Origin of the sequence: Sphingobacterium faecale (assembly GCF_016746095.1) — a bacterium.
GTDB classification, from domain to species: domain Bacteria; phylum Bacteroidota; class Bacteroidia; order Sphingobacteriales; family Sphingobacteriaceae; genus Sphingobacterium; species Sphingobacterium faecale.
In genome coordinates, this window is sequence record NZ_JAERTY010000011.1 from 115344 (window position 1) to 173014 (window position 57671).

Sequence of the window (57671 nt, forward strand, 5' to 3'; positions counted from 1 at the left end):
AATGGCTGATATCAATCATTTATTTGGTTCATTTTTGGACAAATCTTGTTTATTTAATGATGAATAAACCTAACTTTTGAAATTTTGTAAATCCTGTTTACTATAATGTGTTATGTATGATGCGTGATTTGGATAAAATATGTTAAGTTGTTTATCTTTTATCCACACTATATTTTCCCGGTCCCATCAGTGCTAGTGCAATAAATACAGCCATCAATTCTATAGCATGTGAAGCTGTGTTAAAGCCATCTCCCTGAGATAGATGAGTGATTGTAGCTGTTAGCATGGTGAAAGCTAATAGAACGCTGTTTGGTCTTGTCCATAGTCCAAGGACTATGAATAGCGCACATAGGCTCTCTACTATTGCGGCAGAGAATCCCCATCCTAAGGGAAAGAAGTTTATACCTAAATTGCCCATGGCTGTGCCTACTTTTTTCCATGTTTCCGGACCCCCCATTAATTTGGGAAGACCATGAAGGGCTAACATACAGATACCTATGACGGTACGTAATACGAATAAACCTATATCTTTCTTGGTGCTTGTATTGCTCATTTTCTATTTAATGTAAGTTATGAAAACATTTTCTGCTGTAACGTGGAGTTCTATTTCTTCACCAAAGACTAATGCTCTATTGTCTTCTATATGTCCTGCTGGACAGCCAAAAGCTATCGGATAGTCATATTCTTGAACCTTATCCATTATTATTTCTTCTACCGTCTGTCCAAAGGAGGGGTCTGAGTCTTTCATCCCTGTGAATCCGCCGACGATAAGACCTTTCAGTTTACTTAGTTTTTTCGCGCGTTTGAGTGCCCATAACATACGATCGACATTGTAGTAGGACTCACCAACATCTTCGATAAAGAGTATCTTTCCATCGTAGTCGACATCAGAATCAGAAGATAATATACTATGTAAAATAGCTAAATTACCTCCTGTAAGTATTCCTCGGGCTTGACCCTCACGGTGAGCGAATGAAGAGAATGTATATTGCAGGTCTTTGTTCTCTCCGAAGAGTGCTGCCTTTAGTGTCGCTAAAGATTTGGGACTGGCATCCAGGAATGATTTTACCATCTGTCCGTGAATACTTGCAGTTTTCAGTTGCTTTTGAATATGGCTGTGTATTACGGTGATATCACTGAATCCAACGAACCATTTAGGCTTTTTTTTGAAGGTAGAAAAGTCCAATCGATCTATCAGACGTACTGAACCGTAACCGCCACGGCCGGCGATGATGGCTTTAATATCTGTTGCATCTAATGCGTGTTGTAGATCCTTCGTACGGAGTTCATCATCTCCTGCAAATTGATTCCATTGGGAATAGGTCGAAGGGTAGATTTCCAGTTCAAGCCCCCAACTCCTTAGTATGTCAAATGCAGGGGTAAGATCTTCTTTTATATAGCCTGCAGGGCATAGTATAGCGATTTTGTCGCCTTTTTTAAGATGTGTAGGTGTGTTCATGATCGCGTTCTTCGGTATCATTGTCATACAAAAAAAGAAGATATATAATTTTCTGCTAGAAATCTAAACAGGCTTTTATTTATTCAGCACAAATTGAGTTATCTTTGCAAACAATGTTACTATTTAATTTTTAGTATTACCATTAAAAATACAATATCTTGAGCAATTTATCTAAAAAACGTTATACCATTACTTCCGCACTTCCTTATGCAAATGGTCCTTTGCATATAGGTCACTTGGCTGGAGCCTATATTCCTGGTGATATTTTTGTACGCTTTCTACGTCTGAATAATAAGGATGTGGTGTATGTCTGTGGCTCGGATGAGCATGGGGCTGCCATTACCATCAAAGCAAAAAAAGAGGGAGTCACACCTCGCGAAATTATCGATAAGTATAATAAGCAGATTAAAGAATCCTTCGAAGATTTTGGGATCTCTTTTGATATCTATCACCGTACATCAGAGCCGATCCATCACGAATTATCGCAGGAGTTTTTCCTTAATCTTTACGAAAAAGGAGAATTTATAGAGAAGTTTTCAGAACAATATTACGATGAGGAGTTCCAGCAGTTTCTGGCGGACCGTTATATCACGGGTACTTGTCCGCACTGTCAGAGTGAGGGCGCTTATGGTGACCAATGCGAGAAATGTGGCACCTCGTTGAGCCCAACAGACCTGATCAATCCAAAATCTACATTGAGTGGTAAAACTCCAATTCTGAAGGAGACCAAGCATTGGTATCTTCCATTGGACAAATACCAACCTTGGTTGGAAGAGTGGTTGATCGAAGGAAAGAAGGCGGAGCTGAAATCGAATGTATTCGGGCAGTGCCAATCTTGGTTAAAGTCGGGCTTGCAGCCACGGTCGATGACGCGCGATCTAGACTGGGGGGTTGATGTCCCCCTTAAAGAAGCTGAAGGAAAAAAACTGTATGTATGGTTGGATGCCCCTATTGGGTACATATCAGCTACAAAGCAATGGGCTTTGGATCAGGGCAAGAATTGGGAAGATTATTGGAAAAAGCAACATAATCCAGAGGATGACGCGTCGTTGATACATTTTATCGGTAAAGATAATATTGTGTTTCACTGTATTATCTTTCCTGCTATTCTACATGCGCATGGAGATTACATCCTGCCAGATAATGTACCGGCAAACGAATTTTTGAACCTGGAGGGCGATAAGCTGTCGACCTCGCGTAATCATGCGGTTTGGCTACACGAATACTTGGAGGAATTTCCAGGTAAGCAAGATGAGCTACGTTATGTGTTGACGTCTATTCTTCCGGAAACATCGGATAGCGAGTTTACATGGAGAGATTTTCAGGCAAGGGTAAATAATGAGCTAGTTGCTATATTAGGTAACTTTGTGAATCGGGTGATGGTATTGTCTCACAAATATTTTGAGGGCAAAGTACTGAAAGGCTCAGATTATAATACTATCGATACTACAGTATTTGATGAATTGGCGAAATACCCAGCTTTGATTGAGCAGTCTATATCGAATTATAGATTTAGAGAGGCATTAAGTCACTTTATGAATGCCGCCCGTTTGGGTAATAAATACTTGGCTGACGAAGAGCCTTGGAAGGTTATTAAAACCGATGAAGAGCGTGTCAAGACAGTTCTTAATGTGGCTACTCAGATCGTTGCTAACTTAGCTATTTTAGCACAACCATTCTTACCTAAAACAGCAGGTAGGTTGTTTGAAATGTTGCAGGTTCCTGTACAGGGATGGGAAAAAGCTGGAACAGCTAACCTGATCGCTGAGGGGCATGTATTGGGCGAAGCACAGCTTTTGTTTGATAAAATAACAGACGAACAAGTGGAGTTTCAATTGGAAAAACTGGCTGCGGCTAAAGCGAACAATGTGAAAGCAGCAATTCAGGTGGCTCCCGCAAAAGCGAATATCAGCTTTGACGATTTTATGAAATTAGATATCCGTGTTGGAACTATTTTAGAAGCGGAGAAGGTTGCTAAGACAAAGAAATTGTTGAAACTTAAGATAGATACAGGTATCGATCAGCGTACCGTCGTTTCCGGGATTGCAGAGTTTTTCTCTCCAGAGGATATTATCGGTAGACAGGTTTCTATTTTGGTGAATTTAGAGCCTCGTGAAATCAAAGGTATTCAATCGCAAGGTATGATATTGATGGCTGAAGATGCGGATGGAAGATTAGATTTTGTAAATCCACAGACTACGATCACAAATGGAAGCGTAGTTCGCTAAGAAGTAGAATTTACAATGCTATTAAAAACACCCCTAGCTTTTGCTAGGGGTGTTTTGCTTTGATGTTGTTAAACTTATAATATATCCAACTAAAAAACCAATGATCGAAGGTATGACCCAACCAAGGTCGATGTCGAAAAGAGGAATTTTATTCCATATATCCAAAAATTCAGTAGACCAGAGACCGAGAACCTTGCCGAGACTCAACGTTGCTATCGCAGTTGATGCTAATAACGCTCCAATATAAGGGGCTTTGACTTTGATAAAACGACCGAATAGTACGATATATAGCACAAGAGTAATAACAATGGGATAGGCAAAAGCTAAAGGAGGATAGGCAAATTGAATAATACTGTCGACTCCTTTAACCGCAAATGCCGCGGAGAGTATACAGCATACAGTGACAATAAGTTTGTAACTCAGCCGATCGCCGCTTAGTTCAGAGAAAAAAGTTCCTACAGCTGAGGTTACCGCTATAGCTGTGGTTAGACAGGCTAGGCCAATGCTTAAGGCGATTCCCAACATTCCATATTTACCTAGAATTTGCTGTGCTATTTGTATAAGCAGCGAAGAGCGTGGAATTTCCATATTGGTGACGCCTGATGTAGCTCCTAAATAGACTAGTCCGCCATAAATAAGGAACAGGCAGGAAGCAGATACAATTCCTGAGGTGATTACTACTTTGTTTTTTTCTTTGATGGTCGTATAGCCCTTCGATTTTGCAGCGTTGATGATAATCCCTGCGAAGATGACTGAGGCAAATACGTCAAGTGTTTGATAGCCTTCAGTAAATCCTAAAGAAAAAGATTCTAAAGAATTGAGGGAGGATATGGAGTAATCTGCCTGAGGGTGTACTATACCTAGTATGATGAGCGCTAAGAGAAGTAATAGCAATAAGGGCGTGAAAAAGTTACCAATGATGTCGACAACTTTTGAGGGTACAATAGTGAGTGCCCAAGTCGCCACAAAAAATAAGATGGATGACCATGCTGGGTTGAAATCGGGAAAGGAGGGGAGAATAGCTATTTCATGTGTAGTAGCAGCAGTCCGTGGTATAGCAATCAAGGGACCGATGCATAGCATGATTATGGATCCTAATATTGGTGCAAGTTTGGGATGAATCCGGTTTCCCAAATCATGAAATGAATTGCCGGATTGTACAATAGAAAGAATACCAAAAAACGGTAGTATGATACCTGTGAGTCCAAATGCCAGAATAGTTATTGCAATGTGCGATCCTATCTGTAGGCCGATAAAGGGTGGAAGTAGCAAATTGCCTGCCCCAAAGAACATCGCAAATAGGGCGAAGCCAATGGTTAGTATATCTTTATATTTCTTCACATCTAGGGGGTATAAAATAATTGGATCAGTTGTTTTGCCTCAAGGACGTCATGCACGCGTAATAGTTGTACTCCATGCTGTAGTAAAATAGTATTTAGTGCGGTTGTCGCTGAGAGAGATTCTTGAGGAGTAATTTCTAGTTTCTTATAGATCATTGATTTTCTAGAAATTCCGCCGAGTAGCGGTAGGCCCATATAATGCAATTCACCGATACGATGCAATAGTTCATAATTTTGAGCGATCGTTTTTGAAAAGCCAAAACCTGGGTCTAGGATAATATCCTTCACACCGAGTGATCTTAATTGGGCGATACGTTCGCCAAAATAGACGGCAATGTCTTCAACAATGTCATCATAGTCTGTAAGTTGTTGCATCGTCTCGGGAGTGCCACGCATGTGCATCAGGATATAAGGAGCCTGTAGTTTTGCGACCGTACCAAACATGTTCTCATCCAGGTTTCCACCCGATATATCATTGATAATATGTGCACCTGCCTGGATCGCAGCATGCGCTACATCCGCGCGAAACGTGTCTATAGATAGCATCGTATCTGGAGCGTTGGCTGCGAGGTATTCGATGATTGGCAATGCGCGATCTATCTCTTCTTGAATAGAGATCAGTGGGGCGCCAGGTCTAGATGAATAAGCTCCTATATCGATTATGTCTGCTCCTTGCGCTATGAGTTGGGTTGCTTTTACCGATGCCGCGTTTAGTGTATTATGTTGACCACCGTCAAAAAATGAATCGGGGGTCACATTGAGAATACCCATGACCAAAGGGTGCTCAAAGTTAACTAATGAGCCGTTTGCGTTAATGGATTGACAAGATGTGGTCTGAAATGTATACATGGGAAGGGACTGTCGCTAAAATAAAGAAGGTGTTCTTTCATAAACACCCTCTAAAAATATTGTTCGGGGGTCGTGCTATTTCACAACCAGCACACCGTCCGCTATAAAAGTGATGTCGCCTTTTGGTTCTTTTGTTTTAGCTTTTCCTTCGATAACAACAGTCTTTCCGACTAAATCCTGGGGAACAAAATACCCGTAGTCTTTGAATCTAACCATGATAGGTTCTGCACCATCTCTTTTTATAGCCATATAACATCCTTTTGATTTGCAGACTTCGACGACCTGGCCTTCGATCTGTCCAGTATAATCACTTTTGCCTTGTAAAGCGCTTTCTAACTTTTGTATGGAGATTGCGTTTTTCTTTTCAACGGATTTTCCGTAGTTCACGCCAGCTTTTGCGGGTTGGATAGTTTGTTGTGCAAACGCTACAGTAGATAGGGTGAATAAACAAATACAAACTGCTATTAATTTTTTCATGTTCATTTTATTTACGTAAGAATTCAAATTTGCCACTAGGATCCAACTTCATAATAATAGAAGGTGTACCTAGACTGTCTTCATCTTGTCCAAATTTAACGATATAATCTACCTTTTCCTTGATTAATTCATCGATTTGGTCAAATGTCTGTGCTGAGGGCTGTCCGCTTAGATTTGCGGATGTAGAGATAATTGGTTTTTTGAAACGTTGAAGGAGTTGCTGGCAGAAGGGATGGGATACGATTCGTATGCCGATACTGCCATCTTCTGCGATTGCATTTTCTGCTAGATTTTTGGCTCCCGAATAAACAATTGTAAGGGGTCTATCGTAGGATTCAATCAATTGATAGGCTACTTCTGGGATTTCGCGGACATAGCTCGCTAACTGATTGTCGCTATGCAAGAGAATCAGCATGCTTTTACTTTTATCTCTTCCTTTTAGGGCGAATACCTTTTCTATAGCTTCGGAATTGGTGGCATCACAACCAATTCCCCAGATGGTATCTGTGGGGTATAAAATCAAGCCTCCATTTTTTAATGTCTCAAGTGCTTGATTTAAATCTTCTCTATCCACGAATGGTCTATGCATTTGTATGGTCTATCGAATGTTAAACGGCTACGTTATGATCACGAAGCGCATCATTTAAGGAAGTTTTCTTATCGGTTGAATCTTTACGTTTGCCAATAATTAGTGCGCAAGGTACCTGATATTCTCCTGCGGGGAATTTTTTGGTGTAGGTGCCCGGAATTACAACCGATCGAGCAGGTACACGACCTTTGTATTCAATGGGCTCTGCTCCAGATACGTCGATAATCTTTGTCGAAGCGGTCAATACCACATTGGCACCTAAGACGGCCTCAGACTCGACATGTACGCCTTCTACCACAATAACGCGTGACCCTACGAATACGTTGTCCTCAATGATTACTGGAGCGGCTTGTACGGGTTCTAATACCCCTCCTATACCTACCCCTCCGGAAAGATGGACATGTTTCCCGATCTGTGCACAGGAGCCTACTGTAGCCCAAGTGTCTACCATCGTGCCTTCACCAACGTAAGCTCCTATATTGACGTAAGAAGGCATCATGATCACACCTTTGGCGAGATAGGCCCCATACCGTGCCGAAGCACCTGGAACTACACGGACACCAAGCTCTTTGTAGTTGGTTTTCAATTTCATTTTATCGTGGTAGACGAAAGGCTTATTATCAATCTCTTGCATCTCACGTATTGGGAAATATAAAATAACTGCTTTTTTTATCCAATCATTTACATGCCAACGATCTCCTATAGGTTCTGCTACGCGTAGCTCTCCATTATCTAATTTCATGATAACGGTTTGTATGGCCTCAAAATATTCTTTGAATTCTAAAAGATGTCTTTCTTCCCAAGCTTCTTCGACTAGTTTTTGCAGATTTTGCATTTTTATATCGCGTTAGTAATGATTAAATTTCAACTACAAACTTAGAAAAATGCTTTGTATTCACCAATATGTAGCCTAAATATTAGGATGTAATAAGTGGGGCATCTGAGGGATACGTTTTTTGGATTTCTTTTTTGTTATGCAAAGCGGTATTTTTGTTCTATGGCGAGTGAAAATGAAAAACTACGGATTGATAAGTATTTGTGGGCGATCCGGATATTTAAGACGCGTAGTCTAGCAACAGAAGCATGTAAGGCGGGACGTGTTAAGCTGAATGGTACCAATGTCAAACCTTCCTATGTGGTGAAATTAGGCGAGACCTATTCGATTCAGAAAGGAATTGAAAAAAAGGTGATATTGGTGACAGGTCTATTGGAAAGGAGAGGTGATGCAAAGATTGCTGCAGAAAATTATGAGGATAAGACACCGCTTGAAGAAACGTATGGTTTTAAATCGACATTTCATGCTCCTATTTTGAAAAGAGATAGAGGAACTGGAAGACCTACTAAAAAAGATAGACGTGAAATCGATGATTTGAAAGGTAGCGAATGGTGGAAAGAATCAGAATAAAAAAGGCAGAAATTAACTTTCTGCCTTTTTTATTATCTATGGTCTGTATCTGGATACTTACGGTCTGTTTCACCTGTATATACTTGTCTCGGACGTCCAATAGGTTCTTTGTTGTCACGCATTTCTTTCCATTGCGCGATCCATCCCGGAAGACGGCCTAAAGCAAACAATACCGTAAACATGTCTGATTTGAATCCTAGCGCACGGTAGATAATACCTGAATAGAAATCCACATTTGGGTATAATTTTCTGTCAATGAAATATTGATCGCTAAGCGCTGCTTTTTCTAATCCTTTTGCAATGTCTAAAACAGGATCTTCAACCCCTAGTTTTTCCAACACATCGTCACATGCTTTTTTGATGATTTTTGCACGAGGATCAAAGTTTTTATAAACACGGTGACCAAAACCCATTAGTCGGAACGGATCATTTTTATCTTTCGCTTTTGCTAAGTATTTTTCTACATCTCCACCGTCATTTTTGATATCTTCCAACATCTCGATTACGGCTTGGTTAGCACCGCCATGAAGAGGTCCCCAAAGAGCGTTAATACCTGCTGATACCGATGCGTATAGATTGGCATTTGAAGAGCCTACGATACGTACTGTCGATGTTGAACAGTTCTGCTCGTGGTCAGCATGGAGGATCAATAAGATACGCATGGCATCTAATACGGCTTCGTCGAATATTTTATCACAGTTGACTTCCCCAAAAATCATATTCATGAAGTTGTCGATATAGCCTAGATCTTTTTTCGGATATACAACCGGATGACCTAATGATTTCTTTTGAATCCATGATACGATAGTCGGCATTTTGCCAAGAAGATTGATTATCGTTTTGTATTCTTCTTCTTCAGATTGGTTCGGATTCAGCGATTCTGGATAGAATGCTGATAACGCGCCAACGAGACAAGACAGTTGTCCCATAGGATGGGATTTAGAAGGAAATCCAGAGAAAAACATTTTCATATCTTCATGGACCATCATCTGCTTCTTAATATCGGTCCTGAATTGCTCTAAAACTTCTTTAGAAGGTAGGTTCCCAAATATTAATAGATAGGCTACTTCTAAAAATGTTGATTTCTCTGCTAAGTCTTCAATTTTGTAACCGCGATATTTTAGTACTCCTTTTTCACCATCTAAAAAGGTTATTGCACTTTTGGTTGCACCTGTATTTTTAAAACCAGGATCTAGTGTAATGTATCCTGATTGATCTCTTAATTTTGAAATATCAATGGCTTTTTCATTTTCTGTTCCTGTTATAACTGGAAATTCAAACTTGTTGCCATCTAAGGTAAAGGATGCTGTTTCAGACATAATCAAATTTCTATGTGTATTCACAAAAATATAAAAATCAATGACAAAACACCCCATGCTTTAAATTTTAAATGACATTTGTTGGTCAAAATTATCAAGTTGTCAGTTTTAAAAGGTTGATAATATCGGTTTCAGCCAATAATTTATCGTAATTGTCGTTAGTTGTGCTGTGCTTCATGCAAACAATTGGGAAATAAATAATGTTAAAATGTTTTTTGTTGTTACGATTTTTTCGTAGACTTGCGATATGTTAGTAGTTTGATAATATGAAACTTGAAAAATTAACAATACAGGAAGAAGAAGCAATGTTGTCCATATGGCAGCTTAATGGTGGTTTTATAAAAGAAATATTAGAAAACTTGAAAGGAGAATCGGTTCCGTATACAACCTTGGCTTCGACTATTAAGAACCTCTTGAAGAAAGGGTATGTTAAGCCTGTGCCTTATGCAAATGCTAAGCGATATGAGCCTGTAATCTCTGAAGAAGAATATAAAACGGGATATATGAATTCTTTTGTAGGTGATTATTTCCGTAGTTCTTATAAAGAAATGGTGTCTTTTTTTGTGAAGGAGGAGAAGCTTTCGGAAAATGAATTGAAGGAGATAATGGAGATGATTAAAAACGGTAAATCCTAAGTGATAGCATAAATTGAGTAAAAAATCGTGTAAAATACAATTATGGAAAGTGTATTGACATATGTGCTGCAGGTCAACCTTTTGTTGGCTATTGTCTTTTTTGGCTATGTATTGTTGTTGAGGAAATTGACATTTTATAAGCTGAATAGGGTTTATCTTTTGATAGGCGGTGTGTATGCACTTGTCTATCCTTTTTTGGATATTACCAATTGGTTTCGGAGCAATGAGGTTTTGTCTATAGATGCGGTGTTGGAGTATGTTGAATACTATCTTCCGGAGCAGGGCGCAGCGGTGTTTTCTGTAGGGCACCTTCTGTTGATTGTTCTGGGAATTGGAACAATCGTGCTGTTACTCAAATTGAGTATACAGTTGTTGAGTCTTATGCGGATACATCGGCATTCAAAGCCATCACGGTGGAAGGATTACTTTTTTAGAAATGTGATGTTTCCTATAGTTCCATTTTCGTTTTTCAATAAGATATATGTGCATCAGGAACAGCATGACAGTCCGGAGTTACAGGATATTTTCAAACACGAGGATATTCATGTAAAAGGCCTTCACACGGTTGATATTCTATTGTTTGAAATGCTTTTGATCGGATGTTGGTATAATCCCTTTGTATGGCTCATGCGCAGAGCGGTACGACAAAATCTGGAATTTTTGACTGATCAACAGGTTCTGGATAAGGGGGTGGATCGACAGACTTATCAATATTCATTGTTAACGGTGACCAAACAGGGGACTGCTGTGGGAATCGGTAATCAGTTTAATTTTAAAACCTTAAAAAGGCGCATTATGATGATGAACAAAAGACGCTCTTCCAAAATGGAGTTGAGCAAGTATGCCTTTCTGCTACCGATCGTGATTTTTGCGGGAGCAACTTTTACGGTCAGTAAAGCAGAAGGAAAAATAGAGGAATTGGTCGAGCACATCAAAGATATTCCGGTTGATGTGGTACTGCCAATTGTAAATAAGGATACTATAATAGCTCAGGCTGGAGGTTTGGAGCTGAACGCGGATGCTGTACCTTTTCTTGTAGGAACAGAGGATACAACAAAGAGGACCGCTAATATTTTGCTTCATAATGGGAGTTCAGCTAAGCCTTTGTATATTTTGGATGGAAACATATTGCCAGGTAGTTTCGACTTGAATACTGTTGATCCCAATACTATAGAAAGCATTTCGGTGTTTAAGGGTAAAGATGCGATTTCAAGGTATGGAGATTGGGCAAAGGACGGTGTAATTGAATTAAAGAGTAAGGCTGATAAGGAGGCTGTGGGGGGGGAAAGGGCAGGTGTTGGGGTTAAGATTAGGAACTGCTGATGCATCTGCATCGGTAAGTGAGAAGACTTTGTTTCATAATGCTACTGGAAATAGTGGTGTCAGCCCGTTAATTTTAGTGGATGGAGAAGTGATGAGAGATGGTTTTGATGTAAATAGATTGGACGCTGGTGATATTGAAAGTGTGTCTGTACTTAAAGATAGGACAGCGACAGCTTTGTATGGTGATAGAGGAAAAAATGGAGTTATTTTGATTACAGCAAAAAAAGGCTCGGTCACGCAGCGTTTATATGGTAAAGTGCTCTCGACTAATCTCGCCGACTCTATCAGAGGGGGATTTGGAAATATTGTTATTCGTGGTGTCAATCCGCGTGATGGCAGTAAAGCCAAGCCTGTATTCGTTGTAGATGGTGAGTATATGGGTGATTACTACGATGCTAGTTCTTTAAAACCCGAAAATATTCACAGCATCAGTGTACTAAAGGAGGCGTCCGCTGAGGCGATTTATGGAGCAAGGGGGCGAAATGGGGTGATTGTTGTAACGACTAAGCCTGCTGTTTATAGCGTTAGCCCTGCAAAGGGGGATACTACTTTGTTTGTAGGAGGGGCTAAAGGTAATTCTGGTAATATAATTGTGGGCAAAAGAGTCGCGACGGACGGAGCTGCAGTAACTTTGAATAAAGCGAGAACATTTAATCTTCCTGCTGTTGGACTATTTGTGGTAGATGGAGAGGTTCAGAAATCTAGTTTTGATATCAATACTATTCCTGTGGAGAATGTTGAATCGTTTACACTTCTGAAGGGTAGTGAGGCAAGGGCCGTTTATGGAGAATTAGGGAAGGATGGTGTAGTGATAGTAGTGACCAAGAAAAGTAAAAATTAACACAAAATAACTCACAAAAGCTTTTGTGAGTTATTTTGTGTTCAAATTGGTCATAGTCAACTCAATCCCGATATTGACAAAACTGTGTATCATCTTGACCGAGTGTTCTATTAAAGCCGGTAGCTCTTTTTGTTCGTCTTTGTCAAATGGCCCTAAGACATAATCCACCTGTCGCCCTTTGGGGTAGTTGTCCCCGATCCCGAAACGTAACCTGGGGTAGGCTTGTCCACCACATAAGGCTTCTATGGATTTAAGCCCATTATGTCCTGCTGCAGAACCTTTCGGTTTGATCCGTAGCGAGCCAAAAGGGATAGCGAGGTCATCTACAATAACTATTACATTTTGGATTGGAACCTTGAGCTGTTGCATCCAATAGTTAACTGCTTTGCCGCTTAAGTTCATATAGGTAGTAGGTTTTATCACATAGACGTTGTGCCCCCTTTGTTTAAACTCCGTATAGTATGCATGTTTTAGGGTAGACCAAGTGGATCCCGCTTGGTTTGCTAATTCATCTGCTACCATAAAACCAATATTGTGTCGGGTGTCTGCGTACTCTCTCCCGATGTTTCCTAGACCAACTATTAAAAAGTTCATGTCGCAAATTAAAAAGTAAAAATTAAATAGCCAAAATAAGATCAAAGTAAAGAAGCTGAGCTAAGGAAGTCTATAGGTGGTGGTATAAAGTCATTTTACTCTGTATAACAAAAGAGCACCGGGACTTCCGATGCTCTTTGTTAAAATATTTAGTACTAAATTACTAGATACTGAAATTATTTTTTCTTACCGCCTTGAGCCGCTTTAGCTGCTTCTTGCTCTGCTTGACGTAAAGCACGAGACATGATTACTGAAACAATGGTATCGTCAGAGTTATTCAATACTTTAGCGTTTGCTAACTCTACCTGGCGTACACGGAAAGATTTACCTACTTCTAAAGATTCCATAGGTACGATGATTTCCTGAGGAAGGTTATTCGGTAGAGCCTTGATCCGTAAGCTACGTAGCTTTTGAACTAATTTACCCCCCATTTTAACACCTGGAGAAGTTCCTGTTAATTTGATTGGGATGTTTACAGATACTTCTTTATCATCGAATAACTCTAAAAAGTCAACGTGAGTGACTAAGTCTGTTAATGGGTGGAATTGTGCTTCTTGAACGATAGCTCTTACTTTTTTACCATCGATGTTTAATTCTACAAAGATCACATCTGCAGTATAAAGAACTGGTTTCAAATCAGCTGCGGATACAGAAAGGTGGGTTTGTTCTTGACCACCGTAAAGAACTGCAGGAATCTGTCCTTCGTAACGCAATCCTTTTGCATCTCTTTTCCCTACGTTCTGTCTAAGAGAACCGCTAATAGCAATTGATTTCATGTTTTAAAAAAATTAAATTTTGAGGTGCAAAGATAACTAAAAAACGTGAATTGTCAATGGTTGTGTTGTTTTTGTAAAACATGCAATACAAACTCATTTTTTTCTTTATTAAAAATTTTATGTATATATATTTGAGTTGTTTAAAAAAAACAATTAACTTTAAAACTTGGGAACCTAAAATAATCATAATAAACATGGAAAAACAACATACTTCAAGACGTGATTTTATCAAAAAGTCATTGATTGGAGCTGCGGCATTTACTATTGTGCCACGGTTTGTATTGGGTAAGGGCTACCTTGCCCCAAGTGATCATTTGACCAAAGGCGTGATTGGTGTCGGATCAATGGGACGTGGACATTTTAAATATGCAGGGACAAAGACGGTCGCTATTTGTGACGTTGATACAAGACATTTGGCTTTGGCACAAAAAGCGTTAGGTGGAGGGATTAAAGAGCATCATGATTTCAGAGATCTGATTTCTAACCCTGAAGTGGATATTGTACATATTGCTACACCACCGCACTGGCATGGATTAATGGCACTGGAAGCTGCGCGCTCAGGTAAAGATATCTGGTGTGAAAAGCCAATGACAAGAACAATCGGTGAGGGAAAGAAAGTCAAAGAAGCTGTTGCGCAACATGGTAATGTTTTTAGATTAAATACTTGGTTCCGTTTTGATGCCAATTTTTACGGTATGAATGTGCCTGTTAAAAAGATTAAAAAGGTTGTAGATACGGGAATGTTGGGTTGGCCATTAAAGGTTACTATCAGTAAACACACAGGGTTTGATTGGAAGTTTTATTGGGTAGGGAAAGAGAACTTGCCCGTGGAACAAGCTCCGAAAGAATTGGATTATGATATGTGGTTAGGTCCAGCACCTTATAAACCGTATAGCACACATCGTGTTCATACCACCTTCCGCGGCTATTGGGATTATGATGGTGGAGGATTAGGCGATATGGGGCAACACTATTTAGACCCTGTACAATATTTTCTGGGAAAAGATGGCGAAAGTCCCGTGAAAATTGAAGTCGATGCACCACAGCAGCATTCGGACGCTGTAGGAATATGGCGTAAGATTACTTATACTTATGCTGATGGTTGTCAGATTGTACTGGATGGAGAAGGAACGGAAGTCGGAAAAGCTTATATTGAAGGGCCAAAAGGTAAGCTTTATAGAGGTTTTGTGTCTGATATCCCAGATTTAGAGCGTAAACTGGCACAGTATCCTGATCCAGCTCCACAGATGACAGATTTTGTAGAGGCGGTACGTACAAGAGAGAAGTTTGCGCTAAACGAGGAAAATGGATATTACTCGTGTACATTAGTTAACCTCGGCTTGGCAGCATTACGTCTCAATAGGACATTGCATTTTGATTCTGCTAAACAAGAATTCGTAAACGACGAGGCCGCAAACCGTTTGATCAATCAACCTATGAGAGGCCCTTGGACTTTCTAACCTGAAATAAACACATGAAGAAGATTTTTAATACTATATCTATATTGTTGTTGTTGCAGACAGCATCCTATGCGCAACAGCCTGCCAATCGGACATCTGCTACAAAGATTGCAGATGTATTGGCTCAACAACCTGCTGTCGAACAGTCGAAGTTTTTGGCTGCCATGAAAGAATTGGAAGGATTTACTGCTGAGGATGTTATGGCTTTTCTGAAGGGGTTGAAACCACAAGGCGGTAACAATGCGCCTATAGAGTATGCTACCAATTCCTATGCTTTTTATGTGATGCAACCTGGCAAGGAAGCGCTGCGTGAAAAGTATGCCAAGGGACTTTTGAATGCGCTGGGGGATTTAAAGGACCAAAATAATAAAGCTTTTGTTTTTGAGTTGCTAAAGTTCTGCGCCAAAAACGAATCTGTCGATCAGGTCGCAACCTATCTAAATGACGGTTATTTTGCAGAGAAAGCAGCCCGTGTTTTGAGTGCTATACATACCGCTGAGGCAGCTGCTGCGTTAAATAAGGCATTGGCTGGAAATGTGACGGAGCAAACTGCTACAGCGATAATAGGTGCACTTGGTGAGTTACAGTCCAAAGATGCAGAAGAGCGTGTGATTGCTTTGATCGGACAGTATCAGTCTGAGAATTTTCAACGCAACGCGTTAACGACTTTAAGTAAGATGGGTGGTGAAAAATCGTATGAAACATTCTACGGAAAAGCGAAGTCTGCAAATTATGCATTTGATAAGTCAAATGTCGCTGCGTTGACGTTGGAGTATGCGAATGTTTTGGCCAAGAATGGCAAGAAAGACCTTGCTTACAAATTGTCGTCTACCATTTTTACAGAGGCATCTGACCCCAAAGCGATAGGGGCACGTGTTGCCGCGTTGGAATTAATGAATCGCATTGATCCAGCTAAGCAGAAAAAGAATCTCTTAAAGCTATCTACGGATAATAATGCCGTGCTGCGTAATGTGGCGTTAGGATTGTTGGGTAGTGAGGCTACGGCTTCGGATATTAAGAAAATTGCATCCTCCCTGACCAAGCTCTCTCCAGAGGTGCAGGAAAGTGTATTGAACTTTTTGGCCAAGAAAGATGCGACTGCTACGGTTCCCGTAATCGAAAAGAGTTTGAAAGGGGTGAAAGATCCAGAAGCACGTATTGCTGCTTATAATACGTTGTCTGCATTAACTAAAGGAACGAATACCACTTTTGTTATCAAGCAATTGGCTACAGGTAGTGATGCAGAGGTCGAAACGCTGAAAACACTTCTATTGACCGCTAGGGGTACGCAGACGGTCGCTGAAATAAATAAGGCACTTCCTAATGTAGATGATAAAGCCAAAGTTGCGCTATTGGATGTGTTGTCGAAACGTTCAGATCAAAATTCGGCAAAGGAAGTTTTTGCACTGATAGAGAAGGGAAGTCCTGCCGTGCGCGCTGCGGCTTATAAAGCTTTGCCAAATGTGGTCAACGATGCGGATTTTGAGTCTATTATCAAAGTGCTTGGGTCTGCTCAAGGAGCTGAAACCGCGTCTACACAGCAAGCTGCTATTGTAGCCCTGCGCAACAACAAGGATAAAGCGGCTATAATCCAGCGTCTGTCGGCAAATATTTCGAGGTCACAAGCGCCTTCTGCCGCGCGACTTTTTCCTGTATTTGCAGGAGAGGGAGGTGTAGAGTCCTTGAAAACAGTCAGCGGTTATTTAGGTGCTGATAATCCATTGAAAGCTGATGCGGTACAGGCATTAGCAGCTTGGTCTAATACCTCTTCTCTAGATGGGCTTACGGCGTTGCTCCGTACGGAGAAGGATCCCGCCTTGTTCAAGACGGTCTTTGCAGGATTTATCAAACAGTTGAATGCTAGTCAAGTTAAGAATGAACAAAAGACACTTTTATTAAGAGATGCTTTTGATTACGCGCAGACGAAAGAGCAAAAAAGTGCCGCGCTTTCTGGTCTGAAGTCTACCGGTACCTATTTAGCTTTGGTTTTTGCTAGTAAATACCTTAATGATGCGGATCTAAAGAGTGTTGCAACCGATGTGGTGATGAATATCATCATGGATAATAAAGAATTTGTGGGCACAGATGTCCGTAATTGGTTAGAGACTGCCAAAAATAACCTTTCCGGAAGTGAGAGCTCTTACTTAAAAGAAGCTATCGTACGTCATCTGACAGAAATGCCTGCCAAAGAAGGGTATGTAGCCCTCTTTAACGGTAAGGATCTGACTGGGTGGAAGGGATTGGTGGAGAATCCGATCAAGCGTGCTAAGATGACTCCTAAAGAATTAGAGCAAAAGCAATTGGAGGCTGATAAGAAAATGCGTGAGAGCTGGTCTGCCATCGATGGCGATCTTGTCTTTTCTGGGCATGGCGATAATATTGCGACCATAAAGCAATATGGTGATTTCGAGATGCTGCTCGACTGGAAGTTGGATAAAAATGGTAAGGAACCTGATGCTGGTGTTTATTTGAGAGGTACACCTCAGGTACAAATCTGGGATATTTCTAGAACGAATGTGGGTGCAGAAGTGGGATCGGGTGGTCTCTACAATAATAAATCGAACTCAAAACCATTGAAGGTAGCGGATAATCCACTTGGGGAGTGGAATAACTTTAAAATCCGTATGATAGGCGAAAATGTCTGGGTATGGCTTAATGGCGAGTTGGTGGTGGATAATGTTCCTCTGGAAAATTACTGGGACAGAAACCAGTCTATATTCCCAACAGAGCAGATTGAGTTGCAGGCGCATGGTTCCAGAGTATGGTATAGAGATGTGTATTTGAAAGAATTGCCGCGTAAGATTGTATATTCTTTAAGTGATAAAGAAAAGGCAGAAGGTTTTGAAATGCTTTTTGATGGTACGAATTTGGATAAATGGACTTCTTCCCCTGCTTATGAAATAAATGAAGAAGGTGTAATTCGTTCTAACCCTACTGCTAAATTTGGTAAAAACATCTATACTAAAGAACAATATAGTGATTTTGTGTATAGGTTTGAGTTTAAGCTGACTGCAGGAGCAAACAACGGTGTAGGAATCAGGACTCCTTTGGATGGAGATGCGGCTTACTTAGGGTACGAGATCCAAATTTTGGATGATGACGCTGAAGTGTACAGTAAGCTTAAGCCTTATCAGTACCATGGCTCTGTGTATGGGATTATTCCTGCGAAAAGGGGCTCTCTAAAACCTTTAGGTGAATGGAATGAAGAGGAGATACGTATTCAGGGGAGTAAGATCAAAGTAACTGTAAACGGACAGGTGATTGTGGATGGTGATATTAAAGATGCTACGAAGAATGGTCCTGCTGATGGGAAGAATCATCCTGGGCTGGATGCTGCAACAGGGCATATAGGCTTTCTCGGGCATGGTACGGAAGTGTTTTTAAGGAATATAAGAGTCAAGCGACTTTAGCCGACATTATTAATAGTGGCCTAGGAGCCGTTCTTTACTTAAGAACGGCTCTTTGTTTTGGAGATAGTCTTTTTACGTGTTTAGCCATGTATTTTAAATAGAGTGGTATTGTGGTATGTTTTTTGTGAAATATTTTGAAAAGTCTATTAACACACTAACTATAAATAAAAAGAGTCGCTCTGTAGTGGAGCGACTCTTTTGTTTGACAATTTTTTATATTTACTCTACCGTAAATAGTTCCGCAATAGAAGAATGCTCATTTACACTTTTAATTGCTTTAGCAAATAGATCTGCGGTAGATAATACTTTTATTTTAGAACAAGCTTTTGATCTTTCTGGGTCTAACTGGATCGTATCGGTGACGATCATCTCTGTTAATACTGAGTTTTCAATAGTCTCGTAAGCCTTGCCTGATAATACGGCGTGTGTACATACGGCTCTCACGGAATTTGCTCCGTTTTCCATAATTAATGCCGCAGCCTTAGATAAGGTGCCGGCGGTATCACATATATCATCCATCAATACGACGTCCTGTCCTGTTACGTCACCTATAATGGACATGGATTCAATTTCATTAGCACGTTTACGGCGTTTATCACAGATGATAACTTCTGCATTGAAGAATTTAGCAAAGGTGCGTGCGCGATAAGAACCACCCATATCAGGTGATGCGATGGTAAGGTTCGGAAGGTTTAGTGATTTGATGTAAGGGACAAAGATCACCGAACCATCAAGGTGGTCTACTGGTATATCAAAGAAGCCTTGAATCTGTGCAGCATGAAGGTCCATGGTCATGATACGGTGTGCCCCAGCTGCTGTAATGAGGTTTGCGATCATTTTAGCGCCGATGGCTACACGAGGTTTGTCTTTGCGGTCTTGCCGCGCAAAACCAAAATAGGGGACTACGGCTGTGATGTAGTGAGCTGATGCTCTTTTTGCGGCATCAATCATCAAAAGCAACTCGAAGAGATTGTCTGTTGGCTGATTGGTGGATTGGATAAGGAACAAATCGCTTCCGCGTACAGACTCGTTGTAGAATGGCTGAATCTCTCCATCACTGAATCTGGCGAGCGTTTTGTCTCCTAGTGGTTTTCCGAAGGACGTTGAGATTTTTTCTGCAAGTTCTTGTGTGCCAGAACCTGCAAATAATTTAACCGTGTTAAATTGCAAAGGCATGGTTTAAATATATTTGTATCTAAAATGTTTTGGCAAAGGTATAGAAATGATCTTGAAATAAAAAGGTAAACCTGTATGCTATATCCCGCTTTGGAAAGAAGACGATAAAAGTTTTATTGGAGTTGATGGGTAAAATGACAACAAAAAAGGAGTTACAATTGTAACTCCTTTTTTGTTGTCCCACCTGGATTCGAACCAAGACTAAATGAACCAAAATCACTTGTACTACCCTTATACTATGGGACATTCTTTGTCAAACCGCATTTCCTTGTTTTGACGATGCAAATATACGTGTGTTTCTTTATTATGCAAAACTTTTTTGCTTTATTTTTGATTTAGGCTGATTCTCAGCTGACTATTTTTTATGGATAGATGCGGCTATTTCGGAATATAGCTGTTTGAAGGCTTAAAGTCTGTTAAAATATTAATTTGTTGTTCTTTTGTAAGGATGTATTCCTTATTTTCGAAGCGAAGTTTGGACGGTGGCCTGAAATAGCTGTCTTGTATCGATAGCTGTTTTAGTAACCATGTCTGTGTTTCTTTGATAGGGCAGATGTAGCCATGGTATGATGTCTCTTTGCTATTTTGAACGCAATTAAAGTATGATGAATTATAATAAGATTAATAACCTATTAGGATGGGCTTGTGCTATTATAGCCACTTTAGCTTATGTCCTGACCGCTGAACGTACAGCAAGTTGGTGGGACTGTGGTGAGTTTATTGCTTCTGCCTATAAGATGCAGATTGTTCACCAACCAGGAGCCCCTCTGTTTTTAATGGTGCAAAATTTGTTTTCGAATTTAGCTTTAGGAGATAAGACCCAGATTGCATTTTGGATGAATATAGGCTCTGCAGTTTGTTCTGGTTTGACGATTTTGTTTTTATTCTGGTCTATTACAGCATTAGGGCGTAAGGTCTTCTTGGGTAAGGCTGATATCAATTCACCTCTTGCTGAAAGCGATCTGATACGAGTTATGGGAGCTGGTTTAGTGGGGGCCTTAGCGTATGCGTTTACAGATACATTTTGGTTTTCTGCTGTCGAATCAGAGGTGTACGCCATGTCTTCACTATGTACGGCGATTGTTTTTTGGGCCATACTGAAATGGGAGGTAAGGGCTGATGAGCAAGGTGCTGACCGATGGTTGATACTTATTGCTTATGTGATGGGTCTGTCTATTGGTGTCCACTTGTTAAATTTATTGGTCATTCCGGCTATTGCTTTGGTTATTTATTTCAGACGTGCTAAAGAGGTTACAACAAAAGGTATTTTAAAATCTTTAGCCATCGGTGTGGTTGTTCTTGCATTTGTGCTATGGGGCGTGATTCAATATCTGATCAAGTTTGCGGCATTTAGTGATTTGTTTTTTGTCAACACTTTAGGGATGGGATTCGGTACCGGCGTGACATTCTTCGCCCTGCTGGTCGTAGGAGGTTTAGTGTATGGTATCTGGTATTCTATTAAAAAAGTAAAGCCGCTTCTTAATATTGTTTTGATTTCTGTGGGGTTTGTTATCTTCGGATATAGTTCTTTTGCTATGATTCTGATTCGTGCAAAAGCTAATCCTTCCTTAAACAACTCTGACCCAGACAATGCATTTAGTTTTTTGAGTTATCTGAACCGCGAGCAATATGGCGATGAACCATTATTTAAGGGGCGTTTTTTTGATGCGAAACTGACCGATGTTGAAGAGACTGGAAAGGTGTACCGAAAAGATAAGGACAAGTATGCAATCGCTAAGACAAAGACAAATTACAAATATGATAGAGAAACTCTTTTCCCGAGGATATATAGTGAGAAGGGGGATCATCCGACTTTCTATAGACAATACTTAGGATTGGGGCCAAACGAGCAACCAACGTTCGCAGATAACCTTAAGTTCTTTTTTGGGTATCAGATTGGACATATGTACGGACGATACTTTATGTGGAACTTTGTGGGCAGGCAGAACGATGTTCAAGGCTATGGTTCTGTTCTAGATGGTAATTGGATCTCGGGGATTAAGCCTATTGATAATGCACTACTAGGTGGGCAGTATGATTTGCCGACTTCAGAGAAACAGAATGCAGCACGTAACACGTATTTCTTTTTGCCTTTAATACTAGGATTAATCGGTGCATATTGGCATTTTGGAAAAAATCAGCGTGATGCAGGTGTTGTTTTCTTGCTATTCTTTTTTACAGGATTAGCTATTGTATTGTATCTGAACCAGACACCATCTCAGCCAAGAGAGCGTGACTATGCGTATGCGGGGTCATTCTACGCGTTTTCTATATGGGTGGGACTTGGAGTATTGGCGTTGGCGGAGTTTCTGACTAAGAAAGTTCCTGCAAAAACTGCTGGTTTCGTAGCTGCGGTGATAGGTTTGTTCGCTGGACCTGTACTGTTGGCTTCACAAAACTGGAATGACCACGACCGTTCTGAAAAGTTCTTGGCCCGTGATATGGCTAAAAATTATTTAGAGTCCTGTGCGCCGAATGCTATTTTGTTTACTTATGGCGATAATGATACTTATCCGTTATGGTATGTACAGGAAGTGGAAGGTTTTCGTACTGATGTACGTGTTGTCAACCTGAGTTTGTTGTCGTCGGATTGGTATATGCGTCAGATGTTAGAGAAGGTAAATGATGCTGATGCGCTCCCTATCAATATCGATCCGGAGAAGTTTAAAGATGGGGTTCGTGACGTTATCTATTATCAGGATTTTCAAGTTCCGGGGCATATTGAGGTCCGTGATTTATTGGATGTTATGTTGTCCGATAATCCGCAGAATAAAGTTCAACTACAAGGTGGGGACTGGGTGAATCTTTTGCCAACCAAAAATATGAAACTCACTGTTGATAAAAATGCGGTGCTGGCTAATAACGTGGTTCCTAAGGGGTGGGAAAATTCTATTGTAGATACGATGGAGTGGACCTATTCTATGAATTATGTAAGTCGTGCCGAATTGTCTATTATGGCGATGTTGGCAAATAATAACTGGAAGCGTCCTATCTATTTTACGACGACTACACCTGAAGTTAATTATATTGGTTTGGACAAGTATTTGGTGTCGGAAGGTTTTGCGATGCGATTAATGCCGATTGATACGGGAAACAGCGATTCGGAGGAAGGCTTTGCTCCTGTTGCAGATGTCGATGGTATATATAATAATATCATCAATAAGTACCAATGGGGAAATATGTCTAAATCTTCTTATTTGGACCCTGATTCGTACCGGTATATCAGTCTTTATGTAAGTTCTATTTTTGGAGAGACTGCCCAGAACTTAATACATGAAGGAAAGAAAGAAGAGGCTCGTAAAGTCGTTGTGAATGCTTATGAAAATATGCCTAAAAAGACATATCAGATGAGTGAACCTATGAGCTATGTGCTGTTGATCGATGCTATGTATAAAACGGGAGAGTCTGCTAAAGCGAAAGAGATTGCATTGAGAAATCTAACTTTTATAGGTGAAAATATGCGTTACTATACGTCGAATAAGCTGTTGAGCAATCTAGGGTCGGAGCGTAATGTGCGATTGGGTTTGATGGGATTACAGCGTTATAAAATGGTTGCTGACGAAAATAAAGATGTCGATGTTCAAAAGTCTGTAGATGGACTGTTGAAAGAGTTCGGTTACTTTTTTGGAGGTCAATAAAAAGTGCAGATTGAAAAGAGAAGAAAGCCATCTAATTTAGATGGCTTTCTTTGTTTTATTCTATTGATAAAATATAGGCACTTTAAGAAAAAAAGCCTATTTTTGCCTAAATAATCCCATGATAGAATGGTCATGAGCTTTATTTGTAAATGGGTAAAGGCCTTGAGAAATAGAGAACTAAATGAACAAACAAACACGATGGGCAAGCTCACTTATAGTATTTCGTACCTGCGTTAATAAATAACTTATTCTGATGAAACAATCTATTTTATTAGACGGTCCCAAGTTCCAGATTACAATTAAACGGTTGTGTCAGCAATTAATTGAAAATCATGGTGATTTCAGTAATACGGCGTTAATCGGTATCCAGCCTCGCGGTACCTATTTAGCTAATAGAATTGCTAAAGAGTTGAAAGAAATGCTAGGAAGAGATATCGATATGGGTATTTTGGATATTACTTTCTTTAGGGATGATTTTCGTATGAAAGGAGGAACACCCCTTTTAGCTAATAGTACACATATTGATTTTATTGTCGAAGGGAAGAATGTCATTTTTGTGGATGATGTCTTGTGGACGGGACGTACTATACGATCAGCTATGGATGCCATCCAGGCTTTTGGGCGTTCTGAGACTATTGAGTTGTTGGTGTTGGTAGATCGTCGTTTTTCGAGGCAGATTCCCATACAGCCTGACTATATTGGTATACAGGTCGATTCTATCGATTCGCAAAAGGTAATCGTTAGTTGGGAGGAAGTCGATAATGAAGATAGCATTGTGCTAATTACCGAAAAAAAATAAGAGTTCAGTATATATATGCAGACTATGTCAACAACAACAGAGCAGTTAAGTACGCGACATCTACTAGGTATTAAGGACCTAACTGAAAATGATATTCAACTTATCCTCGATACAGCGGCAAATTTTAAGGATGTCCTGAATAGACCAATTAAAAAAGTTCCTTCATTGCGCGATATTACTATTGCTAATGTGTTTTTTGAAAATTCTACGCGTACACGTTTGTCTTTTGAGCTTGCGGAAAAGCGATTGTCTGCAGATACTATTAACTTTGCGGCTTCCTCTTCATCTGTAAGTAAAGGTGAAACTTTGATCGATACTGTCAATAATATATTGGCGATGAAGGTGGATATGATCGTGATGCGGCATCCTTATGCGGGAGCAGGCGTTTTTTTGAGCCGCCATGTCGATGCGCAGATTGTCAATGCGGGGGACGGAGCACATGAGCATCCTACACAGGCTTTGTTAGATTCCTTTTCTATAAGAGAACGTTATGGGGACGTATCCGGACGTAAGGTGGCTATCATAGGTGATATCCTTCACTCCAGAGTAGCGCTATCGAATATTTTATGTCTGCAGAAGCAAGGAGCTGAAGTGATGGTCTGCGGACCAACGACGTTGATCCCAAAATATATTACTTCACTAGGGGTGCGAGTAGAACACGATTTAATAAAAGCATTGAACTGGTGTGATGTTGCCAATATGTTGCGGATTCAACTCGAAAGACAAGATATTGCTTATTTTCCTTCCTTGCGTGAGTATTCGATGCTATACGGATTGAATAAAGAGATTTTGGATTCGTTGGATAAAGAGATTACTATAATGCACCCAGGGCCAATCAATAGAGGAGTAGAGATTACATCCGATGTAGCGGACAGTAAGCATTCTATTATACTAGATCAGGTAGAGAACGGGGTAGCGGTCCGGATGGCGGTTCTTTATCTTCTAGCCGGAAAGAGAGGTTAGGGGTTGTTAAACCTTGTTAAATATAAAGAAGCCATCAAGATTTTGATGGCTTTATTTTTATCTTTCTGGAAATAATTTTTGAAATTTTAACATGGGATGGACTCAATTAAAAGGGGGTTACTAACAGATGTTAAGAACTTTTGGGTAAAACTTGCGGTTGATGATTTAATTTAGTATACTGAATAAAAGCATCACGACGGAAATAGAATTCTGGCATCATAAATGGTAGAATCAAACTATTTTTTATTGTATAATACACACATATAAAGATTAAGCACCGATATGTACAAAAAGATTTACGGATTAGGGGTCGCGTTGAGCTTGATGACCTTGCCAACATTTGGTCAGCAGACTGCTTGGCAAGACATCAATAGAGCTTATAAGACGGGATTAGAGTTGTTTGAAAGAGGAAAGTATAGTTCTGCAGCAAAGCAATTTGATAAGGTAGAAGAGTTACGGACAAAATCTACGCTTCAATTGGATGAGACCGAAGAGTTGACTATGTTGAAAGAAGGTGTCCGCTTTTATCAAGCCGTGTGTGCATTGGAACTTGGTGATTCTGATGCTGAAGCTCACTTCCTAAAGTATATCAAGGACTATCCGGCAAGCGCAAACTCTAAGGCTGCATTTTTTCAAATAGGCCGGTCTTATTATGCAAAGAAAGATTATGCAAAGGCTATCGAATGGTTCACAAAAATCGATTCTAAAAATCTAGCCGGAGCGGAGAATACTGAATATAGGTTTAAATTGGGATATGCACGCTTTATGACCAATGACTATAAAGGTGCGAAGCCATTGTTTGAAAAACTTAAAGATGACCGAAGTCAGTTCCAAGAAGCATCGATTTACTATTATGCCTATTTATGTTATTTGGATGCTGAATATAAAACCGCATTGAATGAATTTGAACGGTTGAATGGTTCGAAGACATTTGAGAATAGCTACCCCTATTATATTACGGCTTTGTACTTTCTGGATAAGCGCTATGATGATGTTCTAAGTTATGCATTGCCTATTCTACAGACCACCAAACAAGAACACGAGACGGAGATGTTTCGAATTATAGGTGCTACTTATTTTATAAAGGGTGATCTTGCAAAATCTAAAGATTATTACGATAAGTTCCAAACACAAGATCAGGGTAAAACCCAGAATAATCAAGATAGTTACCAGATCGGATATATTGCTTATAAATTGGAGGATTATACCAAGGCGATATCCGAATTAGAGAAGTTATCCGAACCCGATGCTTATTATCAAAGTGCGATGATCACATTGGGAGATGCTTTCTTAAAGACTGATAACAAGCAAAGTGCCCGTAATGCTTTTTTTAAAGCTTCTAAGCTGGATTTTGATCCACAATTGAAAGAGGAAGGTTTATTCAATTATGCAAAGCTTTCGTACGAATTGGATTTTCACCAGGTTGCACTTGATGCTATTCAGGAATATCTGGGTACGTATAAACAAACCAAACGCAAAGAGGAAGCTAATACATTATTGGCTGAGATTCTTCTCAGTACAAAGAGTTATCGTGCTGCTGTAGATGTGTTAGAGTCTATAGACCGCACTTCTAGGGAGACTAAATCAGCTTATCAAAAAGTAACTTATTACCGTGGGTTAGAGTTCTACAATGAGCGGGCATTTGAAAATGCGATCTCCATGTTTATGCGTTCAGAATCAAACCGGTTTGATGAGGAAATATATGCCCTTTCCACCTATTGGAAATCGGAAGCCATGTACGAAGTACGTAAGTATAAAGAGGCAGTCGCTAATTTCAACAAATTCTTGCAGCTTCCTGCAGCCCGGAATACCGATGTATATCACTATGCTAACTATGCTTTGGCATATGCAGCATTCCGTAATGATAACTATAATACTTCAGCAAATTATTTTGAGCGTTTTCTTGCTGGAGGAGGTAAAGATGGTATCGAGCTTAATACCCGTAATGATGCTATCGCTCGCTTGGCGGATTCCTATTTTGCAATAAAAAATTACGGCAAGGCAATGTCATACTATGACCGTTTGATCAGTTCTAATGCGCAAAGTCAGGATTATGCATTGTTCCAACGGGGTATCATCCAAGGGTTACAGGGAAATAACGATGCTAAATTGGCAACGCTGAACTCGGTTATCACGAAATATCCAAAATCGAATTATGCTGATGACGTAGCCTTCGAGATCCCTTATACTTATTTCCTTATGGGACAATATGACAAGGCGATATTAGGGTTACAGTCTATGGTGGAGAAGTATCCTCGCAGCTCTTACGTCCCTCGTGCACTACTGACCATTGGATTAGTACAGTATAACCAAGATCATAATGACGCAGCTTTAGCAACATTTCAACGGGTTGTGAATCAATATGCAACGACAGATGAAGCTAAACAGGCCATACGCTCGATCGAGAATATATATTTGGATAGAGACGATGCTACAGGATATATTAAGTATGCCACATCAACCAATATTGGTAATCTCTCTACTGCCGAGCAGGATGCGCACACTTTTGGCGTTGCCCGTAATCTTTTTGATAGACAGAACTGGCAAGGGGCGGTAGAGGCAATTAATGCTTATTTTGATAAGTTCCCTAAGCCGATTCAAGAAAAGTTTGCACGTTATATACGTGGTGAAAGCTATGCTAGGTTGGGTAGGGATTCGGAAGCCCTGCATGATTTTAATATTATCATGAACGATTGGACCTCAGCCTATACGGAGAAGACCTTGGTAAGTGTATCAAAATTGCACCTAAGAAATAAAGCGTATAACGAGGCGGTACAAGTGTTGAAGAAGCTGGAATTAACTTCAGAGTATAAAGAGAATTATGGCTTTGCCGTCAAGAATTTATTGGTTAGTTATTATAATATCGGCGATTATATCGAGACGTTAAACTATGCCAATATTTTGAAGGGATATGAAAAAGCTTCTGAAGAAGATATCGCTTTAGCACATTTATACGCTGCAAAAGCATACTTAGCGACAACTAAGTGGACCGAGGCGACGAAAGAACTGAATTTGGCTGCATTGAAATCTAAAACGGAGACCGGTGCGGAAGCACGTTATTTAGTGGGCGAACAGCAGTTGAGAGCCAAACAATTTGATAAGGCGATTGAATCTGCTTTTGATATCTCGAATACATTCTCATCGTACGATTATTGGGTAGCCAAAGGTTTTATCCTTATGGCAGATGCTTACCTTGGAAAGGGAGATAAGTTTCAAGCTAAAGCGACCCTGGAAAGTGTGATTGATAATTATGAGAATAAAGAGGACGGTATTTTGAAAGCCGCCAATGAACGTTTAAAGAAGCTTAAATAAGAAGAAATAGGAATAAGATGAAACCGTGTCCAAACACAATCGGACAAGCTCTCATCGGCCATAAAGAAACATAATTAGATGAAGTTGCATAAAACAGTTTTTAAAAATTACGCTATAGTTGCCTTATTATTGGGAGCAGGATATCAAGGGTATGCTCAACAAGATCCAACTAAGCCAGTAACGATAGACTCTTTTGATGTCGTACGTGATTATAAGCCTATTCTTGCTGATGCGGTTAAAATAAGACGTAGTCCAGATATGAGCAATAAGCGGAGTTATATGCCTAAACTGAACTATGGAAATGTACCCGATAAAAAGTTAGATATTAACACCGGTCTTAAAGAATTAAATGTACAGGAACTCCCGTTTACAAAGACTCAGGACATCACGAGTAACTACGTTAAAGTAGGGGTAGGTAACCTAGGTACTATCTTGGGTGAGGCCTATATCGCTGTAGAAGACTATGAAGACCTTCGTTTTGGTGGTTTTGTTAAGCACTTGAATCAAAAGGGGTCTTTGGATGATCAAAAATTCTCTAGGCAGGAGGTAGGCGTGTTTGGACGCCGTGTTCTGTCTGCTTTTACGGTAGATGGTATATTGGGCTACAATCGATATGGTACGCGTTTTTATGGCATCCCGGTCGACGTAGATGGACTGTCGCTTAATCCTAAACGTGAAGCACAGACGTTTAATGATATCTATTTTACGGGCGAGTTGACCAGTAATTTTGACCCTACGAATGAAGAGGCCTTTTCGTATTCGGCTAAAGTGGATGCTTATACTTATAAGGATAAGTTTGATGCCAGTGAAAATGCTGTGGCCTTATCCGGATATCTGAATAAGAGATTGCGTACATTTAACATAGGTGCAAATGTTGCTGTAGATGTCAATTCTATCGGAGGAAGTGGAAACGTGGATAAAGGAGATAAGTTCAGTAACTCGATTGCTAATATCAATCCTTATATTAGTTTAAGAGGTACTAATTATACCTTGACCCTTGGAGCAAATATTGTTTCTGAATTCGGAGATAGCACACGGTTCAACGTGTTCCCTTCGGCTGAGGTAGATTTTTCCTTGGTGCCAAGTTACATCCATTTGTTTGGTGGGATAACAGGCGGCGTTCAGAAGGCATCGTTTAAGTCTCTTTCTCAGAAAAACCCTTACTTGGGACCTGATCTAAAGTTTCAGAATATGGTAGAGCGCTTGAGTTTCTTTGGCGGGATCAAAGGAAATGCAGGTGCTACTTTTGGGTATAAGGCTAAGGTGATGTACAAATCATTGGAAGGTATGCCTCTTTTTGTGAATGCAGAGAATACCCCTTTTCAGTTTCAGATGGCTTATGACGGCAATGGAGATGATAAGGTCAAATATCTGGGTATCGAAGGAGAGATCAATATAAGGCTTTCTGAACTGATTAATTTGGGAGGACGTCTGAATATCGACAACTACACTATGGCTCAAGAGCAAGAAGCATGGTTTACCCCAAAATTGCGATTAGCAGCTAATGCGCGTTTCAATATTTCTGAGAAGCTATACATCGATGCAGAGGCACTCTTTCACGGGTTATCGTATGCTAAGGCGTACGAATATGACAGTAAATTAAGTCCGATTCTGTTACCTGATTCCTATAAAAAAGAATCTATTCCAGAGTTCTTTGATTTAAGTGCTGGTGCTGAGTATAAGGCTTTATCCAATTTGGGTATTTTTGTAAAAGCCAATAATATATTCAATAAAGAATATCAACACTACCTGTACTATCCCAAGTTGGGCTTTAATGTGATAGGTGGAGTTAATTTTTCATTTTAATAAAAATAGATTATAACTTTGTGTCACACCGTGTGCTATAGAAACAAATGAATTTAGGAAGGCAAATACATACATTACTTAAACGGCAGTCGTCTGTCTATGTTAATAGATTGGGAACATTTAAACGTGTACATACCCCTGCTACATTTGATGCAAAACGCCACGTTTACCTGCCTCCAATTACTTTTATCGAGTTTGATAGCAATACTACAGAAGGATACGATTTTATTACTTATATACAACAGACTAATCAGATCGAACGTGACGAAGCTGAATTATACGTAAACCAGGCAGTTTCTCTAGTAATGGATAAACTTACGCAATCGGGACAAGCCGGCTTAGATAATCTTGGCGAGTTGGTGAGTTACGGCAAGTCGTATGTGTTCAAACCATTAGATTTATCTGGCTTTAACTACACAGCGGTAAAAGATCAGTTTTATAAAGAAGAAAGTGATTCCGAGGAGATATCAATTTCTGAAGTTGTAGAAGGTGAAGTGTCTGGTCCCGTTGAATCTGATGGTACTGATGAATTCCCTTTGGAGGAAGCTAAATCCGTTTTGAATGAGGATTTAATCCCATCTGCTGCGAAAGCAGAACAGCAAAAAGTTTTGGAGCATGATACTATATTGGATGATCCTGAATTTGAAATCCCTGACGAACGGAAATCTACGGGTGCTTACGTGTATGCCATAGTGGCTGTTGTTGCTATAGCGTTGTTGGGAGGATTGTATTATTATAGTACTACCTATATGCAAGAAGGAAGTGATCCTTTGGTAAAAAATGAACAAATAATTGTTCCGATGGAGTCAAGCCCTATAGATACACTTAATTCTGTTCAACCTGTTGATTCGCTGAATGTCGGAGAGCAGGATACAGTGGTGTCCTCTTCGCCAGATCTTGATCAAGTTGAAGAGGTAGAACCTCCTACTAATCATCGTTATACTATAGTGATCGGTACACATAAAACATTAGCCCAGGCTTATGAGGAAGCCGAGGCATTTAATAAGGATGGCCATAAATCGGTTCGGGTTATTACTCCTAACCTCGCTAAGAACTTAAAACGCGTGGTATGGGATACCTATGAGAATAAAGAAGAACGAGATTCAGCATTGCGGTATGTCAGAAAGCATATTAAGACAGATGCTTGGCCAGACGTGATTAGATAAAAGAACATAAACCAGTAAATAAATATTTTTAAACGCTATGTCATTATTACAAAGCAATCTACCCGTAGATACATTAAATCAGGCACAACAACAGGCGATAGAATTAGCCACACAGCAGGAAAATCTGAATTTGCTTCAGCTTCTGATGAAGGGTGGCTGGATCATGATCCCTATTCTTTTATTATTCTTTTTGGGACTCGTTATTTTTATCGAACGTTATATTACTATTCGTAATGCATCAAAGGCAGATGGCGGTTTAATGGCACAGATCAAAAGCAATGTTCTCTCTGGTAAACTAGATTCCGCTATAGCAGTCTGTCGCTCTAGTAATTCTGCCTTGGCGCGAATGTTGCAAAAAGGATTGACACGTGTGGGACGCCCTATTAAAGATATAGAGGCGGCTATTGAAAATGCAGGTAAGCTTGAGGTTTCTAGATTAGAGAAAAATATTAATATTTTGGGAATCATAGCCGGTATAGCACCCATGCTTGGCTTCGTAGGTACTATTTTTGGTGTTATCCAGATTTTTCGTGATGTAGAGGTCGCAGGTGGTATTGATATCGGTTCTGTGTCTGGAGGTCTCTATGTTAAAATGATCGCTTCAGCATCGGGGTTAACAATTGGTATCTTAGCTTATATTGGTTATCATATTCTGAATATGATGGTCGAACGCCTTATTTTGAAAATGGAAACAGAGGCTGTTGAGTTTATCGACTTATTGGATGAACCTGGAGTGTAGTTTCTAACTTAATTACGTTTGAAGAATGAACTTAAGAAATAGAAGAGGAAAACCTACTGCTGAGGTACATACTGCAGCGTTGAACGACATCATGTTCTTTTTGATGCTGTTCTTTCTTTTAGCGTCAGCTGTGGCCAATCCTCAGGTTGTTAAGCTGTTATTGCCCAAGTCGAGTGCAGGCGAACAGTCTGTAGCGAAAAAAACAATAACGGTTTCTATTACGAGTGATCTAGCCTATCACTTGGATAAAGCAGTTGTTCCGTATGATGCTTTAGAACAGGCGCTACAATCACAGATAAATTCGGGAGAAGAGGTTACAATAATGCTGTATGCAGATAGTACAGTGCCTATTCAAAATGTAATTTCTGTTATGGATATCGCAAATAGGCTTAAAATTAAATTGGTTCTAGCAACAGAACCCAAAAAAGACTAGAATGTAATATGTCGATTTGGAAGGTTAAAAGTCATCTTGGATTGATTTTTGATTTTTTAATTTTGATTTTTTAATTTTGATACATGTATTACCATCTTAAAGAAGAAAATAATATGCCAAAGGCGCTAGGATACTCTGCGCTTGTGATGGCTGTATTAGGATTGATCGGCTTCTTTATAGTATTTGGACAGTCGGATATTCCGGAGTATGGAATGGGGGGAATAGTAGTTAACTACGGGACATCGGAAGAAGGAATGGGGGATGATTTTATGAATGTAGAAGAACCTTCTATGGATGAGAATGCCAACAACGTACAACCCGATCGAATCGTTCCAACAGAGACACCTACGCCTACACCTACGCAACAGGTTGCGGATAAAGCGGTAGCTACCCAGGATCTGGAAGAGGCGCCCGCAGTTGCGAAGGCAGAGAAGCCCGTAAAGACTCCTGCTGCGGAAACAACAAAAGAAACAAAAACCAGTACTCCTGCGGTAAATTCTAACGCACTATATAAAGGTAAGAAAAATAGCGGTAGCGGTGCCGGAGATGGTACTGGAAGTACTCCAGGCAATCAAGGATCAAATCTCGGAGACCCCTTAGCTTCTAACTATGGTGAGGGAGGGTCTGGATTTGGAAATGCGATGATCTCTTTGGCTAACCGAAAGTTTACAGTGCCTCCAAAAATAGATGATAAGGGACAGCAGGCAGGTATAGTAGCTGTAGAATTTAAAGTGGATAAGAATGGAGTTATAACTTATGCGCGTGCAGGAGCCAAAGGGACTACCCTATCGGATGGAGAATTATGGTCTAAGTGTGAGCGTGCAGTTCGAGGAGCTCGGTTGAATCAAATAGACAACGCTCCAGATAGTCAAACCGGTATTATTAGATTTAATTTTAAATTAAGATAAGAGTTGCTTATGCATACTTATACAGAGGCAATCGACTATCTATACAGTCGATTGCCTATGTTTACGAGAGATGGTGCTTCCGCATATAAAAAGGATTTGAGTCGTACTATTGCTCTTTGTGGAGCACTTGGAAACCCACAGAATAACTATAAAACCATACATGTAGGCGGTACCAATGGGAAAGGATCTTCTTCCCATATGCTGGCTTCTATTTTGAGTGCTGCTGGGTATCGGACGGGCTTATATACCTCTCCTCACTTGATTGATTTTCGTGAACGTATCCGTATAGACGGTCAGCAGATAGATGCTCAGTTTGTTGTAGACTATGTCAATAGACAACGCAGATTGATCGAAGAGGTACAACCTTCTTTTTTCGAGGCAACGGTGGCCATGGCTTTTGACTATTTTGCTACAGAGCAGGTCGATGTGGCGATTATTGAAGTTGGGTTGGGAGGGCGATTGGATAGCACGAATATAATTTATCCTGATGTTACCTTGATTACGAATATCGGTATGGACCATATGAATCTTCTGGGGGATACTTTAACGGAGATCGCAATCGAAAAAGCGGGGATTATCAAATCGAATACGCCTATTGTTGTTTCGGAAACACATCCTATAACCGCACCAGTTTTTATCGATAAAGCATTAACGTGTAATGCTCCATTGACTTTTGCCGATCAGGTATTTAAGGCCAAGCGTATTGGTAAGACGGATATCCTGCAGCAGGTAGAGGTCTTTTCCGCTGCTACTAAGGAGGTTTACGACTTGGATTTGACGGGTTCCTATCAGTTGAAAAACGTACTAGGGGTACTAGCCGTAGTGGAGCAACTTCGGGGCTTGGGCTATCAGATTCCTGAAGATCGGCTGAAGGAAGGATTGGCACAGGTACAGGCACGGACAGGCTTACAGGGAAGATGGCAGACGATATCTACGGATCCACGGATCATATGTGATACAGGGCACAATGAAGACGGTATTAAAGAGATAATTAAAAATCTGACAGAGGTCCATTTTAAGCAGTTACATGTCGTGATCGGTGCGATGAAAGATAAGGACTTGGATCATATGTTGCCATATCTACCAAAAGATGCAACCTATTATTTTTCTAGTCCTGATATGCCTAGAGCGATGAGTGCTATGGAGTTGGCAGAGAAGGCTGCTATTTATGGCTTGAAAGGGCAGGAGTGTGGTACTGTAGTCAATGCGCTAGCGGTGGCTAAAGATGCTTATCAAGTTGGAGACTTAATATTTGTAGGGGGGTCTAATTTTGTTGTTGCGGAGGTATTGAGTAGTATTACTTCTTAAAACCATGTAAACCGGTGGCACAACCAAAAAAATAGGAGTCTATTTCTAATTCCAGATTATATCGACTAAAGATTTCTTGAATCTGTTGGGTATTTTGGAAGCTTTTGGTGTAAATCCATAGCATTTTATAATCTGATGGATTTCCTAGGAATAGCTTTCCTAAGACCGGAATGATATGACCTAGGTATAGTCCGTAAAAAAAAGCCAGTATCCGGGATTGGGGAACAGATACTTCAATACATGTAAATTGACCATTGGGCCTGAGTATTCTACTGAGCTCTTGGGCAAGTATGTCTAGCTGGCTGTTATTGAAGGTCTTGAGACCATAGGCGCAGGTGACGATATCATAGTGTGACGATGGTAGACGATTTTTCAATACATCGTTCGAGAATAGGGTCAACTGTTTGCCAAATATACGCTCTCCTTTGGGCGTAGATTTCGAAAGCATTGCCTCCGAAAAATCCAGTGCATGAAAATTAGACTGGGGAAAGTGTTTCTTTAAGTAACTCCAATTCTCTCCTAAACCAGATAACAAGTCAAGGACATTTAATTTTTCCCTTGAAGGAGTTAGTTTCCGGAGGAATTGTTTTCGCCATCGGATGGAAAAGCCAAAAGAGGTGATATAATTCATTCTTTCGTAAGAACCTGACATGGTATTGAACAGGTTCTTTACAAATTGTGGGTCATAAATGTTTTTTCTACCGGTTTGGTTCACTTCATTTTCCATAGATTATTGACGGCCGGTCATTTCCTCTTTTAAGAAACGTCCTGTTTCACTTTTCTTCTGCTTGATTAAATCTTCAGGTAGTCCTGCAAACATTAGTTTACCGCCTTCTTTTCCGCCTTCAGGCCCCATATCAATAACCCAGTCGGCTGTTTTGATGACATCGAGATTGTGTTCAATAATCAATACGCTATTGCCACGATCTACGAGTCTGTTGATAACTCCCAACAGTACATTGACATCCTCGAAATGTAGACCTGTGGTCGGTTCATCTAGGATGTAAAAGGTATTTCCGGTATCTTTTTTGGAAAGCTCTGTGGCGAGTTTGACCCGTTGGGCCTCTCCACCGGAAAGCGTAGTTGATGATTGACCTAAGGTGATGTACCCCAGCCCAACATCTTCCAAAGTTTTTATCTTACGGTGTATCGATGGAATATGTTCAAAGAAAGCTACAGCATCGTGTATACTCATGTCTAGGACGTCGGAGATCGATTTGCCTTTATATCTGACCTCTAATGTCTCTCTATTGTAGCGTTTGCCATGACAGGTCTCGCAAGGTACCTGTACATCGGGAAGAAAGTTCATCTCGATGATTTTCATGCCTGCACCCTGACAGGTTTCACAACGTCCACCTTTGACATTGAACGAAAATTGACCGGGTTTATAACCTCTGATTTTTGCTTCAGGTAATTGGACATAGAGTGTCCTGATATCCGAAAACACTCCGGTATATGTTGATGGATTGGATCGGGGAGTACGTCCTATGGGACTCTGATCTATTTCGATTACCTTATCGATATGTTCCAGCCCTTTGATACTTTTGTAGGGCATAGGCGTGGCTTTGGCTCTGAAGAAGTGTTTGTTCAGGATAGGATAGAGGGTGCCTGTGATCAAGCTGGACTTGCCAGAACCCGATACACCAGTTACCAATATCAATTTGCCCAAAGGGAAGTCTACAGAGACATTCTTTAGGTTATTTCCGGTAGCACCTTTCAAGGATAAGGTATGACCATTTCCATCTCGACGTTTCTTAGGAATTTGAACTTCCTTTTTGCCATTTAAATAGTCAGCAGTTAGGGAGCTGGCTTTTAAAATCTGTTTTGGTGTACCCTCAGCTACGACTTGACCACCATGAATCCCTGCTGCCGGTCCCATGTCTATGACGTAATCTGCATGGAGTATCATGTCCTTATCGTGCTCGACAACCAATACCGAGTTGCCGATGTCCCGTAGATTTTTTAAGGAATTAATCAAACGCTCATTGTCCCGTTGGTGGAGACCGATACTAGGCTCATCGAGGATATACAATACATTGACCAATTGCGACCCGATTTGCGTAGCTAGCCGTATACGCTGAGCCTCACCGCCCGAAAGTGTCTTGGACGAGCGATCTAGGCTGAGATAGTTTAGGCCAACATCTAGTAAAAATCCTAAACGTGTGCGTATCTCTTTAAGAATCTCTACGGCAATTACTTTTTGACGTTCGTCAATCCGTTTTTCTATTTCTTCGAGCCAGCCCATTAATGAGGAGATATCCATTGCCGCTAGCTCACTGATGTTTTTGTTATCAATTCTAAAATGTAGTGATTCCTGTTTAAGTCGTGCTCCTTGACAACTTGGACAACATATCTTAGTTCTGAAATCTTCTAAGGTTGGAGCATCATCCCTGGTTTTACCTGTATATTCTTCGAGCATTTTGAATATACCAGAGAAACTGACTTTATATTCACGTGCTCCATAGGATCCATAAGAAACGGTAAGTGAAATGGGTTCCCCTGCACCAAAGAGTAAAATGTCAATTTGTTCTTCCGTTAGTTTTTCGATGGGGGTAGTCAGTGAAAATTCAAACTTCTGTGCTACGGCTTTTAATACAGCAAAGTTCCAGGACTCTCGTACAGGTCCTAACGGTACTATTGCTCCCTTTTGTATACTGAGCTTACGGTCTGGTATGACTGTGTTTTTGTCGATCTCAAATATATAGCCTAATCCATCACATTTGGGACAAGCACCATAAGGGGAATTAAATGAGAATGTATTGGGTTGTGGTTCATCGTATGAGATTCCAGACTCGGCATCCATAAGATAGCGGCTAAAGAACTGCTCTTTTGTATTTTCCTTGTTAGCTATCTTGATGATACCCTTAGCTGCTTTCATAGCCTGTAGTACGGAGGTGTATAAGCGCTTGCGATCCTCTTCTTCTACTATCAATCGGTCCACTACAATCTCAATATCGTGTATTTTGTATCGATCTACCTGCATTTTTGGTACCAGTTCCAAAAGGTCTCCATCTACGCGTACTTTGGTATAACCCTGTTTTCGGATCTGTTCAAATAACTCTCTGTAATGTCCTTTACGCCCTTTGATAATCGGTGCTAAAATATAAATAGCCTCTTTGTTAAAATCTTCTAATATTCTGTCAACAATCTGATCTTCGGACATTCGTTGCATCCGTTTTCCGCTGATAAAAGAGAAAGCTTCGCTTGCCCGAGCATACAGTAGGCGTAAAAAATCATATATCTCCGTAATGGTTCCTACTGTAGATCTTGGATTTTTGCTGGTTGTTTTTTGTTCGATTGAGATCACTGGACTTAATCCGGATATCTTGTCGACATCAGGACGCTCCATACCTCCTAGAAATTGACGGCTATATGCCGAAAAAGTCTCCATATAACGACGCTGCCCTTCGGCATAAATAGTGTCAAAAGCTAAGGAAGATTTTCCAGAACCACTGAGGCCGGTTATGACAACAAGTTCATTTCTGGGAAATGAGATGTCTATGTTTTTGAGGTTATGGACACGGGCGCCAAATACCTCAACTTCATTCTGATCTCCTAAATCTACTGCTTTTGTTTTTGCCATGGGACGTTAAGTTTTTGCAACTTGCAAAGTTACTGAATATTAATCGGACTTTATAGGAAGGCTCTCATTAGAGTAATGCTTTTTTAGTATTGATAATAGTTTTATTTGTAAATTGTACCGAATCAAATCAAGAAATCTGTGAAGAAATTAGATTTAAGTAGACAGGAAAAAGAAGTTGTAGACCAAGCCTTACAGCATTGGTATGAACAAAGTTTGTTGGACGAAAATAAAGTGCAAGAGCTGAAGGATAATCTGGATGAACGTAGCTTTGACTGGAAGGTCCTTGCAAGGTACGCTTTTTGGGTTGCACTGGCTTCTTTGGTGCTTTCCGTAGTATCTTTGTTTGCTGATGATATGTTAGTTCGTTTTGTCGAGCGTTTCTATGAAACACCGAATATCGTGTTCTGCCTGTTCTTTGCAGTGCTGGCGTCGGCCTTTTATGTGCTTGGACTCCGGAATAAAAAAAGATACCCTGACAAAACTTTTTCTAATGAGACAATGATGCTGGCCGGCGCTTTTTCTACGGCTGCAAGCATTGGTTTTTTAGGACAGATTCTAGACCGGAATACGCACTATTTTACTATTCTCTTTTTTATGTCGATCTTGATTTATGCTGTGCTAGCGGTCAAGCTACAATCAAAATTAATTTGGGTCTTTACCTTGGTTGCACTGGGCATATGGTTCGCTACCGAGACGGCGCTGCACAGCGAATGGGGCTGGAAGTTTTGGGGAATGAATTTTCCGTTGCGGTTTACTATTTTTGGAGCTCTGCTTACCGTAGCTTCGATTTACATTCAACCGCGCTGGAAAGCATTGAACGAATTTCAGTCAACGAGTTTTGTTATAGGTCTTCTCTATACGATGATTGCTTTATGGTGTCTCTCTATCTTTGGGAATTATAGTGATTTTGAGGCATGGACGCAAATACGACAATATGAAATTTTATATTGGGGATTATTAGCCATAGCTATTTCGTTAGCACTTGCCTTGTATGGGTTGAAGAAGAAGGATCCGGTCATACGAGATATTGGCTTTGTTTTTTTTCTGCTTAATCTCTACACCCGTTTTGTAGAATATCTTTGGGATAATATCAATCGTACTGTTTTCTTTCTACTATTAGCAATTTCATTTTGGCTAGTAGGACGTTGGTCCGAAAAGATATGGAAAAAAAAGAGCACCTGATTGGGTGCCCCTTAGTTGATTTTGATACTATAGGTGATTTCAACACCACCTGCAGCAAGCATGTCGTGTACTGAACAGTATTTTTTGACGGCTAATTCTGCCGCCTTTTGTGCTTTATTCTCATCTATATTGCCTTTTAACAGGAAGCTGATATGGATCTTCGTAAAGATATTAGGTATTTCATCCCTGCGCTCTCCCTCTACTTCGACCTGTATGTCTTGTATCTCTTGTCTCTGTTTTTGTAGAATTGTTGTCAGGTCAAATACACTGCATGAGCCTAAAGCCATTAAGACCAGCTCCATGGGGCGAACGCCCTTCTCTTCTCCTCCTATAGAGGTAGGGCCGTCAATATTTACTTTGATTGGTGAGGATACACTCGATGCCTCAAAATGTACGGCATTATTGACTCTTTGTAATACTGCTTTCATCTGTCTGTTTTTTTATTTCGATCATGAGAAGATTTGATCTAATGATTCTATGGATTCCGCCTAACTCTGATAATATTCAAACTTATATAAAAAAATCTCTGTATTAAAGTGTTCTGATCAAAAAAGAGGCACTTTAGTTTTGAAGTGCCTCTTTTTGATCGAAATATGTGTTTTATGGCATCTTCACACCACGATATTTCATAGCGTCAACTTTGTCCAATTGACTGCCATATTTTGCATTGATTGCTTCAATGAAGATATTGGCCATAATGGCATAGCCCATAGGGGTAAGGTGGACCCCATCTAGTGAGAAAACATTTCCGGTAATATACTTGTTGCTGATAATTACGCCGTTGTATACATAGCCGTTCTTAACCTTGTTTAGGAAAGCATGGATATCGGCTAAGGCAAGATCATTGTCTTTAGCAACTTCACGGATCATGTTATTATATTGATCAATACGTGTTTTAACTTCTGCTACCTCCGTCTCATCGAGTACATATTGGCTTTCGATAGGATTGTAAGGGTGTAGACCATAAGGGATGTTTTGGTCATTCAGTTTTCCCAACAAGCCTGAAGAAGCAAAGGGTAATACAAATAGGTCATTGTCTGTTGCAGGTCTTGTGCCAGCTTTGGTCGTGATGAAGAGCGCTTCTACGGGAGGACCGCCTTGGGCGGCAGAGGCAGTATTAGCCGCTTGTAATAGTGCTTGCCGGGTTACTGTGGTGAGAAAGGGGACTGCAGAAACATCAGGAATAGTAGCTATGACACCTTTTTTTTGTTTGTTTCCAGTTAGATCTTTAATAAAAGCTTTAAGGTTAGTTTCAAATTTAACAATATCTGTAAGCGTACTTGTGCCGTCTGGTTTTACGACTCCTCCATTTGTTGCATACCCTAAAGCATCGTTATTGCCTAGACTAAAGGAGAAAAAAGTGTGGTTTTTGGAAGTTGCGAACTGACGGTAAGTAGTTGTTGCAGCATCATCCGGCAGTAGTCTTTCAAAGTAAGCATTACCTAGGGGGGAGCCTAGACCTTTTAAGTCAACCATATCGAGACGCATCCCAGGCACACCAAGATTATTGATTTCGTCCGTATATTTTGTATATAGGGGTTTGTCGAGAGGTGATAAGCCTCGTACTGCTAGCTTATCGGTAACCTCTTCCGTCACAGGCTGACCATTGACTAATGCTTTCAAACGGATATAGCCCGAGCCGTTAGATTGGCTTTCTGTAAAGAAGGGTGATTTGAATTCGCCCCCGCCTTGAGCTTTCATTTTTTCTGCAATCATTACAGGGAATGCCAGTTGCTGACCTTCTAAGTATAAACCTCCATCGGCAAATCCTGCAGTGAGTGAGTTTCCGATAGCAATATACTTGGAAAAATCAGCCTTCGAGGCGCTGGTGTTTTCAATCGGTTTGGCATTATCAATTTTGGGAGCACACGATGCTGCTATCCCACAGCTTATAAGGCTTATATAGAGTTTAATGTTTTTTCTGAATCTTTTCATCTGTCAATAATTTTAGATTATTTACCATTTGTAGCTGAACGAAATTGCGGGAGCATGGATATTCGTCTTGAATGTTCCATTCAAACCTGTCACTGTATTAGTCACGGTACGTTCCAGAATGCGTTGGAAGGTATATGCTCCGGTTAATTCAAATCTATCCGAAATATCATAGGTAAATCCTAGTGAAGCCATGACACGATTATTGTCTGGAGTCTCTGCGTATACGTATTCCGCCATGACAGGACTATAGACATAGCCAATACCTGTCCTTAGATCCAACCTACCTGTTGCCTTATAATTAACCCCAACTTTGCTAGAGAAGGCATTTTGATATTTTTTTGGCTGATAGGTGTCTTCTAATGCCGAAGTATTGTCTTTGTAGTCAAAAGTTAAGGACTTATAGATATCGTAACCTATGAACGTTCCATCTGCTGCAAGATCCACTTTATCGCCGATCGGGAATGATACTCCCACGTTGAATGAGGCAGGAAGTGGCAATTCTGCATTAAAAGTGGTGGTAGGAAATGAAGTTGCTAAAGCATCAGGTACTGTGAATTTAGCATCGCCATCTTTTAATTTAGTAATGACTTTGGAGCGATAGCTCAGGGATATGGAAAATTCATCTTCTAAGTTGTAGTGAACCCCGACATTGTAGCCCGTACCAGTACCCATCCCTGACAATTCTGCACGACCTGGATTACCATTTGCATCAAAAGCAGGAATTGAACGTGATAGATCAACGAAGCCCAGATTATAAACAAATCCTCCCCCTATGCTGAAGTTATCCGTAATTTTAAAGCTTAGCGTCGGCTGTATGTAAATAGCACGCATCTGAAGATGATTCAGTTCATACTTACCAGGCCAATCCTGGCCCCAGTCTACAGCTCCGCCAAACGGGGTATATACGCCAAGACCTGCTTTCCACCAGGTATCCTTAGGACCCAAGGTCGCAAATATGGAAAAAGGCGGGGTAATCTGGAACTTAGTGTCATACTGTTGTGTAGAATTAACTTCTTTGAAGGCTGATCGGTACATAATTGCGGATGCCCCTGCGGAGACCGCATTGTGATTCATCTTCGCGAGAGCTCCAGGATTATAAAATATACTGGATTCATCAACAAATAATGCAGAACCAGCTCCCGCCATACCAAGAGCCTTTATGCCTTGTGTGTTTACTTGTGAGCCTTGAGCAAATACGAGAGTCGGGCTAGCTAATAGAAACGATAATAGTAGTTTTTTCATAAGCTTATTTGGTTAACATATTTCTTTAAAATATAATGCTAACATAGTATTTTTTTTTCAATAAAAATAATTTTATCTGTTTTTTTGATAGCCATATTCCTTGAAAATTACTATCTTAATGGCATCAAATAATATTATCATGAGTCAAGTTTTATTTAAAGGTATAACAGTCAACACGGCAGGAAGTTTGCCTGCTGTCGGAACAAAAGCTCCGGATTTTTCATTAACTGCTGCAGATCTATCTCAGAAGTCTTTATCGGATTTTTCCGGAAAGAAAGTTGTCCTCAATATTTTTCCAAGTATTGACACAGGTACATGTGCTATGTCTGTACGTACTTTTAACGAAAAGGCATCTTCAATGGATAATACTGTTGTACTGTGTATATCGAAAGATCTACCATTTGCACAAGGAAGATTCTGCGCGGCAGAAGGAATTGAAAATGTAGTGACATTGTCGGAATACAAAGATAGTAGGTTTTCTGATACCTACGGTGTGCGTTTCTCGAGTGGGCCGTTGGAGGGGTTGTTAAGCCGCGCTGTTGTCGTCATTAATGAATCTGGTGATGTAGTCTATACGGAGCAAGTTGCTGAAACAACAAATGAACCTAATTACGAAGCAGCCATAGCTTCGATATAATTACTCTTATTGGTTTCCTAATATCTCTATTATTTGTTTTTTAGATAGATAATAGGAATATTCCGTTTTATAACAAGGAGAGCTTTAGCTCTAAACTTAAAAAAATTAATACGAATCACTATTTTTTTTAATAGTGATTCGTGAATCCCCTGCATTTTTTCTAAGTTTGGCTAATTTTGCATTATGAAAGAATCTACAACTCAAAAGGTAGCACTTATTACAGGTGTGACCGGTCAGGACGGAGCTTATTTGGCCGAGTTTCTATTGAAAAAAGGTTATTTAGTACACGGGTTGAAGAGGAGGAGTTCGCTCTTTAATACAGATCGTATTGACCATTTATACCAAGATCCCCATTTGGACAACCGAAATTTTGTTCTACATTATGGTGACCTTACGGACTCTACCAACTTAATCCGGATCATTCAAGAAACACAGCCAGACGAAATATATAATCTTGCCGCGCAATCGCACGTCAAAGTGAGTTTTGATACGCCGGAGTACACAGCTAATGCTGATGGGATAGGTACCTTAAGAATTTTGGAAGCTGTTAGACTTTTGGGCTTAGTAGAGAAAACGAGAATATATCAAGCTTCAACTTCGGAGCTCTATGGCTTGGTACAGGCGGTGCCTCAAAGCGAAACGACGCCTTTCTATCCGCGTAGCCCCTATGCTGTGGCTAAAATGTATGGATATTGGATTACCGTAAATTACCGCGAAGCTTATCATATGTATGCGTGTAATGGTATTTTGTTCAATCATGAGAGCCCTGTAAGAGGAGAGACTTTCGTAACTCGTAAAATTACTAGAGCGGCTGCTAAAATCGTTTTAGGCTTACAGAGTAAGCTTTACTTAGGCAACTTGTCTGCTCAACGGGACTGGGGACATGCAAAGGATTATGTAGAAGCAATGTGGCTCATGTTACAGCAGGATAAACCCGAGGACTTTGTGATTGCAACAGGTGTAACCACTACTGTGCGCGATTTTGTTCGTTTGAGTTTTGCTGAACTAGGCGTTACTATTGAGTTTAGCGGTAAGGATGAGCAGGAGAAAGGTGTTATTATTGATCGTGATGACGAGCGTTTGTGTGAGCTTGGTATTAATCCTGAGGATATAAAGTTGGGGCAGACTGTTGTGAAAGTCAATCCCCGGTATTACAGGCCTACAGAGGTTGATTTGTTGATAGGTGATCCTACGAAAGCCCAAACCAAATTGAAATGGAAGCCGAAATATGATCTACAAACGCTAGTGTCAGAAATGGTCCATTCGGATCTCCATTTGATGCGAAAGGAACAGTATCTAAAAGAAGGTGGTTTTGAGACGCTTAACTACTTTGAATAACATTCTTTTTTGGAATAGTTTTTGTTTAGTACTTTTCAGCTATGGAGAATAGAAGTTTAAACGTGAATTTGGTAATAATGGAAGGTATGCTATGGAAGTAAGGAGTACGTCTGTCGAGAGCGAAGTTCCGAATAATAAGAAGAATAATTCGAAGATTTATTTTTTTATGATTGCTATAGCTTCGCTCTTAGCGACTAATATTTATTTTTATGTAAAGTTTAAGTCATCTGGAGAGAAGCTTTATACAGTAGCATTACAGAAAGAAAATCTACAAATCGAAATAGATAGGATAGAGGCGGAATTAGATAATATAAAAAATCAAAATATTGAAGGACTGCCAGAGAGCCTGATTGAGGAAGAACAGTTTGCCCGTAAAATAATTGACGATTTACGTGCAGAATTGGAAGACTCGAATCTTTCAGATGTACAGATTCAAACTGCAAAAGATCAAATTCAGAAATTAAAGAAAAATGTTTCTTCATTGAAGGATGAAGCAGGAGAGCTAAAGCTTCAAAATGACATCCTTTTGAAAAAAAATAAAGAGTTAAGCTCGACAGTTCGTGAGAAATCAGAGCAGGTCGAAAGTCTAAAGGAAAGAAACGACCGATTGAATGAAAAGGTTAGTATTGCATCATCCGTCAAAGTTTCTAGTATTTTGGTAAATGGAATTGAGAAAACGCGGAAAGGCGAATTGGAAATTGAAACAAAGGCTAAACGTGTTGACGATTTACAGATCAAATTTTCTATTGCAGATAATCCACTTGCAAGAGAAGGAAGTAAGGAGGTTTTTGTTCGAATAATTGACCCCCAAGGCAATCTTATAGCAAAAGCAGGGGATGTTTTTTATGTACATGGTGATAAGTTGCAATATACCTTTAAAGAGGTCATCAATTTTACCAATAGGGGCGAAGAATATCAACTGCTATGGAGAGATGCGAATCGCTTTAAAAAGGGCGCATATACTGTTCTTTTATACGCAGACGACGCGATTATGGGAAGATCAAGCGTAGTTTTGAAATAAAGTTTACCTTGCAATAAATAAGGGCCGTCTATAGTTATACTATTGACGGCCTTTTCTTTTGGACTATTTTTCTTCCTAAACTTACGAAAGGTATAGCTTTATAGAGCTTGGGGTGCCACTCCGGAAGTAATGGCAGACAGTCGATAGCATAGCTGTTGCTGCATATAGAGACAGCGCCCGATCTCTCGAGCGCTGTCTCTATATGTGTTTTTTTGTACCTATCGTTCGTAGTTTTCTTTTTTCGGGAAAATCAATGAGGCTATAACGCTGATCGCTAATATGCTCAATATAATAATCAAAGAGTGCGAAGTTGTAAAACCCCATTCTTTAAGCCAGTCGTGCAATAACATTTTAGCTCCGATAAAGATCAATAAAAAGGCTAAACCAACTTTTAAATAATGGAATTTATGGATAATATTTACCAACAAGAAGAACATCGATCTTAGACCTAGTACAGCGAATATATTAGAGAAAAATACGATATAAGGGTCTTTAGTAACCGAGAATATTGCTGGAATAGAATCAACGGCGAAGATCAGATCTGTGAACTCAATGACTAGAAGGACGAGAAAGAGCGGTGTCATATAACGTATACCATTTTCGATATGAAAGAATTTTCCTCCATCCATTTTTGAAGTTACCTTAAAATATTTTGAGGCAAATTTGACTACAGCATGATTTTGAGGGTCGACTTCTTCTTCTTGATTTCTATTGATATACATCATAAAGCCTGTGTAAACTAAGAATGCTCCAAATACATATAGAATCCAACCAAACTTGGCAATTAAGGCTGCTCCAACAAAGATAAATATACAACGTAGGATTATTGCTCCCAAGATCCCCCATACCAAAACTTTATGGTAATAACGCTCAGGGATACCGAATGATGAGAAAAGCAGTACCATTACAAATATATTGTCTACTGATAAAGCATATTCTACTACATATCCTGTGAGATATTCTAAGGTAAGATTCTTGTTGTAAATATGAAGACTAGCAATAAGATCGTTTTCTACAATTTTGATGTCATGATAATGCTTGGCAACAATTTCTTTTAAGCGTGCTATATCATGAACGTTATGTAGCTCATTGCCCCAAAAGTAAAGTACAAGTCCAAAGCCCAATGCAAACATTATCCAGATCAAAGACATAATAGCGGCAGCTTTTAGACTTATGGGTTTATCGCTTTTGCTGAATAATCCCAGATCAATTGCGAGCATGAGGATGATAAAAATAATAAATCCTCCAAAAAACATTACTTCATGACTCATATTATTTCGTTCTTTCTGTGGTAAATTTTACTAGTTGTTTAAGCCCTTCTTTATAGATATTGTTGGGGAATTTAGATAAGATGTCAAATGCTTCCTGTTGGAACTGCATCATTTTTGTGGTAGCATAATCGAGACCACCACTGTTACGGACAAATTGAATCACCTCATCTACCTTTTCACTATTTTCATTATGGTTTTTAACCAAGTTAATGATCCGGCGTTTTTCTGAAGCGTTGGTATGTGCCAATGCATAGATCAAAGGGAGGGTCATCTTTTTCTCCTTAATATCGTTACCCACAGGTTTGCCTACATCATCTAAGCCAAAGTCAAACAAATCATCTTTTATTTGGAAAGCCAATCCGACTTTTTCTCCAAATAACCGCATAAGTTCTATGGTATCACTATTAGCTTTAGCTGATGATGCGCCAGACGCGCAGCAAGAAGCTATCAGTGAAGCAGTTTTCTTACGGATTATCTCATAATAGATTTCTTCCTTGATATCCAGCTTACGGGCTTTTTCGATTTGAAGAAGTTCGCCTTCACTCATTTGTTCAACAGCCTCTGATACGATTTTTAACAAATCGTGTTCATTGTTATGGACCGAGAGAAGTAAACCTTTGGAAAGAAGAAAGTCTCCAACAAGCACCGCAACCTTATTTTTCCATAAGGCATTGATCGAGAAAAATCCACGCCTTTCGTTTGCGTTATCAACGACGTCATCGTGTACAAGGGAAGCCGTATGGAGGAGTTCGACAAGAGAGGCTCCTCGATAAGTAGACTCCGTTATTTGACCACATAAACCTGCAGCAAAGAATACAAACATAGGGCGCATTTGCTTTCCCTTTTGCTTATACAAATACTGTGTTATAATATCTAAAAGTGGAACAGAGCTTTGCATGGACTGCTTAAACTTCGTTTCGAATGTCGAAAGCTCTGCTGCAATGGGGCGTTGTATCTCCTTTAAACTAAGCATGAATGATGGTGAATACCAATTAGCGTCTATTTATACGCCATAAAGATAACAAAAATACATTAGATAGATTCTACAGATTTCTCGAGTTTAGTATACCATTCTATGCCGTACTCCCTGATAAGCGGATCTTTTAAGAACCTGTAAACAGGTACTTGAAGTTCTTTGCCAAAGCTACATGCATCTTTGCAAATATGCCACCTGTCATAATGTAATACGTCAAATTGAGGGTAATGGGTTGTGCGTATTGGATATAGATGGCAGGAAATCGGTTTTTTCCAAGCGATCTCTCCCAATTCATATGCTTTTTCTATGGCACATTTCGTAATTCCATTCTCCCAAGTGACGTAGGCACACTCCTTGTTGCCGTCTACGCAGGGAGTTGTTAAATCTCCATCACTGTCGATTACATATTCGCCCTGCTCTTCTACGGCGAGAATACCCTTCTCGGTCATATAGGGTTTAATCTTAGGATAGATTTCTTCTAAAATGGCTTTCTCGGACTCACGAAGCGGCGCTCCTGCATCACCTTCTACACAGCAAATGCCTTTACATTTCGATAGGTTACAAACAAAATCATTACTTATCAAGTCCTCATGGACTAGTACATTATCAACCTCAATCATGATTTTACTTATTTTGAATAACTTGCTTTTTTTCCCAATTCATACTTCAAACCTTCCGCCTTTGTCAGTTCCATAGTGACAGAACCTATCAAAATCTCGACTTGCGCTTTGACCGGTATGCGGTTTCCATCGTTTGTGACCCACAGATATAACCGACTGTCTTTTTTAAAGATACGCCCAGGCTTGATCTCTGGACTTAACTTAATACAGTCTAATGTTCCAAGGCTCGTCTTTATTTGTTCGGTTCCAACATATTCGACTTTTAGTTCCGCAATTTCGTCATTAAGGAAGTAGGTGATCTTAAAAGAATCTCCACTCTTTAAAGAAGAAAGATTTAAATTCCGTGCAAAATAGTAGGCTGATAGTAGATCGAAAATTTGTGATGTCTTCCCTTTGAAAGTACCTTTAGCCCCTTTTACCGTAGAATTCTTATGGTCGAAAGTAGCATATTCTTTTCGCGTGTAGCTGTTCTCGTGTATATCTTCTGTATATAGGTAAGGTTGATAGGTGTTACCATCAATATAGGAATCGTATTTATTCTTAACGGTATAGAATATAGAAAAAGCGGAAGAAGTTTGCCCAAATGCATTTAGGTGGAAAGTGTTCTTATTGCTGAACTGTAGCTGGGACTTATTGACTGATAGTACACCATTGGCTGCAGATATAATTCCGTATCTTAGTTTATAAGAGAGTTTCTCGCCTTCTTTAAAGGTTGGTTCTTTTAAATAGGGAAGAGATTGAGCGAAGCTCCATGTGAAGCTAATAAGCAGAGCAAGTAAGGTACAGTAGGCTTTTTTCATATGGGTATAATCTGTTTTTTATCTGTCATATGGAATACTTTTGGGTGTTTGTGCTTTGCTAAACATGAGTATTTCATATGAATAATTTGTCTTTTAATGACGATATGTAATATCCAAACCATATTTTACACGATGTATTGTAATTGATGTTCATGCTGCTTCGTTGTGCAGCTTACGCTACATGGATATTTCATATAAATTTAACTTGTTCTTAATGTAGATTAACTTGCTCCTCTTGTTTTCAACATACACTTCGATGTCTTACTGTTGGAATAGAGTATCCCCGTTAATTCATATAAGACGATTCTAGATTATCAATGGTTTAGTTTTTTCGCTTGAACACCGGAACGGTGGAACATGGCTCACCATACATGATGCTTTTAGCAACCTCACTGAGCTTATGCGTAAAAGACACAAATGCACTTTCCGGCACGTAAACATCTCCACAGCCTTTTACCACAATACGTTGATCGCTATAAGCCGTGTAATCTATGGCTTGCATAGCTTCAGCGAATAAATTGCGGACCACTTCTTCTTTTGTGCCAAAATGTACACTTTTGGTAAATGGAGTGAGCTTGTTGGCCAAGATCATATAGGCCCAAGTTGGTACTATTGCATCTGTAGAACACGTGATCGCTATATGCTTGCCTTGGTATTGGGACCAGTCGTGTTGTTTTACAAAATCTCTGAAATCTTTTTCCTTAAGTATTAAACCATGAAACAGATTGTCTTTAATGTCATAAACTAGGATATCTTCCTGTATAGGGGCATATTCTGCCAGATCTATGGTGATAAGACCACTTTGTGCAACTTTATTGACTATGTTCTCTTGGATATCCATGTTATAAAAATATAAAAAAAGCTGGACATGTGACCATGCCCAGCTGTAAAATTAATTATAAAATCTTAATAAAATCTAATGCGATTGTCATCTATCTTAGCATTGTCTTGTAATGCTTTAAAGATAGAACCCCAAGAACGTTGTTGCTTAGAAGTCAACATTTGTTTTTGTTGATTTTTACGCTCTGTATCTACCATTTCCTTAGGGTTTACAAAACTATCCACCTGGACTACATATATGCCTTGTGTTCCTTCAATTGCCTTGGAAGGTTTGTTTGGTTGTAATCCAAATACTGTACCAATGACCGTGCTTTCTAAAGACACACCAGGTATTACAGGGTTGGCCAAGACAATGTTTTCGACAGCTATTGCCGCTTTACCCGCTTTTTGTGCAACCTGGTCTATAGATGTAGCTCCGTTAAGCGCATTGTTCATCTTTTCTTTCAACATGCGGGCTTTTACAAGGTTTTTTACACCTAATTCGATATCTCCTTTTATAGCGTTTAACGGTTGTATGCCTTTAGGATTTATACTGGTTACCTTTGCTACAATAAAACTGTTTTCGGTTTCATATATCTTATCAGATACATCGCCATTCTTTGCGTCAAATACCCATCGTATTAACTCTCTTGAAGCTTCAGCACCATTAAGGGAGTTGTCCATAGGTTGAACACGTGTCGCTTTTTGGAGATTTAGATTTTCTTTTTTTGCTGTTTCCGCAAAATTAGCTCCGTTGGCTGCTGTGAAGAATGAATTCGCTTTATTGTAGACGGCATCTGTCGTTTCTTTTCCTGCAGTGATTACTTTGTCTAAAATTGCTGCTTTTACGATCTTAGAGTTTCCGATCTGCTTTTCGATTTTTAGAATGTGGACTCCGAATTGAGATTCAACAACAACAACATCTCCAGTTTTGCCATTGAATGCCGCTTCTTCAAATGGGCCGACCATCTGTCCCCTTGTAAAGGTTCCTAAATCACCGCCATTGGCCTTACTTCCTGGGTCTTGACTGAACTCAACAGCTAAAGAAGAGAAGCTCTCACCTTTTGCTAATAAACCTTTGATAGAATCTGCTTTTGCTTTAGCCTTTGCTACACCACCTTCTGCAGCAGCATTGAGTAATATATGGCTTGCTTTAACAGAATCAGGACTGAATTTAGAGTCAATGATTTTCGCTATTTCATAAGCTCCATTAGCCAAGAACGGACCTACTGTAATTCCTTTAGCAGCATTAAAGATAACTGAATCCAACGCAGGACTCACCTGACCTTTTCTGTAATATGTTACTGGATATTTGTTGTCAGAGCTACTCACCACGAACAATGAATCATTTGTGGAAGCCACTAGCTCTTCTTTTAATGTCTGTATAGCTGCCAATGTAGCAGAAGAGTCTTTTGCTGTTGGACTGGCATCAAATAAGACGTATTCGATGGAGCGTGTCTCTTCTTGGTTTTTGAACGCATTTTTATGCTTGTCGTAATATGCTGCATAATCAGCATCAGTTAATTTGATATCAGCTTCATTGACAGTAGAGTAATCCAATAATACATACTTGAAGTTCGCCAGTTTGTTTTTAGCTGTATACTCGTCTTGTGCTTCTAAAGCCGTAACATATATCGAGTTGCTCAATAGATTGGAGTATTTTTCTGTTAATCTTTGAGTACGGATGTTTTCTAACAACAACTCCCATTGTTGAGCAACTTGTACATTACCTCCTTTAGCTTCATTGATAACCTGCGTGAGGTAATTGCGGTCAAACTGACCTGTCTCCGGATTGGTAAAAGTTTGCATAATCTGAGGGGAAGGATTGGGACCGGTAATAAGATCATTAAATTCTTTTTTACCTACAGACAATCCCAGTTTTTCGATCTCAGCGGCCATTAATTCTTTGGAAATAAATTGATTCCAAACCTGTTGTACGGCAAAGTTTTTTATCTGCGGTGTTTCGGCTCCACCCATTTGCTGCTGATACATTGCCGAGGTTTGCTCTACCTGGGCATTGAAGTCGTGGTAGTCCATGGAGTTGCCATTTACACTACCTATTTCATTTTGTTTTTTAGCCCAGAAAGGCGTTCCGGACTGAATGATGTCCCCTAATAAAAACGCAACAATTGCTAAACCGATTATGAATATTACTAATCCAGCACGGTTACGCAAATTACCCATTAATCCCATATTCTCGTATTGTATTTATGTGTTCTTTAGTTATTTAATTGAGTTTTGTTAAAACAAGGCGCAAGATACAACTTTTATAAAAAAAAAGCGTAAATTTTTATAATGTTAATAAAACTTATTTGAAGTACTATTGTTGTAGCCAAATTAATTGCCAAACGAAGGCAGTTGACTATTACCTGATGATATGTAAAAACCAGTCATGTTTTGGCCGTTTATATTTTTAAATTCTGTATCGGAGGTGAAAGAAGTAGCCTGTAGATTACCTCTAGCATCTTTGAACTCAAAAGAAATAGGTACCTCGTTATAATAGATTTTGTTTTTTTCATCGTAATATAATTCTTCGGTTTTAATGACAGAACCATCGGACATATTTATTACAACATTCTTCTTGAATTCGGTAATTCCGTCCAAAACCCGTTGTTTACCATAGTCGGATCGGATACGTTGGCTTTCTTTTCCTTCGGCATCATAAAATATAATTTGAAGTCCTTTTTGGAATTCATAATTACTGTTCTTATTGCCTGTGGTGTCGTGATATACACGCATTTCGGGGCCCGTTAGTTGCGCCTTTACAATAGCAGAATCACTGACGATGATTTTTACATCTTTTGAGATATCTACTGCCTCTTCCTGTTGAATGTTTTCGATTTTATTTACCTCACGTAGATCATTCTCACAGCTACTAAGCAAGAAAACCCCTATCGCGATAAAAAACAATAGGGGAATGTCGTAAAATATTTTTGTGACGCATGTCATTATGCTAGTCATAACTTCTTCTTCTGAACCAAGTATCGTTTAATGTGAAGCCTAGATTCAAGTTGATATAACGTTCACGTATCAAATTGTTAGACAGGGAACCTCTTTGCCCAAACTCTGCCGAAATATTTATACGGGAAAAGGTAAGACCAAAGTTAGTCTCGGGCAGTGGTAGGCCAAGACCTACGGTAACCGCCATGTCGTCTATATTTTTATTATTATACTGGAGAGGGGTTTGATCATACCGGAAACCTAATCTGTAATCGACAATATTCCAATACTTAACTGACGTTGGGTCTGGTTTTATCTGTCCGCCTACAGCAAAGCCATAGTTTTTTCCGAGTTTGGGTTCGTTTGCACGTGTCTGAAAATTGCTCCAGTCAGCATACTTGACGTCAGCACCGACCATCCAATTATAACCTTTGGAAAGGGTAAAGCCAAGGGTGTGTTTTAAAGGAAGGTTCACTTTGCGCGATAGCCCTGCTACGCTGGAGACAGTATCCAACGGTATATTTTGGTAGTCCGGATCCGATGAAGCTTCTGTTCTTTTAATGGAGGAAGTGGTTTTACTCGTTATCGTGTTATTAAGTGATCCCATGTATCCAACAGTCAGGTTCAATTTTCTGCTTATTGCTTTCGAATATTGTATACCGTAGTCTACCGTCGCTCCTCGAATGAGGCGGGTCTCATTTCTCTGCGCATTTAACATGTAGGGATCCTGAGGGAAACTGACTAGCTTAATATCCGTTAATTCTCCAAACAAGAAACCAACATTGGCTCCTATGCTGATCCCTTTAATCGGGGAGATACCATAACCAAAGAAAGCTTTGTTAACACCTCCTTCACCTTTGGATGAAACATCATAAGTTAGATCACCTTCCTTTTTTCTACTGATCCCATTATATCCTACATCGGAATAAGGCATAAGTCCAAAGGCAAGTCCGCCAAAGCGTTGGGACAATGGAATACCTATCGCTAGGTGTGAGAATGCAAAGTCTGCTGTATTATCTTTCACTCCTGTGCGGCTTAATTCGGTCGCATTGCCATAAAGCCCGGCTTCTAAGATAGTTCTCGAAAAAGCGGAGTAACTTGCTGGGTTCCCCATATTTAAAATAGGAAGACCGGATTGGTAACGTATTGCACTTGATATCCCTCCCATAGCGCGGGTTTGCGGGAGTAGATCCTCTCGCATCTGTCCGAGACCGAATTTGGAATAAGGAGAATGTGAGGTTGTACTCTGGGCATTCGCTTGGTTGTTTACCAGCAAAAGGCCTGTAGCAACTACGAGCTGTAAAGCCTTTTTGGCACTCAAAATATTGAATTTTTTATGCATATATTTTTATAATCTCCGCACTTCGGACGTCTTTTTGTGTTATTTTGATGGGCCAATAACTAACTGGCATGTGTTAAATTAATCATCAAAGTGATATTCTGATGAATTTATTTCGTTACAAAACTATTTAAATTTTGGTGAATCCTTGACCTCATTTTGTTAAAAAAGGTTAAACGATTGTTTTTCAGTTTTTTACATAAACTGAAAGTATATTATAGTGACCATAATAATGACATAAAGACTCTCATAGATCCATTTGTTCTTTGCAAAGGAAAAATAATAAGCCAAATATATGGCCGAAGGTGGGGCGCAAAGAAGGAAGTGATTGATGTTGATTTTTTCATTGAGATAGAAAGATCCCGCAATTAGTAATAGCATATAGAAAAGCAACTGAAAAGATTTTCTTATATGTACGACACTTCTAAAATATTGGTCCCGAAGCACTGCTAAAAACAATAGAAGAGCAATAATGATCGGTATGACTACAAAATAGTCTTGGAAGTCTACATGTATCGTGCGGGGTAGCGGATTGGTAAATGGGGCGAATACAGTCTTAAACTCATCAAATCTATCTAACCAATAGTAGGTTACGCCAAGTAAGAAATAAACAATAGAGAAGCCTAAGATTGGCGTTATCCATTCCCGCCAGATGAAAGGTCTAAATATGATCAGCGCAATCCATAACAATAGAAACATGACAATAAAGGGAAAGTATACCAGACTACCTATAGCGACAATCATCCCCAGGTCAAACATTAGTCCTTTTACATCCGCCTGTTTATAGATTGCAAAAAGCTTGCTCATCATCCAGATAGTGATAAAATTGCATATCAAAGTAGGGGATAAGACCAAGAAAGGCAAGAAGAGACTGACCAAGGTCATAAACAGTAATGCCGTTAAGAAATTAGGTTTACCTAAGAAGTTAAAGTGATTTACTACTTTGTTTAGTAATAAAGCCTGTAGTAGAGTCAATGTCAGTGTGAGCAGGACATTAGCTGCTGGAGTAAGTCCTGCACCGATTTCGATGCCAAATAGATTGTTGGCAGCAGGTTCTAAGAAGACCGGATGTAGATCGTGGGGGAGATGTAGAAATACCCCTAAACACAAAAAAGTACCAATCATCGATACAAATAATATGTTGATCGGTGTGAATTTTCTGTGCTGTTTTATAATCATGATTACAGAGGTTTATGAATTTCTCTTTTCCAATTTAGTAACTTTTCTATCAATAGTGAACAGATAAAAAAATACTCCTATCATTATAGTAAGTAGTACCAGTACGACAACCCATATTTTTCCAGAGCTGCGTAAGCCCTCAGCCATTTCGATATCGGTTGATTGTGCATAAGAAGCTAACGTCGTTAATACTGTTAGGAACGTTAATAAACTGATTTTTTTCATAATGTATACAATTATTTCATGATCCGCCAGCTGGTGGATCGGTTTGTTTTTTATTTGATCATATAGAAAATACTTATAGCTTTTGTACTTCGCTAAACAGGGGTACTTCTTATGTAAATAGTTATTTTACGATACACCCGTTAGCGCAACTAGGTGTCTGTTTGTTGTTCAGGAACTTAAATGCTGTAAAAGTATGTTATATCGAAACGTATTCATGATCAGGCATAAACTAATCAATCTGGTTTGCTTTGCTTTCCAATAATCTGACTCTGTAACGTAAAGTGCAGATCCATATGCCTGTTAGTATCCAGCCTACAACTGCCGAGTAAAAGATGGGGCGCATATTATGGTCCATATCTAAATCTCCAAAAGTAGAATTTCCACCGCTGCCAGGATGCAGAGAGTCCGTCATTTTGGGAAGGATGTACATGAGTACGATCATGATCGGAAAAGCAAATATATTGTATACAGCTGATATTTTTGCGCGTTTTTGCTCTTCCTCTAAGGTGTTGCGTAGTACAAGGTAGGCTAGGTACATCAGTGTTGCTATCGCCGATCCATTTGTTTTCGAATCACTAGGCCATGCTTCACCCCAAGTGATATTGGCCCACTGCATACCGGTCAATAGTCCCAAGAAACAAAAAATTACCCCTGTGTTTACTGCTTCTACTGCTATGATATCATGTTTAGGGTTGCCGTTGTTAAGGTACTTGACGCTATATACAACGGAGATTGTGTATAGTGTAAACATGGCAAACCACATCGGGACATGAAAATAAACATTTCTTATCGTTTCGTGGAGAAGAAATAATTTAGGCACAGGTCCCATAAACCCAGCGACAACAGAAGCACAAACTAAACATGCTGCTAATATTTTCCACCAGTTTTTTCTCATTTTCTATGTGTTATCTTAATCCCTCCAAAGGTACGGAAATAACAATAAAGAAATAGTAACAGTTATGACATTAATTGCCACAAGGACTCCGATTTCATTATAGCTTTCGACTCTATCAAGTCCCTGTAGCGCATTTTGTGAAAGTGTTATTAAGACGATCAATAAAGGGATGATAATGGGAAATGCTAAAACAGCCATCATTGTGCTGTTATTGCCTGTTTTAGCACTGATTCCGGATACCATTGTAAATACAGTAGCAAAGCTTACTGCGCCGAGGAATACCGCGATGAAGTAGAACAAGGGGTCTCCAACAGGGTTCTGAAATACTAGTGAGTAAACTATATATGCGATGGCAGATAGCACTGTCATCAGTATTATATTATAAATTATTTTAGAGAGTATTATCGACCTGGGGTTAGCAATAGCGTAATAATAGAGCTGTCTGTATTGGCTTTCCTGAACGAAAGATCGGCTTATTGCATTTATAGATGCGAAGAGAAGTATTATCCAGAACAAAGCGTTCCAGATTAAGGTATCTACCGATTTAAATGCTTGATAGCAAACAAAAACAGTAGATACCACATATAGAAGAATACCGTTTACGGCATGTTTAGAACGCCACTCTAAAGTAAGATCTTTATTGACTAAAGTTGTTATCTGCTGCAAAAGACTCATGTACCACAAAGATACACAATTTGGAGTCTTCAGTATTTACT

Annotated in this window: 49 protein-coding genes; 21 read left to right on the forward strand and 28 right to left on the reverse strand. The window is 39.7% G+C overall.

The window, feature by feature from the left end; genetic code table 11:
• Positions 1-151: 151 nt before the first annotated feature.
• Both JKG61_RS19230 and JKG61_RS19235 read right to left on the reverse strand, forming a co-directional pair.
• Positions 152-553: a DoxX family protein gene (locus JKG61_RS19230; protein WP_202104587.1), complete on the reverse strand. Its 402-nt coding sequence runs from the start codon at positions 551-553 to the stop codon at positions 152-154.
• A 3-nt stretch (positions 554-556) separates the two neighbouring features.
• Positions 557-1480: a S66 peptidase family protein gene (locus JKG61_RS19235; protein ID WP_237249544.1), complete on the reverse strand. Its 924-nt coding sequence runs from the start codon at positions 1478-1480 to the stop codon at positions 557-559.
• A 137-nt stretch (positions 1481-1617) separates the two neighbouring features.
• Between JKG61_RS19235 and metG the strand changes: the two genes are divergently transcribed.
• Positions 1618-3687, forward strand: coding sequence for a methionine--tRNA ligase (gene metG, locus JKG61_RS19240; protein ID WP_202104588.1), 2070 nt, complete (start codon positions 1618-1620; stop codon positions 3685-3687).
• 33 nt (positions 3688-3720) lie between these two features.
• Here metG and brnQ read toward each other — a convergent pair whose 3' ends face one another.
• The 5 genes from brnQ to JKG61_RS19265 form a co-directional block, all read right to left on the reverse strand.
• A complete protein-coding gene (gene brnQ, locus JKG61_RS19245) occupies positions 3721-5028 on the reverse strand; it encodes a branched-chain amino acid transport system II carrier protein (protein ID WP_202104589.1) in 1308 nt (435 codons plus the stop codon).
• A gap of 2 nt (positions 5029-5030) precedes the next feature.
• Positions 5031-5876 (reverse strand): dihydropteroate synthase, encoded by an 846-nt coding sequence (gene folP, locus JKG61_RS19250; RefSeq protein WP_202104590.1) that lies wholly within the window; start codon positions 5874-5876, stop codon positions 5031-5033.
• A 75-nt stretch (positions 5877-5951) separates the two neighbouring features.
• Positions 5952-6353, reverse strand: a complete 402-nt coding sequence (locus tag JKG61_RS19255; RefSeq protein ID WP_202104591.1) for a DUF4920 domain-containing protein — start codon at positions 6351-6353, stop codon at positions 5952-5954.
• Between the two features lie 7 nt (positions 6354-6360).
• The gene (locus tag JKG61_RS19260) at positions 6361-6942 is read right to left on the reverse strand and encodes an L-threonylcarbamoyladenylate synthase (protein ID WP_202104592.1); all 582 of its coding nucleotides are present in this window, start codon (positions 6940-6942) and stop codon (positions 6361-6363) included.
• Between the two features lie 19 nt (positions 6943-6961).
• Positions 6962-7777: a 2,3,4,5-tetrahydropyridine-2,6-dicarboxylate N-succinyltransferase gene (locus tag JKG61_RS19265; protein ID WP_202104593.1), complete on the reverse strand. Its 816-nt coding sequence runs from the start codon at positions 7775-7777 to the stop codon at positions 6962-6964.
• A gap of 162 nt (positions 7778-7939) precedes the next feature.
• Here JKG61_RS19265 and JKG61_RS19270 point away from each other — a divergent pair, with 162 nt between their 5' ends.
• Positions 7940-8347: an RNA-binding S4 domain-containing protein gene (locus tag JKG61_RS19270; RefSeq protein ID WP_202104594.1), complete on the forward strand. Its 408-nt coding sequence runs from the start codon at positions 7940-7942 to the stop codon at positions 8345-8347.
• Between the two features lie 32 nt (positions 8348-8379).
• On the opposite strand, the gene JKG61_RS19275 is transcribed toward JKG61_RS19270, so the two are convergent.
• Complete coding sequence (locus JKG61_RS19275; RefSeq protein WP_202104595.1) at positions 8380-9666, reverse strand: citrate synthase; 1287 nt, start codon at positions 9664-9666, stop codon at positions 8380-8382.
• A 266-nt stretch (positions 9667-9932) separates the two neighbouring features.
• Here JKG61_RS19275 and JKG61_RS19280 point away from each other — a divergent pair, with 266 nt between their 5' ends.
• The 3 genes from JKG61_RS19280 to JKG61_RS19290 are packed head-to-tail and all read left to right on the forward strand — an operon-like array spanning position 9933 to position 12465.
• Positions 9933-10301 carry a BlaI/MecI/CopY family transcriptional regulator gene (locus JKG61_RS19280; protein ID WP_202104596.1) on the forward strand — a complete coding sequence of 123 codons (369 nt, stop codon included), beginning with the start codon at positions 9933-9935 and terminating at the stop codon, positions 10299-10301.
• 42 nt (positions 10302-10343) lie between these two features.
• Positions 10344-11624, forward strand: a complete 1281-nt coding sequence (locus JKG61_RS19285) for a M56 family metallopeptidase (RefSeq protein ID WP_202104597.1) — start codon at positions 10344-10346, stop codon at positions 11622-11624.
• On the forward strand, positions 11599-12465 hold the full coding sequence (locus JKG61_RS19290) for a TonB-dependent receptor plug domain-containing protein (RefSeq protein ID WP_202104598.1): 867 nt from the start codon (positions 11599-11601) through the stop codon (positions 12463-12465). The genes JKG61_RS19285 and JKG61_RS19290 overlap by 26 nt, the downstream gene beginning before the upstream one ends.
• A 30-nt stretch (positions 12466-12495) precedes the next feature.
• Here JKG61_RS19290 and pth read toward each other — a convergent pair whose 3' ends face one another.
• Both pth and JKG61_RS19300 read right to left on the reverse strand, forming a co-directional pair.
• Entirely contained in the window at positions 12496-13059 is a 564-nt protein-coding gene (gene pth / locus JKG61_RS19295) for an aminoacyl-tRNA hydrolase (protein ID WP_202104599.1), read from the reverse strand.
• Between the two features lie 176 nt (positions 13060-13235).
• Entirely contained in the window at positions 13236-13835 is a 600-nt protein-coding gene (locus tag JKG61_RS19300) for a 50S ribosomal protein L25 (RefSeq protein WP_202104600.1), read from the reverse strand.
• 194 nt (positions 13836-14029) lie between these two features.
• On the opposite strand from JKG61_RS19300, the gene JKG61_RS19305 reads away from it, so the two are divergent.
• Complete coding sequence (locus JKG61_RS19305; protein ID WP_202104601.1) at positions 14030-15295, forward strand: Gfo/Idh/MocA family oxidoreductase; 1266 nt, start codon at positions 14030-14032, stop codon at positions 15293-15295.
• A 14-nt stretch (positions 15296-15309) separates the two neighbouring features.
• Complete coding sequence (locus JKG61_RS19310; RefSeq protein ID WP_202104602.1) at positions 15310-18705, forward strand: DUF1080 domain-containing protein; 3396 nt, start codon at positions 15310-15312, stop codon at positions 18703-18705.
• Between the two features lie 219 nt (positions 18706-18924).
• Here JKG61_RS19310 and JKG61_RS19315 read toward each other — a convergent pair whose 3' ends face one another.
• Complete coding sequence (locus JKG61_RS19315) at positions 18925-19881, reverse strand: ribose-phosphate pyrophosphokinase (protein ID WP_202104603.1); 957 nt, start codon at positions 19879-19881, stop codon at positions 18925-18927.
• 602 nt (positions 19882-20483) lie between these two features.
• Here JKG61_RS19315 and JKG61_RS19320 point away from each other — a divergent pair.
• From JKG61_RS19320 to JKG61_RS19365, 10 genes are all read left to right on the forward strand, one after another.
• The gene (locus tag JKG61_RS19320) at positions 20484-23519 is read left to right on the forward strand and encodes a glycosyltransferase family 117 protein (RefSeq protein ID WP_237249545.1); all 3036 of its coding nucleotides are present in this window, start codon (positions 20484-20486) and stop codon (positions 23517-23519) included.
• A gap of 253 nt (positions 23520-23772) precedes the next feature.
• Positions 23773-24318, forward strand: a complete 546-nt coding sequence (gene pyrR / locus JKG61_RS19325; RefSeq protein ID WP_202104604.1) for a bifunctional pyr operon transcriptional regulator/uracil phosphoribosyltransferase PyrR — start codon at positions 23773-23775, stop codon at positions 24316-24318.
• Positions 24319-24342: 24 nt separating this feature from the next.
• A complete protein-coding gene (locus JKG61_RS19330) occupies positions 24343-25281 on the forward strand; it encodes an aspartate carbamoyltransferase catalytic subunit (RefSeq protein ID WP_202104605.1) in 939 nt (312 codons plus the stop codon).
• 282 nt (positions 25282-25563) lie between these two features.
• On the forward strand, positions 25564-28593 hold the full coding sequence (locus JKG61_RS19335; protein ID WP_202104606.1) for a tetratricopeptide repeat protein: 3030 nt from the start codon (positions 25564-25566) through the stop codon (positions 28591-28593).
• A 78-nt stretch (positions 28594-28671) separates the two neighbouring features.
• Complete coding sequence (locus JKG61_RS19340) at positions 28672-30399, forward strand: TonB-dependent receptor (RefSeq protein WP_202104607.1); 1728 nt, start codon at positions 28672-28674, stop codon at positions 30397-30399.
• Positions 30400-30509: 110 nt separating this feature from the next.
• On the forward strand, positions 30510-31565 hold the full coding sequence (locus tag JKG61_RS19345; RefSeq protein WP_237249546.1) for a hypothetical protein: 1056 nt from the start codon (positions 30510-30512) through the stop codon (positions 31563-31565).
• A 37-nt stretch (positions 31566-31602) separates the two neighbouring features.
• Positions 31603-32304: a MotA/TolQ/ExbB proton channel family protein gene (locus JKG61_RS19350; RefSeq protein ID WP_202104609.1), complete on the forward strand. Its 702-nt coding sequence runs from the start codon at positions 31603-31605 to the stop codon at positions 32302-32304.
• 25 nt (positions 32305-32329) lie between these two features.
• Complete coding sequence (locus JKG61_RS19355) at positions 32330-32737, forward strand: ExbD/TolR family protein (protein ID WP_202104610.1); 408 nt, start codon at positions 32330-32332, stop codon at positions 32735-32737.
• Positions 32738-32820: 83 nt separating this feature from the next.
• Entirely contained in the window at positions 32821-33645 is an 825-nt protein-coding gene (locus tag JKG61_RS19360) for an energy transducer TonB (protein WP_202104611.1), read from the forward strand.
• Positions 33646-33654: 9 nt separating this feature from the next.
• A complete protein-coding gene (locus tag JKG61_RS19365; RefSeq protein WP_202104612.1) occupies positions 33655-34953 on the forward strand; it encodes a bifunctional folylpolyglutamate synthase/dihydrofolate synthase in 1299 nt (432 codons plus the stop codon).
• Here JKG61_RS19365 and JKG61_RS19370 read toward each other — a convergent pair.
• Entirely contained in the window at positions 34943-35680 is a 738-nt protein-coding gene (locus tag JKG61_RS19370; protein ID WP_202104613.1) for a class I SAM-dependent methyltransferase, read from the reverse strand. The two genes, JKG61_RS19365 and JKG61_RS19370, sit on opposite strands and share 11 nt — an antisense overlap.
• 3 nt (positions 35681-35683) lie before the next feature.
• Positions 35684-38536 carry an excinuclease ABC subunit UvrA gene (uvrA, locus tag JKG61_RS19375; protein ID WP_202104614.1) on the reverse strand — a complete coding sequence of 951 codons (2853 nt, stop codon included), beginning with the start codon at positions 38534-38536 and terminating at the stop codon, positions 35684-35686.
• Positions 38537-38674: 138 nt separating this feature from the next.
• On the opposite strand from uvrA, the gene JKG61_RS19380 reads away from it, so the two are divergent.
• Positions 38675-39718, forward strand: coding sequence for a DUF2157 domain-containing protein (locus JKG61_RS19380; RefSeq protein ID WP_202104615.1), 1044 nt, complete (start codon positions 38675-38677; stop codon positions 39716-39718).
• A gap of 11 nt (positions 39719-39729) precedes the next feature.
• On the opposite strand, the gene JKG61_RS19385 is transcribed toward JKG61_RS19380, so the two are convergent.
• The 3 genes from JKG61_RS19385 to JKG61_RS19395 all read right to left on the reverse strand — a co-directional run bounded on the left by JKG61_RS19385 (position 39730) and on the right by JKG61_RS19395 (position 42895).
• Positions 39730-40146, reverse strand: a complete 417-nt coding sequence (locus tag JKG61_RS19385) for an OsmC family protein (protein WP_202104616.1) — start codon at positions 40144-40146, stop codon at positions 39730-39732.
• Positions 40147-40318: 172 nt separating this feature from the next.
• Complete coding sequence (locus JKG61_RS19390; protein ID WP_202104617.1) at positions 40319-41653, reverse strand: SGNH/GDSL hydrolase family protein; 1335 nt, start codon at positions 41651-41653, stop codon at positions 40319-40321.
• A 21-nt stretch (positions 41654-41674) separates the two neighbouring features.
• A complete protein-coding gene (locus JKG61_RS19395; protein ID WP_202104618.1) occupies positions 41675-42895 on the reverse strand; it encodes an OmpP1/FadL family transporter in 1221 nt (406 codons plus the stop codon).
• A 139-nt stretch (positions 42896-43034) separates the two neighbouring features.
• Here JKG61_RS19395 and tpx point away from each other — a divergent pair, with 139 nt between their 5' ends.
• The 3 genes from tpx to JKG61_RS19410 all read left to right on the forward strand — a co-directional run bounded on the left by tpx (position 43035) and on the right by JKG61_RS19410 (position 45891).
• Positions 43035-43532 (forward strand): thiol peroxidase, encoded by a 498-nt coding sequence (gene tpx / locus JKG61_RS19400; protein ID WP_202104619.1) that lies wholly within the window; start codon positions 43035-43037, stop codon positions 43530-43532.
• A 183-nt stretch (positions 43533-43715) separates the two neighbouring features.
• The gene (gene gmd, locus JKG61_RS19405; RefSeq protein ID WP_202104620.1) at positions 43716-44870 is read left to right on the forward strand and encodes a GDP-mannose 4,6-dehydratase; all 1155 of its coding nucleotides are present in this window, start codon (positions 43716-43718) and stop codon (positions 44868-44870) included.
• A gap of 91 nt (positions 44871-44961) precedes the next feature.
• Positions 44962-45891 (forward strand): hypothetical protein, encoded by a 930-nt coding sequence (locus JKG61_RS19410; RefSeq protein WP_202104621.1) that lies wholly within the window; start codon positions 44962-44964, stop codon positions 45889-45891.
• 218 nt (positions 45892-46109) lie between these two features.
• On the opposite strand, the gene JKG61_RS19415 is transcribed toward JKG61_RS19410, so the two are convergent.
• The 12 genes from JKG61_RS19415 to JKG61_RS19465 form a co-directional block, all read right to left on the reverse strand.
• Positions 46110-47162, reverse strand: coding sequence for a TerC/Alx family metal homeostasis membrane protein (locus tag JKG61_RS19415; RefSeq protein WP_202104622.1), 1053 nt, complete (start codon positions 47160-47162; stop codon positions 46110-46112).
• A 1-nt stretch (position 47163) separates the two neighbouring features.
• Complete coding sequence (locus JKG61_RS19420; RefSeq protein WP_202104623.1) at positions 47164-48135, reverse strand: polyprenyl synthetase family protein; 972 nt, start codon at positions 48133-48135, stop codon at positions 47164-47166.
• 59 nt (positions 48136-48194) lie between these two features.
• Positions 48195-48758, reverse strand: coding sequence for a DUF3109 family protein (locus tag JKG61_RS19425; RefSeq protein ID WP_202104624.1), 564 nt, complete (start codon positions 48756-48758; stop codon positions 48195-48197).
• A gap of 8 nt (positions 48759-48766) precedes the next feature.
• Positions 48767-49558 (reverse strand): DUF3108 domain-containing protein, encoded by a 792-nt coding sequence (locus JKG61_RS19430; RefSeq protein ID WP_202104625.1) that lies wholly within the window; start codon positions 49556-49558, stop codon positions 48767-48769.
• A 322-nt stretch (positions 49559-49880) separates the two neighbouring features.
• Complete coding sequence (locus JKG61_RS19435) at positions 49881-50399, reverse strand: DUF2480 family protein (protein ID WP_202104626.1); 519 nt, start codon at positions 50397-50399, stop codon at positions 49881-49883.
• 65 nt (positions 50400-50464) lie between these two features.
• A complete protein-coding gene (locus tag JKG61_RS19440; protein ID WP_202104627.1) occupies positions 50465-52570 on the reverse strand; it encodes a peptidylprolyl isomerase in 2106 nt (701 codons plus the stop codon).
• 144 nt (positions 52571-52714) lie between these two features.
• Positions 52715-53338, reverse strand: coding sequence for an LPS export ABC transporter periplasmic protein LptC (gene lptC / locus JKG61_RS19445; RefSeq protein ID WP_237249547.1), 624 nt, complete (start codon positions 53336-53338; stop codon positions 52715-52717).
• Positions 53331-54659 carry a porin family protein gene (locus JKG61_RS19450; RefSeq protein WP_202104628.1) on the reverse strand — a complete coding sequence of 443 codons (1329 nt, stop codon included), beginning with the start codon at positions 54657-54659 and terminating at the stop codon, positions 53331-53333. The genes lptC and JKG61_RS19450 overlap by 8 nt, the downstream gene beginning before the upstream one ends.
• A 192-nt stretch (positions 54660-54851) precedes the next feature.
• On the reverse strand, positions 54852-55835 hold the full coding sequence (locus JKG61_RS19455; RefSeq protein WP_202104629.1) for a DUF6427 family protein: 984 nt from the start codon (positions 55833-55835) through the stop codon (positions 54852-54854).
• Between the two features lie 12 nt (positions 55836-55847).
• A complete protein-coding gene (locus tag JKG61_RS23130) occupies positions 55848-56060 on the reverse strand; it encodes a CcmD family protein (protein WP_262896214.1) in 213 nt (70 codons plus the stop codon).
• Positions 56061-56289: 229 nt separating this feature from the next.
• The gene (gene ccsA / locus JKG61_RS19460; RefSeq protein WP_202104630.1) at positions 56290-56955 is read right to left on the reverse strand and encodes a cytochrome c biogenesis protein; all 666 of its coding nucleotides are present in this window, start codon (positions 56953-56955) and stop codon (positions 56290-56292) included.
• 15 nt (positions 56956-56970) lie between these two features.
• Positions 56971-57630, reverse strand: coding sequence for a heme exporter protein CcmB (locus tag JKG61_RS19465; RefSeq protein ID WP_202104631.1), 660 nt, complete (start codon positions 57628-57630; stop codon positions 56971-56973).
• Positions 57631-57671 lie beyond the last annotated feature (41 nt).

What these genes read in the sequence shown, in the direction of transcription:
- JKG61_RS19430 (WP_202104625.1), bottom strand. Translation starts at nt 49,558, where the DNA reads ATGAAAAAAGCCTACTGTACCTTACTTGCTCTGCTTATTAGCTTCACA.
- pyrR (WP_202104604.1), top strand. Translation starts at nt 23,773, where the DNA reads ATGAAACAATCTATTTTATTAGACGGTCCCAAGTTCCAGATTACAATT.
- JKG61_RS19255 (WP_202104591.1), bottom strand. Translation starts at nt 6,353, where the DNA reads ATGAAAAAATTAATAGCAGTTTGTATTTGTTTATTCACCCTATCTACT.
- JKG61_RS19350 (WP_202104609.1), top strand. Translation starts at nt 31,603, where the DNA reads ATGTCATTATTACAAAGCAATCTACCCGTAGATACATTAAATCAGGCA.
- gmd (WP_202104620.1), top strand. Translation starts at nt 43,716, where the DNA reads ATGAAAGAATCTACAACTCAAAAGGTAGCACTTATTACAGGTGTGACC.
- ccsA (WP_202104630.1), bottom strand. Translation starts at nt 56,955, where the DNA reads ATGAGAAAAAACTGGTGGAAAATATTAGCAGCATGTTTAGTTTGTGCT.
- JKG61_RS19385 (WP_202104616.1), bottom strand. Translation starts at nt 40,146, where the DNA reads ATGAAAGCAGTATTACAAAGAGTCAATAATGCCGTACATTTTGAGGCA.
- JKG61_RS19365 (WP_202104612.1), top strand. Translation starts at nt 33,655, where the DNA reads ATGCATACTTATACAGAGGCAATCGACTATCTATACAGTCGATTGCCT.
- folP (WP_202104590.1), bottom strand. Translation starts at nt 5,876, where the DNA reads ATGTATACATTTCAGACCACATCTTGTCAATCCATTAACGCAAACGGC.
- JKG61_RS19415 (WP_202104622.1), bottom strand. Translation starts at nt 47,162, where the DNA reads ATGAGTCATGAAGTAATGTTTTTTGGAGGATTTATTATTTTTATCATC.
- JKG61_RS19285 (WP_202104597.1), top strand. Translation starts at nt 10,344, where the DNA reads ATGGAAAGTGTATTGACATATGTGCTGCAGGTCAACCTTTTGTTGGCT.
- JKG61_RS19420 (WP_202104623.1), bottom strand. Translation starts at nt 48,135, where the DNA reads ATGCTTAGTTTAAAGGAGATACAACGCCCCATTGCAGCAGAGCTTTCG.
- JKG61_RS19280 (WP_202104596.1), top strand. Translation starts at nt 9,933, where the DNA reads ATGAAACTTGAAAAATTAACAATACAGGAAGAAGAAGCAATGTTGTCC.
- JKG61_RS19440 (WP_202104627.1), bottom strand. Translation starts at nt 52,570, where the DNA reads ATGGGATTAATGGGTAATTTGCGTAACCGTGCTGGATTAGTAATATTC.
- JKG61_RS19435 (WP_202104626.1), bottom strand. Translation starts at nt 50,399, where the DNA reads ATGGATATCCAAGAGAACATAGTCAATAAAGTTGCACAAAGTGGTCTT.
- JKG61_RS19450 (WP_202104628.1), bottom strand. Translation starts at nt 54,659, where the DNA reads ATGCATAAAAAATTCAATATTTTGAGTGCCAAAAAGGCTTTACAGCTC.
- JKG61_RS19310 (WP_202104602.1), top strand. Translation starts at nt 15,310, where the DNA reads ATGAAGAAGATTTTTAATACTATATCTATATTGTTGTTGTTGCAGACA.
- JKG61_RS19270 (WP_202104594.1), top strand. Translation starts at nt 7,940, where the DNA reads ATGGCGAGTGAAAATGAAAAACTACGGATTGATAAGTATTTGTGGGCG.
- JKG61_RS19395 (WP_202104618.1), bottom strand. Translation starts at nt 42,895, where the DNA reads ATGAAAAAACTACTATTATCGTTTCTATTAGCTAGCCCGACTCTCGTA.
- JKG61_RS19425 (WP_202104624.1), bottom strand. Translation starts at nt 48,758, where the DNA reads ATGATTGAGGTTGATAATGTACTAGTCCATGAGGACTTGATAAGTAAT.
- JKG61_RS19320 (WP_237249545.1), top strand. Translation starts at nt 20,484, where the DNA reads ATGATGAATTATAATAAGATTAATAACCTATTAGGATGGGCTTGTGCT.
- JKG61_RS19340 (WP_202104607.1), top strand. Translation starts at nt 28,672, where the DNA reads ATGAAGTTGCATAAAACAGTTTTTAAAAATTACGCTATAGTTGCCTTA.
- JKG61_RS19305 (WP_202104601.1), top strand. Translation starts at nt 14,030, where the DNA reads ATGGAAAAACAACATACTTCAAGACGTGATTTTATCAAAAAGTCATTG.
- lptC (WP_237249547.1), bottom strand. Translation starts at nt 53,338, where the DNA reads ATGACTAGCATAATGACATGCGTCACAAAAATATTTTACGACATTCCC.
- JKG61_RS23130 (WP_262896214.1), bottom strand. Translation starts at nt 56,060, where the DNA reads ATGAAAAAAATCAGTTTATTAACGTTCCTAACAGTATTAACGACGTTA.
- JKG61_RS19410 (WP_202104621.1), top strand. Translation starts at nt 44,962, where the DNA reads ATGGAAGTAAGGAGTACGTCTGTCGAGAGCGAAGTTCCGAATAATAAG.
- pth (WP_202104599.1), bottom strand. Translation starts at nt 13,059, where the DNA reads ATGAACTTTTTAATAGTTGGTCTAGGAAACATCGGGAGAGAGTACGCA.
- JKG61_RS19260 (WP_202104592.1), bottom strand. Translation starts at nt 6,942, where the DNA reads ATGCATAGACCATTCGTGGATAGAGAAGATTTAAATCAAGCACTTGAG.
- JKG61_RS19455 (WP_202104629.1), bottom strand. Translation starts at nt 55,835, where the DNA reads ATGATTATAAAACAGCACAGAAAATTCACACCGATCAACATATTATTT.
- JKG61_RS19370 (WP_202104613.1), bottom strand. Translation starts at nt 35,680, where the DNA reads ATGGAAAATGAAGTGAACCAAACCGGTAGAAAAAACATTTATGACCCA.
- tpx (WP_202104619.1), top strand. Translation starts at nt 43,035, where the DNA reads ATGAGTCAAGTTTTATTTAAAGGTATAACAGTCAACACGGCAGGAAGT.
- JKG61_RS19355 (WP_202104610.1), top strand. Translation starts at nt 32,330, where the DNA reads ATGAACTTAAGAAATAGAAGAGGAAAACCTACTGCTGAGGTACATACT.
- JKG61_RS19465 (WP_202104631.1), bottom strand. Translation starts at nt 57,630, where the DNA reads ATGAGTCTTTTGCAGCAGATAACAACTTTAGTCAATAAAGATCTTACT.
- JKG61_RS19360 (WP_202104611.1), top strand. Translation starts at nt 32,821, where the DNA reads ATGTATTACCATCTTAAAGAAGAAAATAATATGCCAAAGGCGCTAGGA.
- JKG61_RS19265 (WP_202104593.1), bottom strand. Translation starts at nt 7,777, where the DNA reads ATGCAAAATCTGCAAAAACTAGTCGAAGAAGCTTGGGAAGAAAGACAT.
- JKG61_RS19275 (WP_202104595.1), bottom strand. Translation starts at nt 9,666, where the DNA reads ATGTCTGAAACAGCATCCTTTACCTTAGATGGCAACAAGTTTGAATTT.
- uvrA (WP_202104614.1), bottom strand. Translation starts at nt 38,536, where the DNA reads ATGGCAAAAACAAAAGCAGTAGATTTAGGAGATCAGAATGAAGTTGAG.
- JKG61_RS19315 (WP_202104603.1), bottom strand. Translation starts at nt 19,881, where the DNA reads ATGCCTTTGCAATTTAACACGGTTAAATTATTTGCAGGTTCTGGCACA.
- JKG61_RS19235 (WP_237249544.1), bottom strand. Translation starts at nt 1,480, where the DNA reads ATGATACCGAAGAACGCGATCATGAACACACCTACACATCTTAAAAAA.
- JKG61_RS19390 (WP_202104617.1), bottom strand. Translation starts at nt 41,653, where the DNA reads ATGAAAAGATTCAGAAAAAACATTAAACTCTATATAAGCCTTATAAGC.
- JKG61_RS19335 (WP_202104606.1), top strand. Translation starts at nt 25,564, where the DNA reads ATGTACAAAAAGATTTACGGATTAGGGGTCGCGTTGAGCTTGATGACC.
- JKG61_RS19300 (WP_202104600.1), bottom strand. Translation starts at nt 13,835, where the DNA reads ATGAAATCAATTGCTATTAGCGGTTCTCTTAGACAGAACGTAGGGAAA.
- JKG61_RS19330 (WP_202104605.1), top strand. Translation starts at nt 24,343, where the DNA reads ATGTCAACAACAACAGAGCAGTTAAGTACGCGACATCTACTAGGTATT.
- JKG61_RS19230 (WP_202104587.1), bottom strand. Translation starts at nt 553, where the DNA reads ATGAGCAATACAAGCACCAAGAAAGATATAGGTTTATTCGTATTACGT.